We start from the raw sequence: 55676 nt of genomic DNA, 5'->3' as shown, positions 1-55676 counted from the left end.
GGCACGGATCCGCAGTACCACCTCTTCCAGGCTGAACGGTTTCGTGACGTAGTCGTCGGCACCGACGGTCAGCCCGGAGATGCGGTCCTCCACCGCGTCCCGGGCGGTGAGGAAGAGCACCGGTACGGACTGCCGGGCCGGCTCGGCCCGCAGTCGCCGAGCCACCTGGAACCCGTCGAGGTCGGGCATCATGACGTCGAGTACGACGAGGTCCGGCTCGAACTCGGCGGCGGCGGCGAGGGCCGCGTACCCGCCGTACGCGATCCGTACGTCGAAGTCGATCAGCCGCAGTGTCGCCGACAGCAGCGCGCAGATGTTGGGCTCGTCGTCCACCACCAGCACCCTGGTCGGCCGTCGGGTCGGCTCGCCCACCTGTTGCCGCATCCGCCAGCCCCTCCCCCTCGGCTTCCGCGAACATCCCTATCGGAACCGGCTGGGAGCCAGCTAGGAATCTCATATGGTTCAGCTGGGTATCACCAACTGGCGACGATTTCGTCGCCTTCGCTCAGGCCGAAGGTGACTTCGAGGTACTGGTCGCCACGCTGGCCGATGGTGACCTGGCGCTGTTCATCGCCGTCACGGGTGCGGACCAGTACGGTCCCGGTGGCTGGTTCGGCACCGACCCGCACCGCCGGAGACGGCACCCGCAGCACACCCGACACCGACTTGATTCTGACGCGTACGTTGGCGCTCTGTCCGACCAGGACGTCCGCCGGAACCTGGTCGAAGTTGACCAGGACGCCGTACCGGACCATCTGGCCGGTGACGGTGCCGACCGGATCGACCTGGGTGACCCTGGCCGCGAACTCCTCCCCCGGCCGGTCGGCCAGCGTCACGGTCGCGGCGAGACCGGTGGCCAACTGGCCGGCATCCGCCTCCGGGAAACTCGCCGAGACCGCCATACCGGCGACGTCCCCGAGGGTGATGAACGCACTGCCACTACCAACGGTGCTGCCGACGACGCCCGCCACGGTGAGCACCCTGCCCCGGATCGGTGCGGTGATCGTGGTGCCGGCCAGCGTGTCCTCCGCCTCCGCGAGGGTCAGCTTGGCCGCGGTCACCTTCTGCTGCGCCCGCAGTACGGCATCCGTGCCGCTGCCGCCCGACTGACCGGTACGGCCGGCACAGTTCTGGCCGGTGTCACCGCCCGGCTTGCTCGACTGACCTGGTCGACCCGACTGATCAGGTTGGGCAGATTGACCTGGTTGACCGGACGGGCCGGTGCTCGGGCTCGCCGTCGTGGTGGCCGTGGCGTTGGACATCGTGGTGGCCGTGGCGTTGGACATCGTGGTGGCGGTGCCGATGGCTGTCGTGCCCGCCAGACCGCCCCCGGTACCGCCGGTACCCCCGGTGGCGCCAGTGGCGCACTCACCACCTGACTGGTCCCCGCCGTTCGCGGCCTTCCCGGCCTTGACCAGGTCCGCCTCGGCCTTGCCGAGCGCCTCCCGCGCGGAGTCCACCCGCTCCTGCGCGGCGCTGGCGTCGATCAGCGCCAGCACCTGACCCGAACTGACCTCGTCGCCGGCCCGCACCCGGATCTCGGTGACCCTGCCCGCCGCCCGGAACCCGAGACTACGGGTCTGTGCCGGCTGCAACACCCCGGTCGTCGCCACCGCCAGGGTGACCTCCCCCCGGTCTACCCGGACGACCGGGTTCGACCCGACCGGCACCGGTTCCGTACGGGTCAGGGCGTACCCGGTCGCCGAGACCAGCAGCACGACCGCCCCGGCCGCCCCCGCCACCATCCATCGCGCCCGCCGATTCCCCGTCAGCCAACGTGGCGCACCCAGGCCAATACCCATGGGGGGCGAGTGTCATCGTCCAGCCTCGCAATTCACTCAGCCGCACCTCGGAGTTGCCTGGGAGTCCGGATTCCGAGGTTGTTTCGAGCTTCGCCTGATCTGGCCTGGAGGTGTTTCGGGTGGCATGTGTCGGTCTCCGGCGCGGCTTTCCGGGGCGAACACTCGGAGGAGGTTTCGGTGGCGGTGCGTGACCGGCGTACGCGATGGATGCTGGGCCTGACGGCAGTCTCCGCTCTACTGGTCTTCACGGCGGGCTGTGGTGGGTCGGACAACAGCGGCGGCAACGACGCCGACGGCGGTGGCGACGGAACCAGCGGCCTCGCCGCGTACGTGAAGTGTCTGAAGGAGCAGGGCATCGACGTACCCGACAATCTCCCCACCGGACGACCGTCCGGTGGTCCGCGTCCCGACGGTACGGCGGGTCGTCCGTCCGGCGGCCCACGTCCCGACGGCTCCGGAGCACCGCCCGGTTTCCCCTCGGGACGGCCGTCCGGCGCCCCGTCGCCGGGAGCCTCCGGCCGACCGGGCGGTGGCGGTCCCGGCGGTCCCGGAGGGGGCTTCGGCAACCTACGTCCGGAGGGGGTCGACGACGCGACCTGGCAGAAGGCGCAGGACGCCTGCCGATCGGTGCTGCCGACCGGTGGCCCGGGTCGGGGCCAGAACGGCGGCGGCCCGAACGGCGACAACGGGCAGAACGGCGACAACGGGCAGAACGGCGGCGGCCAGCCTGGGGCCGGCACCGCCTACGCCAACTGTCTGTCGGATCGCGGCGTACGGCTCACCGCCGGTCTGAACACCGCGGATCCTACGGTCGCCGAGGCGCTCAAGGCGTGCCAGGTGCTCAGCCCCGCACCTTCCGCCGGGGCCAGCAACTAGCCGTCTAGGCTCGGGCGGTGCGAGTCGCTCTCTTCACCATCGTCGTTGCCGAGTACGACCCGGCAATCGCGTTCTTCGTCGACGTCCTGGGCTTCGAGTTGGTCGAGGACTCCCCGTCACTGACCAACGACGGTCGCCCGAAGCGGTGGGTCGTCGTCCGGCCGCCAGGCGCCGAGACCGGCATCCTGCTGGCCCGCGCCGATGGCGAACGGCAGACCGCGATCGTGGGTGACCAGGTCGCCGGCCGGGTCGGCTTCTTCCTCCAGGTCGACGACTTCGACGCCAGTCATGAGCGGATGGTGGCTGCCGACGTCACCTTCGTGACCCCGCCGCGCACCGAACCCTACGGGCGCGTCGCCGTCTTCCTCGACATCGCCGGCAACCGGTGGGACCTGGTCGGTCCCGCCTGATCGCCGACAGCCGGGGAACGGGCCGTGCGGCGGGCGCGGTGCCACGATCGGGAGTGACGTGGCAGCCACCAGTCCCGACTCAGCTACGCCGGAACGCGTACTGACGGTTCCGGCCGGCGTTCGGCCCCCGTACCGATCCGGGGAATCCGCCCCGGCCCCGCAGGGGTGGACCGGCCTTCGGCACGGATCGCTGGGCAGTGGGTTCGCCGCCGGAACCCGGTAGGTCGACCGGTACCGGCAGCTTCACCTCCGGCAGTTCCAGCCTGGAGGCGCTGATGCTCGACCCGGCTCCGGTGTTCCCGGGGGTCGTCCTGGACTTTCGCTTGGCAGCCATCCGGTGTCTCCTGATCTGTTGGGACCCGCCGGTGACGACGGATCGCTGGATAGGGATCTACCGGGCGTCTCGTCGTACCGAGGAGTCACCGCGCTGGTGGGGCCACCAGGACCGGTGAACGGGAAGGTGCGGACGCCCGGGTGCACGGCCGCACTCGACGGGGGCCGGCACACACTGGAGAAGGGCGTCAGTTACGCATAGGGCCAAGGATAGGCAGCACCCTCCCGTGACCGCATCCGGTTTTCTCGGCATCGGTGTTGGAAGTAGGCAACACCACACCCGGGACCGGTTTCCGTAGTACCTACGAGGAGTGCGGATCAGTCATCTGGACCATCTCGTCCTCACGGTCGCCGATCTGGACCGTACCGTCGACTTCTACACCCGGGTCCTGGGCATGCGGGCGACCAGTTTCGGTGACGACCGCCGCGCCCTACGGTTCGGCAACCAGAAGATCAACCTGCATCAGGTCGGACATGAGTTCACGCCCAGGGCCAGCCGGCCCACGGCCGGCAGCGGCGATCTCTGTTTCATCGCCACCGTTCCCCTGGCCCAGGTGTTGGCCCACCTCGCCGGGGAGGGCGTCCCGATCGAGTCCGGACCGGTACGACGCAGCGGGGCGACCGGACCGATCGACAGCGTCTACGTCCGCGACCCCGACCGGAACCTGATCGAGATCGCGGTACCCAGCAACAGTGGATCACTGCCCGGCTGACGGCGGGGCGACCGGGTTGGGCAGGGCTCCACCGAACCGACGGTCGCGCTGCGCGTACAGCTCGCAGGCGTACCACAGGTGGCGACGGTCGAAGTCGGGCCAGAGGGTGTCCAGGTAGACCAGCTCCGCGTACGCGCTCTGCCACAGTAGGAAGTTGGAGATCCGCTGCTCCCCGGAGGGTCGCAGGAAGAGGTCCACTTCGGGTACCTCGGGGTGGTAGAGGTACCGGGCGATCATCTTCTCGTTGACCTTCTCCGGGTCCACCTTGCCCGCTGCCACGTCCCGGGCGATAGCGGCAGCGGCGTCGGCGATCTCCGCCTGCCCGCCGTAGTTCACGCAGAACTGCAACGTCAGCGTGGAGTTACGCTTCGACATCTCCTCCGCGGTCTGCAACTCGGAGATGACACTCTTCCAGAGTCGGCCGGCCCGACCGGACCAGACGACGCGTACGCCCAGGTCGACCAACTGGTCCCGGCGACGGCGGATCACGTCCCGGTTGAAGCCCATCAGGAAGCGCACCTCGTCCGGCGAGCGCCGCCAGTTCTCGGTGGAGAAGGCGTACGCCGACAGGTAGGGGATGCCCAGCTCGATCGCACCCTCGATGGTGTCGAAGAGGGAGAACTCCCCCGCCTCGTGTCCCTTCGTCCGGGGCAGGCCACGTTGCTTGGCCCACCGGCCGTTGCCGTCCATGACCACGGCGACGTGTCGGGGCAGGGCGTCGGCTGGCAGGGCCGGTGGCCGCGCACCGGACGGATGTGGCGTCGGCGCGGTGGGCTGTCGCTTCCAGCCACCGCCGACCATCGATCGGATCATGCTGTTTTTCCCCTCGCGCGAACTCACGCCGTCGCTCCGCCACCGGCGTTCCCGGGTCGGACGGTGGTCGGCGGACTGACCGGCCGACCCGTGGGCGGACCGTCCCGATCGACCAGCGGCAGGGAGCGTAACCCGCGCTCCAGATGCCATTGCAGGTGAGCCGCCACCAGCCCGCTGCACTCCCGACGTACGGTCGGCTCGGCGGCATCGGCGATCCGCCAGTCTCCCGAGGTCAGGGCCGACATCAGGTCGATGGTGGCCGGTGCCGGATGGGCCGCGCCGGGTGGCCGGCAGTCCGAACAGACACAACCCCCGGCCGGTACGGAGAACGCCCGGTGCCGTCCCGGTGTGCCGCAGACCGCGCAGGTGACGAGCGCCGGCGCCCAACCCGCCAGTGCCATGCCGCGCAGCAGGTACGCGTCGAGTACCAGGGTGCTGGCGTGGCTGCCGTCCGCCAGCGCCCGCATCGCGCCCAGGGTGAGCTGGAAGAGCCGCAGCGACGGCTCCCGTTCGACCGGGGTGAGTCGCTCGGCGGTCTCGGCGATGGCGCTGGCCGACGTGTAGCGGGGATAGTCGCCGAGGAAGCGCTTGCCGTACAGTTCGATGCCCTCGACCTGGCTGACGGTGTGCAGGGAGCTGCCGACGTTGCCCTGCGGGTCACCGGCAAGTTGCAGGTCCACGTGCCCGAACGGCTCCAGCCGGGCCCCGAACCGCGACGTGGTACGGCGTACTCCCCGGGCGACGGCTCGTAGCCGGCCGTGTCGACGGGTCAGCAGGGTGATGATCCGGTCGGACTCACCGAGTTTCTGCACGCGGAGCACCACCGCGTCGTCGCGGTAGAGCTGTCGGCGGTACCCGGGCATCCGCCCATTCTCCCTCCCGGCAGATCACCCCGTGCATCCCCGGGGGTGTCCCTGATCCTTCTCAGGGTTCGCCCAGGGTTCGACACCGGCTCACCCCTGATGTGCTCAAAGCACGATGGCCCGTATCTTCCTGATCATGGCTACTTCCCGAATTGCGATGGCCACCGTTGGTGCGGCCGCGCTGATCGCCCTGGCCGGTTGCACCCCCCTGACCCAGAGCCGGCTCGACTTCAGCAACACGGAGGAAGTCAAGATCACGCAGATCACCGTCGCCCGGGGCGGCTCCGGCGACGTAGTGGTGATCACCGGCCAGGTTTCCAACGTCCAGATCGATCGGGTCGTGCGCTATCACGGTGGCGAGCCGCGTACCACCGGTAACTACCGGATCAACGGCACCGAACTGCTGCTGGACGCGGACTGCGGGCAGCGGTGCAGTGTGTCGTACGAGATCATCGCGCCCGAGGGGGTGTCGGTCCGTGGGGAGACCGGTTCCGGCGAGGTCTCGTTGACCCGGGTCGGCACGGTCGACATCAAGGTCGGTTCCGGCGGGATCACCGTCAACGGGGCGTCCGGCACGGTAAAGGCGGAAACCGGCTCGGGTGAGGTCAGCATCTCCGACGTCAAGAGCGCGGTGACGGCCCGCACCGGGTCCGGTGGGATCACCGGACGGGGACTCGGTGACGGACAGGTCGACGTCGAGACCGGATCGGGCAGCGTCTCGCTGACGCTGAGCACGGCCGGTTCGGTACGGGCACACACCGCCAGCGGTGAGGTCGAGCTGGCCGTACCGCCGGGCAGCTACCGGGTGAGCGTCAACACCGGCACGGGCGACAAGAACGTCGGGGTGTCGAACGATCCCACCGCAACACTGCACCTCGACGTGAAGACGGGCAGCGGCGACGTGACGATCAGTCAGCGCTGACCCGGGCCCCGGTGGCTGGCAACCAGTTCACTCGGGGCCCGCTGGCTGGTGACCGACTCGCTCGGGGCCCGCTGGGCCGGGACGTTCCGTCCGACCGGCCCCGCCGGGCCCGCCGTAGCAGCGTCGCCGGGCAGCAGCTCCGGGGGTCGCCGCGCGGCGATGTCCTCCACCCAACCGAACAACGCCACCGCCACCGCGACCAACGCGGTGACCGCGACGAGCCGTACCCCGATTCCGCTGGCGCTGCCCGGGTCGCCACCGGCCCATCTCATGACGGCGGTCAGGCCGATCACGATCGGCATGTGCCAGAGGTAGATGGTCAGTGCCCGACGGTTGAGCAGGGTCACCAACCGGCTGAACCGGGCGGTCCGGTCCAGCCAGGCCATGCCGAGTGGGGCGAGACCGAGCAGGAGCAGCGTGAACGCGGCGGACCAGAGTGCGTTGCCGAGTCGGATGTCGTTGATGTCGTAGCCACGCGGTCCGGGATGGGTGAGGATCCAGGCCGCCCCGGCGGTGGCCAGCGTCCCGACGACCGACAGCAGCACCCGGCGGGACATCCGTCGCAGCATTCCGTCGTGGTGCGCGAACCCGAGCAGCCAGGCCCCGAAGTAGAGCCCGAAGTCCCGCAGCACCAGGGGCGCGGTCGGCACACCGAACTCGACGACGACCAGCAGGACGTACGGTGCCAGCAGGGTGGGCAGCGGATACCGGCGGAACAGCCACCAGGCCAGCGGCGAGACCAGCACGAACCAGAGGCAGTCCCGCAGATACCAGATGGCGCTCAGTGCCAGCGCACCCCAGGGATTGGTCGGTGGGTCGGCCAGCGGCGCCACCCACAGCAGCAGTCGCCACGTCACCGGCAGCCCGGTGAGCAGCATGGCCGGCACGAAGAGCGCGGCCAGTATCCACAGCGACGGCAGCAGCCGACGCAGTCGGCGTCCCACCGCCACCGGGCCCGAGCGGTCCAGGGAGGCGGCCATCAGTGAGCCGGCGATGGCGAACATGACCGACATGGCCGGGAACGCGATGGTCAGAAACGCCCAACCGGTGGTGTGGTAGACGACGACGCGGACGATCGCCAGGGCACGCAGCAGATCCAGGTACCGGTTCCGCATCGACCTTCATCCATTGGGGGTAGACGACGGAGTCTTCCCCTCCCCCTACCCTCGACCGACGCCGCCCCAAACGCCGTTCCGGGTGGTGTTCGCAACGCTTCCCCGTACACCTCCACGGCGGCGGGCCCCGGCGATGCGGGAGTCCGTGGCGCTGGTGGCCGGGGCCTCAGCGGGCGTCGTGCACCAGCAACGCGATCTGCACCCGGTTGTTGAGATCGAGCTTGGTCAGGATCCGGGACACGTACGCCTTGACCGTGGCCACACTCATCAGCAGCTCTTCGCTGATCTCACTGTTGGTCCGGCCCTGCCCGACCAGCAGGGCCACCGCCTGCTCCCGGTTGCTCAACAGGGCCAACGAGCGCCGGGCCCGCTCCCGGCTCGGATCGGCACCGGACTCGGCGACGTAGCCCATCATCCGGCGCAGCACCTCGGGGGAGAGCATCGGCTCACCCCCGGCGACCAGCCGGATCGCCCGCGCGATCTGCGGCGGCGGCGTGTGCTTGAGCAGGAAACCGCTGGCACCGGCCCGCATCGCCCGCTGGATGTGGCTGTCGGTGTCGAACGTGGTCAGGATGATCACTTCTGGCGGGTCGCGTCGGGACCGGAGGTACTCGGTGGCCGACAGGCCGTCCATCTGCGGCATCCGGATGTCCATCAGCACGACGTCGGGCCGGTGCTGGTTGACCGCCGCCACGACCTCGGTGCCGTCGGCGACCTGTCCGACGACGCTGATCCCCTCGAACTCGCCCAGCATCATCGCCAGCCCGGCCCGCACCAGCGCGTCGTCGTCGACGATGAGCACCCGGACGGGTGCCGAGGTGGTCACCACGGCAGCCAGGCCCGAAGCCGGAATTCGCCATCCGGCGTACGGCCATGGTCCAGTCGTCCCCCGACCAGGTCCACCCGCTCGCGGAGGCCGATCAGCCCGGTACCCGTACCGGGGATCTCCGCCACCACGTTCCTGATCGGCAACCTGTTACTGACCTCGACGAACAGACCGTCCGCCTCGGGTGCGCCCACGGTCACCCGTACCCGCACCCCGGGTGCGTGCTTGCGGGCGTTGGTCAGCCCCTCCTGCACGATCCGGTAGACGTGCCGGCCGAGTCCGGCCGGGACCGTGCCGAGTTCCCCGAGCTGGTTGTCGAGGGTGACCGGCTCACCGGCCTGCCGTGACTGCTCGATCAGCGCCGGCAGGTCGTTGAGGGTGGGTTGCGGACGTTCGGCGGAGCTGTTGTCGGCCTCCGACCGCAGCATGCCGATCACCTCCCGCAGATCCTCCAACGCATCGTAGGCGCTCTGCCGGACGACCCCGGCAGCCTGTCGCTCCTCGTCGGAGGCGTCCCGCCGGAACTCCAGCGCACCGGCGTGTACGGCCAGCAGCGAGATCCGGTGGGCGAGTACGTCGTGCATCTCCCGGGCCAGCCGTTCACGTTCGAGGTGCCGTGCCTCCTCCACCCGTAGCCGCTGCTGCTCCTCGGCCTCGCGGGCGCGGTCGCGCAGCGAACGTACGAGCAGCCGCTGCGACCGGGCGAACATTCCCGACGTGACCAGTACGGCGTCCAGCGCCAGCATGACGGTGACCGACTCCCAGTAGATCCGGGAGTCGGTGATGCCCATCCGGTAGGTGACCGCCACCGTTGTCGCGTGCAGCCCGGCGACGATGGTGGCGACCCACCAGGACCGGTAGATGGCGACGCTCAGCAGCCCCATGGCGGCTGCGCCCATCGCGCCGGCGAAGACCATGCTGACCGGAATCATGATCAGGGTGAACGGGACCAGCCCTCGTCGACGCCACACCAGCAGGCCGGCTCCGGACGCCGCCAGCACCGCGAGGTCCAACCCCAGGGGCATGGTGGTCCGCGGTTCGGTGGCGTGTGAGCTGACGACGAAGATCGCGCCCACCAGAACGGCCCCGACCACGAATCCCAGGTCGACGATCAGATCCCTGGTCGACCGGCGGTTGCTCACACCGGCAACCTACCGGCGGACCCGATGGGGCGACAGCGGCCACCGGTCGGTGGTCGCGTCGACCAAAGTCGACGCGACCACCCGGCTGCTCAGAAGCCGAGCTTGCGAAGCTGCTTGGGGTCGCGCTGCCAGTCCTTGGCGACCCGTACGTGCAGATCGAGGTAGACCCGCGAGCCGAGCAGCTCCTCGATCTGGACACGGGCCCGGGTCCCGACGTCCTTGAGCCGGCTGCCCCGGTGCCCGATGACGATCGCCTTCTGGCTGGGCCGCTCCACGTACACGTCCGCATAGATCTTGATGATCTTCCCCTCGGGGATCATCTCCTCCACCACCACGGCGATGGAGTGCGGCAGTTCGTCCCGTACGCCCTCCAGGGCCGCTTCCCGGATCAACTCGGCGACCATGACCTGTTCGGGGTCGTCGGTCAGCATGTCGTCCGGATACAGCTGTGGTGAGGGTGGCAGGTAGCCGGTCATCACGTCGACCAGTGTGTCGACCTGGTGCCCGGAGACCGCGCTGACCGGAACCACCGCCGCGAAGTCGCCCAGCTCGCTGACCGCCAGCAACTGCTCGGCCAACCGCTTCTTGTCGACCAGGTCGGTCTTGGTCACCACGGCCAGCACCTTGGCCTTCAGCTCGGCCAACTCGCCGGTGATGAACCGGTCGCCGCGCCCGATCGGCTCGTCGGCGGGAACGCACAGGCCGATCACGTCGACCTCGCTCCAGGTCTGCCGGACCAGGTCGTTGAGGCGCTCGCCGAGCAGCGTACGCGGACGGTGCAGACCCGGCGTGTCCACCAACACCAGCTGGGAGTTGGGCCGGTGCAGCACGGCCCGGATGACGTGCCGGGTGGTCTGCGGCTTGTTGGAGGTGATCGCGATCTTCTGACCGATGATCGCGTTGGTCAGGGTCGACTTGCCGGCATTGGGTCGCCCGACGAAACAGGCGAACCCGGCCCGGTACGGCTGTTCCTCGGTCCGGTCGGCGCCGGAGCCACGGGTCGGCCCGGTCATCGGCCGGGGCCTGGAGGTGGACGTGCCCGCCCGTCCCCGGTTCTCGGTCACTGGACCACCGTGCCGAGCAGGCTGCCGTCCGGTGCGGCGACGTGGATCGGCGAGTCGGCGGCCAGGTCCCGAACGGCGGCGTGTCCCGCGCCGTCCAGCGTCGACGCCTCGGTCACCACCGCCGCGGCCTCCAACCGGGTGGCACCCGCCGCCACCGCCGAGGCGACGGCCAGCTGCAACGCGGTGATCGTCAACGACGGCAGGGAGACGTTGGCGGCGGCGTAGGTGCGGCCGTCCTGGTCCCGTACCGCAGCCCCCTCGACCGCACCAACCCTGGCCCGCGCGCTGCGGGCCAGAATGACCAGCTTGGCGTCCTCGGCGCTCAGGTCGGCCGGTACGGGCGTCTGCCCGGCCGGTGCGGTGGACGCGGCAGTTGACTCAGGCATCAGCGGGTTGCCTCTCTTCCGGGCGGCTCGAATTTCCACGCGAGTCGGACCGGTCGCTACGGCCCGCTCGATCGTTCTCGTCGGTGGCTTCGACACGGTGCACCAGCAACGAGTCGATCCGGTTGCGCCGTCCGGCTGTGCCCTCGGCGATCAGTCGGAGACCGGCCACCTCGGCCTCCGCCCCCGGAATCGGTACCCGCCCCAGCGCCTGGGCCAGCAGACCACCGACCGTTTCGACCTCGTCGCCGGACAACTCCACGTCGAACAGCTCACCCAGGGCCTCCACCGGCAGACGGGCGGTGACGCGTACGCCACCGTCGTCGAGCCGTTCCACCGGGGGGCGTTCCACGTCGTACTCGTCGGTGATCTCACCGACGATCTCCTCCAGGATGTCCTCGATCGTGACCAGGCCGCCGGTGCCGCCGTACTCGTCGACGACGATCACCAGGTGGGTACGGGCGGCCTGCATCTCGGACAGCAGGTCGTCGACCGGCTTGGACTCGGGCACGAAGGTCGCCGGCCGCATCAGCTCGGCGACCGGAACGTCCTCCGAACCCGGCCTGGCCCCCTGCGCCCGGCGGATCAGGTCCTTCAGGTAGAGCACGCCGAGGACGTCGTCGACGCTCTCCCCAATCACCGGAATCCGGGAGAAACCGGACCGCAGGAAGAGGGCCAACGCCTGGTGCGGCCGTTTGTGCGCCTCGATCCACACCATCTCGGTGCGCGGCACCATCACCTCACGGGCGATCGTGTCGCCGAGCGCGAAGACCGAGTGGATCATCTGCCGCTCGCCGTGCTCCACGACGCCCCGCTGCTCGGCCAGGTCGACCAGCTCACGCAGTTCGACCTGGGTGGCGAAGGGACCCTCCCGGAAGCCACGCCCGGGGGTGACCGCGTTGCCGATCAGGATCAACAGCGAGGCCAACGGGTTGAGCGCCCGACCCAGCCACCGCACCATGGGTGCGGTGATCCGACCGACGCCGTAGGCGTGCTGGCGGCCGATGGTGCGCGGTCCGACGCCGACGACCACGAAGCTGATCACGGTCATCGCACCGGCGGTGACCAACGCTGCGGTCCACCCCGCGCCGAACGTGTCGACGGCGACCAGGGCGACCAGGGTGGTCGCGGTCAGCTCGCAGAGCAGACGCAGCAGCAGGAGCAGGTTGAGGTGGCGGACCACGTCGGCCGCGACGATCTGCAACGCCCGGGCACCGCGTACGCCGTCGCGGGCGAACTCGGCGGCCCGGGCCGGTGAGACGGCGGTCAACGCGGCCTCGGTCATCGCGAAGATCCCGGCCAGCACCACCAGCCCGGCCGCCGAGAACAGCAGTTGAAGATCGGGAAGGCCGGCGGCGGTGCCGGCGGCCGCTAAGTGGGCGTGCATCACTGTGTTCGCGCTGCCCGCCAACCGGACAGCAGTCGGGCCTGTAGTTCGAACATCTCCCGCTCCTCCTCCGGCTCAGCGTGGTCGTAGCCGAGCAGGTGCAGGACCCCGTGCACGGTCAGCAGGTGCAGCTCGTCGGCGGCCGAGTGTCCGGCGGTGGCGGCCTGCTTGGCCGCCACCTCGGGGCAGAGCACGATGTCTCCGAGCAGGGCCGGCTCGGCACCGTTGACCTCGCCCGGTCCGTGGTCGACGCTGCCCTCGTCCATCGGGAACGCGAGGACGTCGGTCGGTCCGTCACCGCCCATCCACCGGTGGTTCAGCTCGGTCATGTAGTCGATGTCGACGAGCAGCACCGAAAGCTCGGCGAGTGGGTTGACGCCCATCTCGTCGAGGGCATAGCGGGCCACGGCGAGGACGGAGTCGGTGTCGACCTGGACACCCGACTCGTTGGCGATCTCGATGGACAACTGTTTCCCCTGATGAATGAACTAACGACGCCGGCCGGACCGGCCGCCGCCGTGTGCGGTACGGCCGGGCACGGCGTGCACACCCTGCTGGGCTTCGCGCTCGGCGTCCCAGCGGGCGTACGCGTCGACGATGTCGCTGACCAGCCGGTGACGGACCACGTCGGTGCTGGAGAGCTGGGCGAAGTGCACATCCTCCACGTTCTCGAGGATGTCACGGACCACCCGCAGACCGCTGGTCGTCCCACCGGGCAGGTCGACCTGCGTGACGTCACCGGTCACCACGATCTTGGAACCGAAGCCCAGCCGGGTGAGGAACATCTTCATCTGCTCGGGGGTCGTGTTCTGCGCCTCGTCGAGGATGATGAACGCGTCGTTGAGCGTACGGCCCCGCATGTAGGCCAGCGGCGCGACCTCGATCGTGCCGGCCGCCATCAGCTTCGGGATGGAGTCCGGGTCGAGCATGTCGTGCAGCGCGTCGTAGAGCGGGCGCAGGTACGGGTCGATCTTCTCGTTGAGCGTGCCGGGCAGGAAGCCCAGCCGCTCCCCCGCCTCCACCGCCGGCCGGGTCAGGATGATCCGGTTGACCTGCTTGGCCTGCAACGCCTGCACGGCCTTGGCCATCGCCAGGTAGGTCTTACCGGTACCCGCGGGGCCGATGCCGAAGACGATGGTGTGCCCGTCGATCGCGTCGACGTACCGCTTCTGGCCCAGGGTCTTGGGCCGGATCGTACGTCCCCGACGGGAGAGGATGTTGAGGGTCAGTACTTCGGCGGGCCGTTCGGTGGTGCCCTGTTCGAGCATCCCGACGGTGCGCCGGACGGCGTCACTGGTCAGTGTCTCGCCCTTTTCGATCAGTTCGAGCAGTTCGGTGAAGAGCCGCTCGGCGAGTGCGTTGTCTGCCGGGGTGCCGGTGATGGTGATCTCATTACCCCGTACGTGCACGTCGCTGGTGATCGAGCGCTCGATGAGGCGCAGGATCTCGTCGCCCGCGCCGAGCAGGTTCACCATGATCTGCGAGTCAGGAACCGTGATCCTGGTCTGCACCCGGGGCTGCCCGGGAGGCGGAGTACCGGTCATAGGTCGGGCCCGTGAGCCCTGCGCCACCTGCTCTCGATCTAAGTGCCGCGCCCCGCTGGCGCGACGTGCGAACGTTGCTGTCATCGTATCGGGTCAACGCCGCAGGCACCCTGCCCATTTCCGCCCACTTGCCGAACGGTTCCCGCCCCGCCGCCAGGCGTCCACCCGCCGTGGGCAGCATCGCCGCCTCCGCGCTCGGCGCCTCCGAGCTGCGGCTACGACTCGGCGCCCCGATCCACCGACGTCCCGAGGATCGTCCCGAACACCGCTTTCGCGCCTAAAGCGCGATTTACCCCAATCGACACATGACTAACGAACCTTGAATCGAAGTGCATCGATTTTTAAAAATGGGGCCGTCCGCTCTCTCCACCCCCGAAGGAGCGTGTGTCATGTCCCCTCGAAGAATCCGCCGCATCCTGGTCGGACTCCTGGCCGGCACGGTGGCGACGATCGGCGCCCCCTTCGTCGGCGCCACGCCCGCATCCGCCACGTCGCTGGCCGCAACGGTCTGTTACAACACCAGCCAGGCCGGCAGCTTCGCCAGCACCGCCGTACAGGCCGCCTCGATCTGGAACAACGCCACGAACAACGTGACGCTCTCCCAGTGCGGCTCGAACCTGCGGATCTACCAGATCTACGGCGGCGGCTCGTACGCCATCCGCAACAGCCTGGGCAACGGCAGCGTGTACATCGACACCTACCAGGCGCAGCAATACAGCCCGCTGCGGATCATGACCCACGAGATCGGGCACATCCTCGGGCTGCCCGACAACTACAACGGCAACTGCGCACTGCTGATGTCCGGCGGCAGCGCCGGCACCAGCTGCACCAACCCGTACCCCAGCAGCGGTGAGGCCTCCCGGGTCGACAGCCTCTTCAGCGGCATCCCGTTCGCGGGCACGACCGGCGCCCAGGTGTTCGAGGGCAGCTGGCCGGCCCCGGCTCCGGTAGCCGTCGGCTGAGCTCCGGAACCCGGGAGCTGGCACCACGCCGGCTCCCGGGTGACCGGACCGGGTCGTACGACACATCAGGCCGGAGCCGAGCCGCGGAAGTCCACCCCTTCGAAGGTCTCCTGGGTACGGGTGAACCGGTAGGTCGCCCAGTGCATCCGCACCACGGTCCCCTGCTCGTCCCGGGTGAGCCGCAGCAGCTCGCCGGCTTCCCGGCCGGAGACGGTACGCAACACGTCCGGCTGGTCCGGCAGGGGCGCGAAGACCGCAGGCGGCTTACCGGCGGGGTCGTCCGCCCCCCGGGCCCGCAGTGCACCGTCGCGCCAGGTGAAGACGTACTCGAAGCCCTCGCCCCACCAGCGGCCGAGCAGGCCGCGATAACGCTCGGGGGCCGGCTCACCCGGGGTCCACGGCTCGATGTCGGCGGGATCGTCGCTGACCGCGGCGGCCAGCAGTTGGTGCGGCAGTTCCATGATCGCGCCAGCGGTGCCGGACGAGGCCAGCACCGCACACCCCATCGCACCGGGCGTCCCGGCACCGCCCCGACGGCCGTAGACACCGGCCAGGAAGCCCGGCATGGCCCCGTCGTGCCCCACGTGCACGACCCGGTCCCCCTGGGGCAACAGGATCAGGCCGAGACCGAACCCGGTCGCCCAGAGCGTCTCGTCGGTGACGGTCAGCGGCATACGCATCTCGTCCAACGTGCCCGGACGCAGCACCGCCCCGGCCGGGTCCACCGCCGCCGGGTCGGCCAGGAACGCCGCCCACCGGGCCATGTCCGACGCGGTGCTCCAGAGTTGGGCGGCCGGCCCCACCGCACCGAAGTCGGTGGGCGGTTCGGGCAGGACATGGTCGGAGTAGGCGTCCACCAGGAACCCGGTCGCGGCGGCCGGACCGGGCGTGACCCCGGTCGCCGACAGCCCGAGCGGGTCCAGCACCCGGTCGGCCAGCACCTCGGCCCAGGTGCCACCCCGCAACCGGCCCACCGCGTGCCCGAGCAGGGCCAGCCCCAGGTTCGAGTAGTGGTAGCGCCGGGCCGGGGGCAACACCCGTTCGACCCGCGCCAGATCGGCGATCAGCCCGTCAACGTCCGGCAGCCGCAACGTGTCCCACACGTCACCGTACGGCTCCCGTTGGAGCCCGGCGGTGTGCGACAGCAGGCGCCGTACGGTCAGCTCGCCGTGCGCCGGCACGTCGAGGTGCGCGCCGATCGGGTCGTCGAGGTCGAGCAACCCGTCGTCGCGGCACTGCATCACCAGTACGGCGGTGAAGGTCTTGGTCACCGAGCCGATCCGGAACCGGGTGTCCCCGTTCAACGGATTCGCACTACCCGTCCCGCCGACCGTGAACGTCCACAGTGGGCGATCGGCCCGGTGCAGGGCCACGGACAGCGCGGGTACCCGCGCTGCCGCCTGCACCTGTCGGGTCATCCGCTCCAGCCGCCGATGCACCTCGGTCACGTGCCCTCCTTCATGATCCCATGGATCGTAGTCCCGGGTTCGGCACCGACCTTCAGATGCTGATCATCGGACCGAGCGGAGCACCACCGAGCACGTGGGCGTGGACGTGGAACACCTCCTGCCCGGCGTACGCACCGGTGTTGAACATCAACCGGAATCCGTCGCCGAGCAGCCCCTCGGTCTCGGCCACCACGGCGGCCGTCTCCAGCACCTCGCTCATGAGCTTCGGGTCGCCCTGCGCCAGGGCGGCCACATCCACGTAGTGCTCCTTCGGGATCACCAGGACGTGCACCGGAGCCTTCGGGCTGATGTCGCGGAAGGCCAGGGTCGTCTCGGTCTCCCGGACCAGGGTCGCGGGAATCTCGCCGGCGACGATCCGGCAGAACAGGCAGTCAGTCGTCACCACCGGATGGTATGCCCCGACCAACGGGACGACCACCTACCGCGTGTCCACCGGTCCCGGCGTTGGGCGAGGATGGTGCATGTGACAGGGCGAGCAGTGCTGGTGACCGGGGCATCCCGGGGAGTTGGGCGCGCGGTGGCGACCGCCTTCGCGGAAAGCGGCGACCGGGTCGCCATCCACCATCGGGACTCCGCCCCGCTGGCGGAACAACTCCGTGATTCGTTACCCGGCGACGGGCACGTCGTGGTCCAGGCCGACCTGGCCGATCCGGACGCCATCCGGACGGCCGTGGACACCGCCGCCGAACAACTGGGCGGGCTCGACGTCCTGGTCAACAACGCCGGCGGCTACGCACCACACCCGATCTTCGAGACCTCGTACGAGCAGTGGCAGCAGCACTGGCGTCGTACGCTCGACACGAACCTGGTCGGCGCGGCCAACGCCATCTGGTGCGCGGTCCGACACATGCGCGAGCGGGGCGGCGGACGGATCGTCAACGTCTCGTCCCGGGGCGCGTTCCGTGGTGAACCGGGCCAGCCGGCGTACGGCGCCAGCAAGGCCGGACTCAACGCGCTGGGACAGTCCCTCGCCGTCGCCCTCGCCCCGTACGGCATCGCGGTCGCCACCGTGGCACCCGGCTTCGTGGCACCCGACGTGACCAACGAGCACCTCAAGGCACCCCGGGGTGACGACCTGCGGGCACAGAGCCCGTTCAACCGGGTCGCTCAGCCGGAGGAGATCGCCGCAGCCGTGCACTGGCTCGCCTCGCCTGCCGCGGAATGGGCCTCCGGCACCATCATCGACCTCAACGGCGCGTCCTACCTGCGCACCTGATCGGCACACCGGCCCAACCCGACCGGCCTCCCGTCGATCACCACCGGCCCAACCGGGCCGACAGCACCGCAAGCGCGGCGACCCCGGCCGTGGAGGTACGCAGCACCTCCGTACCGAGTCGCACCGGCACCGCACCAGCCGCCTCGAACCCGGCCAACTCGTTCGGCGCGATCCCACCCTCGGGACCGACGACGAGCACGATCTCGCCAGCCGTCGGCAGTTCCACAGTGGATAGCCTCAGCGTGGCCTCCTCGTGCAGCACGAGCCCGACCGCCGCCGAACCGACCCGTCGTACCACTGCCGTGGTCGACTCGTCCGGTGTGCCGGCCACCGCCGGAAGCCACGCCCGGCGGGACTGCTTAGCCGCCTCCCGGGCGGTCGCCACCCACTTCTCCCGGGCCCGTACACCCCGCTCACCCCGCCACTGCGTCACCGATCGGGCCGCCGCCCAGGGCACGATCTCGTCGACGCCCACCTCGGTCATCGCCTGTACGGCCAGCTCACCCCGATCCCCCTTGGCGATGCCCTGTACGACGACGAGCCGAGGGTCGGACGGTGCGACGTACGCCCGGGAAGTCACGGTCAGATCGAGGGTGCCGCGACCGACGGCGGCGACCACGGCGGCGGCCGTGCCACCCCGCCCATCGGCCAGCAGCAACCGCTCGCCGACCCGCAGCCGCTGCACCGTGGCGGCATGATGCCCTTCGGGCCCGGCCAGGGTCATGACCTCGCCGGACGGCAACGCTTCAACCAGGAACAGCGGCTCACTCACCCAAAAAGGCTAGCCGCCGCCCCGCTCCCGCCGACCAACCCACCCCGCCCACGACCCACCCCGCGAGTCGACCGAGCGCCGCCGCGCCGTCTGGAGGTCGAGCACACGCGGCGTAGCCGTCGTGCGCGCAGACCGAAGACGGCGCATTGGGCGGCGCGACGTGGAGCGAGCCGCCGCGCCTCCGGCGCGGCAGATAATTCAGTGCCCGTTGAACGCGTCGCGCATCCGGGAGAAGAAGCCGCCCTGCTTGCTCAGTTCGGCGACCTCTTCGCCACGGGTCTTGGCGAATTCGCGCAGCATCCGTTCCTGGTCGGCATCGAGTTTGGTGGGGGTACGCACGTCCAGGTGCACATAGAGGTCGCCTCGACCGGTGCCCCGTAGGTGCGGTACGCCTCGGGCCCGCAGCCGCAGTGTGCTGCCGGGCTGGGTGCCCGGCTTGACGTCGACCGGTTCCTCGCTGTCCAGCGTCTTGATGGTGAGCCGGGTGCCGAGCGCCGCTGCCGTCATCGGCACCGTGACCCGGCAGTGCAGGTCGTCGCCCTTGCGGGAGTAGACGTCGTGGGTGCGCTCGTGGATCTCGACGTAGAGATCACCAGCGGTGCCGCCACCGGGGCCGACCTCGCCCTGCTGGGCCAGCCGGATCCGCATGCCGTCCTCGACCCCGGCCGGGATCTTGACGGTCAACGACCGGCGGGTACGGACCCGGCCGTCCCCGGCGCAGGTGGCGCAGGGGTGCGGGATGGTCGTGCCGTAGCCCTGGCACACCGTGCACGGGCGGGCCGATACGACCTGGCCGAGGAAGGTACGTTGCACCGACTGCACCTCGCCGCGTCCACCGCAGGCCTCGCAGGTGGCCAGGTGGGTGCCGGCTGCCGTACCGGCGCCGGAACAGGTGGTGCAGAGCACCGCGGTGTCGACGGTGATCGGGGCTTCCACGCCGAAGGCCGTCTCGTTCAGGTCGAGTTCGAGGCGCAGGATCGCGTCGGAGCCGGGCCGGGTACGCGGCCGGGGTCCACGGCTGCCGCCACCGGCGGCACCGAAGAACGCGTCCATGATGTCCTGGAACCCGACGAACGGACCGGCACCGCCGGGGCCTGCGCCCGCGCCACCACCGGGTGCCAGCGGGTCACCACCGAGATCGACTATCTGCCGTTTCTGGTCGTCGGAGAGAACCTCGTAGGCGGCGTTGATGTCCTTGAACTTCTCGTGCGCCTCCGGGTCCGGATTGACGTCCGGGTGGTACTGCCGCGCCAGCTTGCGGTAGGCGCGCTTGATCTCATCGTCGGAGGCGTCCCGCTTGACGCCGAGAATCCCGTAGTAGTCCTTGGCCACTGCGTTCCGTGTCCTCATGTCTGTCTCGCGTGCCGTCCGCCGGCCGTCTCAGGTCGGATTCGGCCAGTACGGATGTGGTCAATTCTGCGCTAACAGGTCGCCTACGTAGCGTGCCACGGCACGAACGGTGGCGATGGTGCCGGGGTAGTCCATCCGGGTTGGGCCAAGTACTCCCAAACCGCCCACGATGGTGGCACCCGGGCCGTACCCGGTGCTGACCACCGAGGTCGACCGCAGGTTGTCGATCTCGTTCTCGTCGCCGATGCGGACCCGCAGCGTGCTGCTGGGTTCAGCCTCGCCGATCAGTTTGAGCAGCACGACCTCTTCCTCAAGGGCCTCGAGGATCGGTCGCAGGGACCCCTGGAAGTCGAGGACGCCGCCCCGGGTGAGGTTGGCCGTACCCGCCAGTGCGATCCGTTCCTCGTGCCGCTCGACGAGGGTCTCCAACAACACCGTGGACAGGGTGGTCATGGCACCGCGCAGGTGCGGCGCCACCTCCTCGACCAGCGCCTGGACCAACGGCGGGGTGTCGGTCAACCGGTTGCCGACCAGTTTCTCGTTGACCACCCGACGCAGGTCGGTGACGTCGTCGACCGGCAGCGGAGCGGGCAACTCGACCAGCCGCTGCTCGACCCGGCCGGTGTCAGCGATCATGACGACCATCAGCCTGGTCGTGGAGATCGGCACCAGTTCCAGGTGCCGGACCGACGAGCGGGCCAGACTCGGGTACTGCACGACGGCGACCTGCCGGGTCAACTGGGCCAGCAGTCGGACCGTACGGTGCACCACGTCGTCCAGGTCGACCGCGCCCACCAGGAACCGTTCGATCGCCCGACGCTCGGCCGGGGTGAGCGGTTTGACCCGGGAGAGCCGGTCGACGAAGAGTCGGTAGCCCCGGTCGGTGGGTACCCGACCGGCGCTGGTGTGCGGCTGCCGGATGTAGCCCTCGTCCTCCAGCACCGCCATGTCGTTACGCACGGTGGCCGGCGACACGCCGAGCTGGTGCCGTTCGACGAGCGCCTTGCTGCCGACCGGCTCCTGGGTGGCGACGTAGTCCTCGACGATCGCGCGGAGCACGTCGAGCTTGCGATCATCGAGCCCCATCTTCACCTCCCTGCCGACTCTAGCCCGGTGACGCCACAACGCGGGGGACTGGCACTCGACTGTAGCGAGTGCCAGTCTACGTCCAAGTGGCACCCAACGCGATGATCACTTACCCTCCAGCACCCGGTTGTCCAGCGAAACTGTCGACAACCGGTCTGGCATCACTTGTGTCCTACCCTTAGCGTGACGTTTATGACAGAACCACCTCGCCCTCCTGGTGAAGGCGGCTACGAGGCCACGCCACCGGACCCGACCTCACCTCCCGTATCCCCAGCGTCCTACTCGATGCCGGGCGAGGCACCCTCACCCGGACACGCCCCGCCGCCGGCCGAGCCGACGCAGTACGAGGCGCCCCAGTACCAGGCGCCCCAGTACGAGGCACCGCCACCCGGCGGGAACTATCCGCCCCCCGGTGGTTATCCCCCGCCCGGCGACTATCCGCCACCGGGCGGGTACCCACCCGGCGGCGGCTACTACGGCGGTGGCCCGACCCCGGCCGGCTACCCCAGCAGTGACGACAAGACCTGGTCCCTGCTGGCCCACTTCCTCGGTCCGGTCGGCGTCTTCGTCGGCGGTGGCCTGCTGGGCTGGGTCGGTCCACTGATCGCGATGATGGCCAAGGGACCGCAGTCGCCGACCGTCCGGGCGCACTCGGTGGCGGCGCTGAACTTCCAGATCACCTGGGCCATCGCCACCGCGCTGGGCTATGTGCTGGCCACGGTCACCTGCGGCATCCTGTTCTTCGTACCGATGCTGGTCTTCCTGGTGCCGGTGATCTTCGGGATCATCGGTGGCGTCAAGGCCAACGAAGGGCTGCTCTACCGCTACCCGATGACCTACAACTTCGTTAAGTGACGTTCCGGTCGATCAGTTCCGCTGACGGATCCCGGGCGCGGCGGTACACCGGTCCGCCCGCCCGGGCGATCGTCAGGGCAACAGATCCCGGACCACCGCGTCGGCCAGGAGCCGTCCACGCAGGGTGAGCACGGCCCGACCGGCTCGGAAGTCCGGCTCCGCCAGCAACCCGTACTCCAGTGCCCGGTCGGCTCCGACCCGCCCGGCCCCGTCCAGCGTGTCCAGCGGCAGCCCACCGGCCAGGCGTAGCCGCAGCATCACGTCCTCCACCCGCTGGTCCTCGGCCGAGAGCAGCTCACGACCGTGCCCCGGGGACGTTCCAGCCGCCAGTCGGGCGGCGTACGTCGTCGGATGCTTCACGTTCCACCAGCGCACCCCGCCGACGTGGCTGTGTGCCCCCGGGCCGAGGCCCCACCAGTCCCCGCCCGTCCAGTAGAGCAGGTTGTGCCGGCACCGGGCGGCCGGTGTACGGGCCCAGTTGGACACCTCGTACCAGGAGAACCCGGCGGCGGACAGAGCGGCCTCCGCGGCCAGGTAGCGGTCGGCCGCGACGTCGTCGCTCGGGTACGGCAGCTCACCCCGACGCATCCGCGCGGCCAACCGGGTGCCGTCCTCCACGATCAGGGCGTACGCGCTGACGTGGTCGACCCCGGCGGCGATCACCTCGCCCAGTGAGGCAGCGAAGTCCTCCTCGGTCTCCCCCGGCGTGCCGTAGATCAGGTCCAGGTTGACATGGTCGAACCCGGCGTCCCGGGCCTCCGCCGCTGCGGCCGTGGCCCGGCCGGCCGTGTGTCGACGGTCGAGCACCGCCAGCACCCCGGCGGCGGCCGACTGCATGCCCAGCGAGATCCGGGTGTAGCCGGCGGCCCGCAGCGTCTTCAACGACTCCGGCGTCACGGACTCGGGGTTGGCCTCCGTGGTGACCTCGGCGTCAGGTGCCAGCCCCCAGGTACGGTCGATGCCGTCCAGGATCCGGGCGAGATCGTCGGCGGGCAGCAGGGTCGGGGTTCCACCGCCGACGAAGACGGTCTCCACCCGGCGTGGCGGCTGGTCGGCCAGGACCCGACGGGCCAGGGCCAGTTCGGCCAGCACCGTGTCGGCGTACCCCTCCCGGCTCGCACCACCACCCAACTCGCTGGCCGTGTAGGTGTTGAAGTCGCAGTAACCACACCGGCTGGCACAGAACGGAACATGGACATAGACCCCGAAACCACGCGCGCCGACCGAGACGAGCGCGGTGGCGGGCAGCGACCCGTCCTCGGGTACGGGTTCACCTTCTGGGAGCACAGCGGGCATGCACACTAGTGTGCCCGCATGACCGAAGAGCCTGACCCGCTCGTCCGGGTGTCGACCACATCCGGCGTGACCACGCTCACGTTGGACAGCGCACACAACCGCAACGCGCTCTCCACCCCACTGATGACGCAGCTGCTGACCGCCCTGGAGACCGCGATCGCGGACGACTCGGTCCGCGCGGTGGTGCTCTCCCACACCGGCCCGGTGTTCTGCTCCGGCGCCGACCTGAAGGAGACCGCGGCGGCGTTCGACAGCGGCACCGTACCGGCCGCGATGCTCGGTGACGTGCTGGCGATGATCTGGGAGTGCCCGAAGCCGGTGGTGGCACGGGTGGCCGGCCCGGCCCGCGCGGGCGGCCTGGGCCTCATCGCGGCAGCCGACATCGCGGTCTGCTCGGTGGCGGCGACCTTCGCCTTCACCGAGGTACGGATCGGCGTGATCCCGGCCGTCATCTCCGCCACCGTGCTGCCCAGGCTGAGCCCCCGGGCCGCCGCCGAGCTGTACCTGACCGGGGAGACCTTCGACGGCCGGCGGGCTGAGCAGATCGGCCTGGTCACCAGGGCCACCGCCGCCGACGAACTCGACTCGACCGTGGCCGCCTACTGCGCGGCGCTGCTGCGGGGCGCACCGGGGGCACTGGCCGGCGCCAAGGAGCTGCTGCGCCGGAGTGCCCCGACCGACTTCCGGGCCGATCTGGCCGACCTCTCCGCCCGCTCGACCCGTTTCTTCCGTTCCGAGGAGGGACGCGAGGGCATCATCGCCCTTCGGGAGAAGCGGCCGGCCCGTTGGGTGCCACCAACCTGATTGGACCGGTGAACCGGAGCGGATCGCCCGATCCTGCTCGTACCCTTCGCAACCGGTGATCTTTGCTTGGCCCCGGACGTACGATGGCACGCAAGCGAGCGTGGGGGTGTCAGTGCGGATTCGGGCATTGGTGGCAGGAGCCGTAGTACTGGCAATAGTTGTCGGAATCGGCCTTTATCTGAGCCTCGGACCACTCCGACACCAACTACCGATCCCCACGGTCGTCCGGGGCTGCACCGTACAGGCAGACGGCAAGGTTTACCTCACTGCCGAACAAATGGCCCACGCGGCGACAATCGCCGCGATCGGCGTACGTCGCAAGATGCCGGAACGGGCGGTCGTGGTCGCCCTCGCCACCGCGTTCCAGGAGTCCAAACTGGAGAACCTGACCGGGGGCGACCGCGACTCGGTGGGCCTGTTCCAGCAACGCCCGAGCCAGGGTTGGGGTACTCCGGAGCAGATCCGCGACCCCCGGTACGCGGCGAACCGGTTCTACGCGGCGCTGAAGAAGGTACGCGGCTGGGAGCAGATGCGCGTGACCGATGCGGCCCAGGCGGTGCAACGTTCGGCCTACCCGGAGGCGTACGAGAAGTGGGCGGACGAGTCGGAGGTGCTGACCCGCGCCCTGCTGGGAAACGCCACCAGCGCCGTGGCCTGCACGGTCGGGCAGCAGCCGGCGATGCGGGGCAACGCGGCGGCGACTGCCCTGACCGACGGGTTGAAGCTGGACTGGGGACGGCTGGAGTTCACTTCGCCGGCTGATCTCACCGGCCTGGCCGTCCAGGCCGCCGACCCCCGAACCGGATGGCGGTACGCACACTGGCTCGTCTCCCACGCCAGTGACCACGGGGTGAAGCGGGTGCGCTTCGGTGACCAGGAATGGACCGCCAAGAATGGCGAATGGACCCGCGTCACTGGCGAGGTGACCATTCCCGGCGTGGTCATCGCCGAGGTGTTCGCCGAGGTGTGACATTTCGCGGTCACACGTCCCAACTTTTCAATACCCCTACTCGCAGTTACCGCAAGACCCGGCAAATACGGATTTAAGCAGCTCCACCCTCACAATGGGTAACCCGCAGTCACCGGCCGGCTCTCCTTCGTAGCGGCTCGGTCGCATCGTCCCCGTTGACCGGAACACGGGCGATCAGCCACAGGGCCGCGAGCTACGATCGGCAACCTGTGTGCGCCTAGAAAAGGCTCCACCGATGGAAAGGGATGGACGCGGTGTTCGATTATGGTGGCCGGACCGGATACGAGCCGATCAGCGACGCCGATCGCAAGGAATTCCACGAGCAGGGCTTCCTGCTACTGCGTAATGTCCTGACCGAGGACCACCGCGCGGCGTTGGAGGCGGCCGTCGACCGCGTCTACGCCGAGGAGCGGGCCGCTGGCCGTACCACCAAGGACGGCACCCTGCACCTGCTGGGCTTCCTGGAGCGCGACGAACTCTTCGGTGAACTACTCACCCACCCGATCGCGTTCCCGTACATGTGGGGACTGGCCGGGTGGAACATCTACTCGCACCACAACCACCTCGACGTGACTCCCCCGGCAGCTGAGCCGGAGAAGCCGTACTGGGGTTGGCACCAGGACGGGTACCGGCAGAACTCCGACCCGGAGACGATGGACCCGAACCTGCCCCGCCCGATGTTCTCGCTGAAGGTGGCGTACGTCCTCTCCGACCTGTCGGAGACCGGCCGGGGTGCGACGAAGGTGATCCCGGGCAGCCACCTGTGGAACTCCCTGGACCGGCCGGAAGACCTCACCGTGCACAACCCGGACCCGGAGGGCACGGTCGAGATCACCGCCAACCCCGGCGACGCGTTCATCTTCGACCGCCGGCAGTGGCACTCCCGCTCGACGAACCTGTCAACCATCACCCGCAAGATGCTCTTCGTCGGCTACACCTACCGGTGGATCCGCCCCCTCGACGAACTGCACATCGACAAGGACGGCGAGTGGTGGGCCAACCGCACCCCGGTGCAGCGCCAGCTCTGCGGTGAGGGTACGCACACCGCGAACTACTGGGGCATCAACTGGGACGGCTACATCGACAACGAGATTCCGCTGCGTAAGGAGCTCAAGGAGCGCGATCTGCTCGATCGCAGCATCCCCTGGCTCCGCTGAGCAGTCTCCATAATGGTTGCGGCCCCGTCGCTGTCCAGCGACGGGGCCGCAACCATTCGGTCTGCGATGAGGGTCGTCAGTAGCGACTCACGCTGCGTCGCCCACCGATTCCCGATACCAGAGCCACCGCGAGGGCGGCCAGCACGACCTGGACGAGCAGCTCCGCCCAGTCGACACCGGCGGTCTCGGTGGCGATGCCCATGGCTCGGGCAAGCACGGTACCGAGCAGGGCTGCACCGACACCGATGAGCATGTGCAGCCAGATCGGCATGCTCTGGCGGCCCGGGATGACCAGACGACCAAGCGCGCCAACGATCAGCCCGACGATGAGTGCGGTAAGAATGCCGGTAAGGGTGAGTTCCATGACGGTCCTCCTCCGGGGGTCTGCCACGCTTGTTGGTGACCCCTAAGTTCCCGACCGCCGGGAAAATCAAACCGGACCGGTCACCGTCCGCAACCCCAATCGGTGCGCCGCATCCCTGATCGCACTGTCCATCGTGTCGAACGCCAGGGCCGGCGGCGCGTCCAGCGGGAACCAGCACATGTCGGACGACTCCGCCGGGTCCAGGGTGATCTTGCCGGCACCGAGCGTGGCCAGGAAGAACATGTCGAGTACGGGCACCGTCTCGCCCTGGAACTCGTACTCGCCCACGTACATGCCGACCAGGTCGCCCAGGACAATCCCGACACCGAGTTCCTCGTGAGCCTCACGTACCGCAGTGTCGGCGGGGTGTTCGGCACCTTCGCAGAAGCCGCCCGGCAGCTCCCACCGGCCGGCCCTCGGTTGCGCCGCCCGCCGCAGCGCCAGGAACCGTAACTCGCCCGGCCCACCGTCGAGCACGATCACCCCGCCGCTGGGCCGGGCGTTGACGAAGAGTCGGTAGCCACAGGCGGCGCAGTCGGTCGGTGGTGCGACCGACAGCGCCGCCGCACAGCGCGGACAGAAGGAGGCGGTGGGCCCGTACGCCCGCAGGGTCACTTCTTTCCGCCGGCCTTGCCGCCGCTGTCACCGGAGTCGGAGGTGGAGAGGGCGGCGATGAAGGCCTCCTGCGGGACCTCGACCCGGCCGACCATCTTCATCCGCTTCTTGCCTTCCTTCTGCTTCTCCAGCAGCTTGCGCTTACGGCTGATGTCACCGCCGTAACACTTGGCCAACACGTCCTTGCGGATGGCGCGGATGGTCTCCCGGGCGATCACCCGGTTTCCGATGGCCGCCTGGATCGGTACCTCGAACTGCTGGCGCGGGATCAACGTACGCAGTTTCGCCGCGATGTTGACGCCGTAGTTGTACGCCTTGTCCTTGTGCACGATCGCGCTGAACGCGTCCACCGCCTCGCCGTGCAGCAGGATGTCGACCTTGACCAGGTCCGACTTCTGCTGTCCCGTGGGCTCGTAGTCCAACGACGCATAGCCCTTGGTACGGCTCTTGAGCTGGTCGAAGAAGTCAAAGATGATCTCGGCCAGGGGCAGCGTGTAACGCAGTTCGACCCGGTCGGCGGAGAGGTAGTCCATGCCCTGCAACGAGCCGCGTCGGCCCTGGCACAGTTCCATCACCGCGCCGACGTAGTCGTTGGGGGTCAGCACCGTGGCCCGGACCACCGGCTCGTAGACCTCGGCGACCTTGCCGGTCGGGTACTCGCTGGGGTTGGTGACGACCACCTCGTTGCCGTCCTCCATGACGGCCCGGTAGACCACGTTCGGCGCGGTCGAGATGAGGTCCAGCCCGAACTCGCGCTCCAGCCGCTCCCGGATGATCTCCAGGTGCAGCAGGCCGAGGAAGCCGCAGCGGAACCCGAACCCGAGGGCACCGGAGGTCTCCGGTTCGTAGTTGAGCGCGGCATCGTTGAGCTTGAGCTTGTCCAGGGCCTCACGCAGCGCCGGGTAGTCCGATCCGTCGATCGGGTAGAGCCCGGAGTAGACCATCGGCTTCGGGTCCTTGTAGCCGCCCAGCGCCTCGCTGGCGGGCCGGGCGTTGATGGTGACGGTGTCACCGACCCGGGACTGCCGGACGTCCTTCACGCCGGTGATGAGGTAGCCGACCTCACCCACACCGAGCCCGTCGGCCTTCTGCATCTCCGGGGAGATCACCCCGATCTCCAGCAGTTCGTGCACCGCGCCGGTGGACATCATCTTGATCTTGTCGCGGGCCTCGATCCGACCGTCGATCACCCGGACGTAGGTGACCACGCCCCGGTAGACGTCGTACACCGAGTCGAAGATCATCGCGCGGGCCGGGTCGGCCGCCTCGCCGACCGGCGGCTTGAACTGTCGGACGATCTCGTCGAGCAGATGTGGCACACCCTCACCGGTCTTACCGGAGACCCGGATGCAGTCGGCCGGGTCGCCGCCGATCAGGTGGGCCAACTCCTCGGCGTACTTGTCCGGCTGGGCGGCCGGCAGGTCGATCTTGTTGAGCACCGGGATGACGTGCAGGTCGTTCTCGAGCGCCAGGTAGAGGTTGGCCAGCGTCTGGGCCTCGATCCCCTGGGCGGCGTCGACGAGCAGGACCGCACCCTCGCAGGCGGCCAGCGACCGGGACACCTCGTAGGTGAAGTCCACGTGGCCCGGGGTGTCGATCATGTTGAGGACGGCGTGCTCCCCCTGCCGATCGCCCTCCCGTACGGTCCACGGCATCCGGACCGCCTGGCTCTTGATCGTGATGCCGCGCTCACGCTCGATGTCCATCCGGTCGAGATACTGCGCGCGCATCTGCCGGGGATCGACCACCTCGGTGAGCTGCAACATCCGGTCGGCCAGGGTCGACTTGCCGTGGTCGATGTGGGCGATGATGCAGAAGTTCCGGATGCGTCCAGGGTCGGTGGCACCAGGAGCGTTCGCGCCGGGGTCGAGCGTCGGTGGCACAGCGGTCCGTTCTGATCGGCTGAGGTGGACGGGTGACAGCCGGCGTCGTACCGGCCGCCTCTATGCTCCCACGTCCCTGGAAGCAGGGTCGGATCACTCCTGCGGCGATCGCGGTCACTCCTGCGGCGGCTCCAGGAACAGCGCGGCCAGCCGGGGCAGCCGCCGCCGTACCTCGTCCTCGTCGTCGAAGTCCCAGAACTCCCCCAGTTCCGGGACCGGCACCGGGTTCGGATCGGCCGGCAGGTCGCTGGCGGTCGCCCGACGGTACGCATCGTCGGCGATGGAAAGCATCGCCTCGGCGTCGAACTCCTCACCGGTCACCGCCGCCTGCCGGATCACCGGCAGTTCGGCCAGCGAGTCGGGCTCGGCCACCGCCTTGGCGAACGTTGCCCGGCCCTGCGTGATCAACCAGCCCCGGAAGTAGTCGAAGCCGTCGTCGGAGCAGCCGCCGTTGATCAGGTACGCCGCCCCCCACAGGTCCACCCGGTAGGAGGCCGCCAGCACCCTACGCAGGTGCCGGTCGAACCCGGCGATGTCGTCGACGTCCCGGGCAGCCAGCAGTGCCGTCGCCCGTTCCGCGACCGCCTCGACGTCCCCGTCGGCACCGGTCCGGGCCTGGTCGATCAGGGTCCAGAAGTCGTCCGTCCGCATAACGGGGCAGTCTGACAGATCATCGCCGGCGGAGACGCGCCACGCTCACCGCATGCCACCCGCATCGCCGCCGGGCAGGATGGGACCATGCCCGCGCTCCCGTTGCCGGCCGTGCCGTACGACCGCACCGCGATCCGCCCCGACTGGACCGACCTGCCGACGGACCTGCGCGCCGCGATCGAGGTGCAGCTCGGCGCTCCGGTGGTCGCCGCACGTACCGCCGGGGGCGGATTCACCCGGGGCTTCGCCGCCGTGCTCGACCTGACCACCGGTGAGCGGGTCTTCGTCAAGGCCGCGACCCTGACCGGCCAGCCGGACCTCTGCGAGTGGTACGCCCGGGAGGCCGTCGTCACCTCGGCCCTGCCCCCGGGGATCGGGGTGCCCCGCACCCGCTGGACCCTCACCGTGGCCGGTTACTTCGTCATCTGTCTGGCGGCCATCGACGGTCGGATGCCGACGCTGCCCTGGGTGCCCGCCGAGTTGGACGCCACCCTGACCGCGTACGCGGCCGTCGCCGACGCACTCCACGAACCCCCGGCCGACCTGGTCGCCCTCGGCCTCCCCGGGTTGGCCGCGATCGCCTGGGACGACCTGTCCTGGTGGCGGGAGATCGCCGCCGGCCGCGAACCCGTGCCCGCCGTACCCGCCGGCACCCTCGACCGGTTGCCCGAACTGGTCCGCCTGGAGGCGCTGTTACCCGCGTACGCCGCCGGCAGCACCTCCGTCATCCACTGCGACCTGCGACTGGACAACGTGATCATCGACCGGTCGGGGGCGGCCTGGTTCTGCGACTGGAACTGGATATGTTTCGGTCCCGCCTGGTTCGACCTGGCCAACCTGCTGGTCACCGTGTACGCCAGCGGCCTGGACGCCGACGCGATCTTCACCGCCCATCCCACGACGGCCACCGCACCACCGGACGCGCTGGACGCCGTGCTGGCGGCCCTGGCCGGCTACTGGTTGTATCGGGCCGACGCCGGGCCGACCCGGGCATCCCCGCACGTCCGGTCGCACCAGCGGTGGAGCGGTGAGGTGGCCCTGGCCTGGCTGACCGCCCGCCAGGGGTGGCGATGACCCCGCCGGGCCGGCCGGGAGGCTGGTGTGCCGTGCCCCACCGGCCTGGGATAGGCTGATGGACATTGATCAGGCGGCGTGGGCAGAGGGCTTTTGGCCTGGCCGGATTGACCTGGTAACCTGACTCTTCGCGTGTGGCAGACGCCTTATTGTTGCCTGCGCGTTGAATAGACCAACCCGAGCTATCAAGACGAGGCTGTCGCGTGGCGAACATCAAGTCCCAGATCAAGCGCAACCGGCAGAACGAGAAGCGCCGGCTGCGTAACAAGTCGGTCAAGTCGTCGCTGAAGACCGCCATCCGGAAGTTCAACGAGGCCGCCGAGGCCGGCGAGACCGAGAAGGCCACCACGCTGCTGCGTGACGCCTCGCGCAAGCTGGACAAGGCCGCCAGCAAGGGTGTCATCCACAGCAACCAGGCGGCGAACCGCAAGTCGGCAATCGCCAAGCGCCTGCAGTCGCTCTCCGCTGCCTGACGGATTCGACACTGACCTGTACGGGCACCTCCGAGCCCTTCCGCTCGGGCGGTGCCCGTCATGCTGTCCAGGAATCCCCTGTCCGGGACCAGGAATCCCCTGTCCGGGACCAGGAACCCCCTGTCCAGGAATCCCCTGTCCAGGAATCCCACAGCGCACCAACCCGTCCCGCAGGACGAATACTGGTTCCGGTGCGGAAATCCGTCGTTCCTGGTCCAACCACCCTCGTCACCGGTAACGGCGCTTGGCGGGCTGGTGAACCAGTCGATGCCGACGGTCGGGCTGTTCCCCGTGCTCGGGCCACTGGCGGAGCGGGCGTGGCCGCTGCCGTACCTGGGGTAACCGGTCGGCGGAGCTCAACGCCAGCACCGGCCGCCGCCAGCCCCAAGCCGCCCCGATCCGATCCCGCCGCGCACCAGGTTGCCCGCCGACCGCTGCCCCGGTACGCCCCGCCGGCACCGCCTGTGGGCCGGCCGGGCTGAGATCGACGGTCCGGGAGTCAGCCGGCCCGGAACGGGTCACGGGTGTGCCGATCGGTCCCGGCCCCGCCGGCCGCAGTACCGGTGCCGGCCGTGCCACCGTCATGCCCGGCACCGCGGCCCGGCCGACGGCCGGCGTGATCTCCCGCCGGAACCGGTCCTGCTCGACCTCGGGCACCCGGGACGCCGAGCGCGCTATCGCAGCGGCCACCTCATCGTTGATCTTCACGAGTGCGGCTACCACCACCGGCAGGATCAACACCCCCCACCAGCTCATCAACTCCGCGAGGCCGAGCAGTACGCCGAGGAAGACGGCTCCCTCGAAGTAGATGAACCGGAGCAGCCCACCCGGATTGACGTGGCGCAGCCGCAGGATCCGGGAGTACAACGGCCGGGGCAGGGCGTCCGCCGGTACGACGGGCGGCGGTCCCGCCCCCGCCGTACGCCGATCAGTCCGCCCGGCCGTCCGGTGGCCGTCGTTTCGTGACGCTCCCCTGGCAGGTGTCATCGCACCCCGCTTCCCTGCCGGGCGGCAGCCAGCGCGAAGACGGCCCGTTCCAGGGCGTACCCCCGGTCGTCCGCGCCTCCCTTGACCGCCGCGTTGCACTCGGCCGCCGCCTGCATCGCATCGACCAGTCCCTCGGGGGTCCAGCCGCGCCCCTGGCGCTGAGCCCGCTCGATCTTCCACGCCGGCATGCCGAGGCTGCTGGCCAACTGATAGGCGCTGCCCCGCCCGGCTGATGCCACCCGGGCGACCGTACGCACGCCGTCGGCGATGGCATCGGCGATCGGAACCGGATCGACCCCGACGTGCAGTGCCCACCGGAGGGCTTCCAGCGCACCCGGCACGTCACCGACCATCGCCGCGTCCGCGACCGTGAAGCCGCTCACCTCGGCCCGGCCACGGTAGTAACGGGCAACGGTGTCCGCCCCGATCCGGCCGTCCGTGTCGGCGATCAGTTGGGAGCAGGCCGAGGCCAGCTCACGCAGGTCATTGCCGACCGAGGCCAGGAGCGCTTCCGCAGCGTCCTCGGTGCACCGACCGCCACCCCGGCGGATCTCCTCGCGGACGAAGCTGACCCGGTCCCGGTGTCCCTTGAGCTTGGCCGCCGGGATCACGGTCGCGCCGGCCTGACGCAGGCCGTCGGCGAAGGCCTTACCCTTGGCCGCCCCGACGTGGGTCACCAACAGGTGGACCTCCGGATCGGGATCCTTCGCGTACGCCAGCAGAGCGCTCACCAGGTCCTTGCGGGCGTCCTGACCGGACCGGACGATCAGCACCCGCCGACCGCCGAACAGGGACGGGCTGAGCATCTCGGCGATCTCGCCGGGGGTCAGCGACCCCGCCTCGTACTCGCGGACGTCGGCACCAGGGTCGACCTCGCGGGCTGTGGCTACCGTCCCGGATATCGCACGGGCGACGAGAAGTTCCTCGTCACCGAGGACGAGCAGGACGGGGGCCAGGCTGCTGGGGGTCACGTCGCCCATACTCGCACGCTGAGCGGCACACTTCAGATCTGCTTACCCGGCTCCCTGCGGCTGACCCCGCACTTAGTGCAAATCCAGACATTTACCTTAAGCTCGGATGTTCTGTCGAACGTAGTGGTTGGGCAAGATCGTACGCGGAATCGTCCGGGCGCCGGGGTGGCGTGGCCGGGACGACTCACTCGCTGGCGCCCGGACGACACGCTCGCCGGGGCCCGGAAGCCCCTCTCGCCGGTGCCCGGAAGGACTCCAGACCGGTGCGGAACGACTCTCTGGCCGGGTCGGCCGGCAACGGGTTGCGGCGGGTCGGCCGGCAACGGGTTGCGGCGGGTCGGCCGGCAACGGGCGGCAACGGGCGGCGGGGCCCGAATGGTGGCCCGGTTGACACGACCGGGATCCAGTCCACGTGCGACCACCGCCAACCCGCCACCGGATCGGATGACCACGGCCAGATCCCCGTCGGTGTCCGTACGCAGCACCCGCGCCCCGCCCCGGGCCAGTCGGGCCAGAACAGCCGGGTTCGGATGGCCGTAGTCGTTGCCGGCCCCCACCGGGACCAGGGCCACCACCGGGTCGGCCGCGTCGAGGAACGCCGGCTCCTGGTAGGCGCTGCCGTGGTGGGCGACCTTGAGCACGTCGGTCTGCAGACCGCCCGGCGGCAGCCGGTCGAGCAGTGCCCGCTGTTCCTCGTTCTCGGCGTCCCCGGCCAGCAGGATGCGGACTCCACGTACCCGGGCCGCCAGCATGATCGAGTTGTTGTTCGGATCGGACCGCGTCCCGCGCAGCTCGTGGGGCGGCCCGATCAACGTCAGCTCCACCTGTCCGGCGGTGTACGTCCAGCCGGGACCGATCGCCGCCACCGGTGTCGCTTCCCGTGCGGCGGCCAGCCGGACCGCCTCACGACCCGCTGCCGGCTCGGGCCACTGTGGAATCGTCACCGCCGTCACCCGGCGCCCCCGGAACACGCCGTCGACACCGCCGACGTGATCGGCATGCAGATGACTGAACACCAGCAGCGGCACGGTCCGCACACCGAGCCGACGTAGGCAGCGGTCGGCAGCGACCGGGTCGGGCCCGGCGTCGATCACCACGGCCTGCCCCGGACCCACCGGTAGTACCACGGTGTCCCCCTGACCCACCGCACAGACGACGACCACCCAGCGCTCCGGCGGCCAGCCGGCAGCCACCAGCCGGACCGGCAACGCTCCGATGACCACGGCCACGGCAACCACCGCCACCAACCGCCGGACCAGCGGGTTCCGGGCGGCCAGCAGCAGGGCCACGGTGAGCCCGGCCAACGTCAGGCCACCGGCGACCCCGTCCAGCCAGGGCAGCGTGCCGGCCGGCAGCTGTGCGCCGTACCGCGCCACGGTCACCAGCCACCACGCCGGCCAGCTACCGAGCCACGCGGCGAACTCGGCACCGGCCGGCCAGACCGGTGACACCACGGCCGCCACCACACCGAGCACGGTGGCTGGTGCGATCGCCGGCACCACCAGCAGGTTCGCCGGTACGGCCACCAAACTGATGGTCCCGGACAGCCCGGCCACCACCGGGGCGCAGGCCACCTGCGCGGCGGCCGGAACAGCCAACGCCTCCGCCACGCCCGCCGGTACGCCCCGACGACGCATCGCATCCCGCCAGCGTGGCGCGATGAGCAGCAAACCTCCGGTGGCGAGTACGGAAAGGGCGAACCCGGCGTCCCCGGCAAGTTCCGGATCGGCCACGACCAACGCGGTGACCGCCCCGCCCAGCGCCGGTAACGCCGCGCGGGGACGGCCGAGGGCCAGCCCGAGCAGCCCGACCGCCCCCATGGCGGCAGCCCGTACGACGCTCGGCGACGGACGGGCCAGTATCACGAACCCGACCAGTGCGAAGCCACAGATGGCGGCGGCCAGCCATGGGCCGGCCCTGCCCCAGCGGGCCAACAACAGCACCAGACCGACGATGATGGCCACATTGGAACCGGAGACGGCATTCAAATGTGTCATTCCGGTGGTCAGGAAGTCGTCCTCGACCGATGGCTCCAACCGGCTCGTGTCCCCCACCACCAGCCCCGGTAGCAGCCCGCCCGGCTCGTCCGGCAGCGGTGCGCATGCCCGCTGTAGACCGGCGCGCAGCGAGCCGGCTGCCCGCTGCCCCCACGACGGCTGGCCCAGCCTGGTCGGAGGTGTGCTCACCGACAACACCGCAGCGGTGAGGTCGCCGCCACGAGCCGGCATCAGTCGCCCCTCGGCAGTCACCCGCTGACCGGGCAGCAGTTGCCGCCAACCGGGGTCACTGGCCAGCACCAGGAGCCGGGCCGGAATCCGGATGCGCACGTCGTCGGCGGCCCGTACCCAGGACAGCTCGGCAGCGACCAGGTGTACGCGGGGACGGCCGGCAGCACCCCGGACCGCGCGCGGATCATCGCGGACGACCAGTTCAGCGGTGACGCTGGCGTGCTCGCGGACCAGTTCGGCCAGCGGGACGGCGTCACGGACCACGAGGCGGGCGGCGGTGGCCGTACTGCCACAGACCACACCGATCAGCACCGTGCTGGCTATCCAGCCGTACCGACCGACGTCGACCCGACAGCCACTGGCTCGCCTGCGACGGATGAGCCAACCGGCCAACACGCCCGCGCCGACAGCGGCCAGTACGGCGACGGTCACCATGACGCGTACGGACAGGTAGAGCCCGGCAAGTCCGGACAGCCAGGTTGCCACCGCCAGTCCGGCCAATCTCAGGTCCAACTGTTCCGTCCTGGCCGACGGGTCCCCGTCGACGGTCGGCAGCGGCACCAGCGTCGAGCCGGTCACACCGTCACCAGGTCCTTCAGGTCCTCATAACGGGCGTCACCGATGCCGTCGACCTTGCGGAGATCGCTGACCGAGCGGAACCCGCCCTGCTGTTCACGATGGTCGAGGATGCGTTGGGCCAGCACCGGTCCGACGCCGGGCAACGCGTCCAGCTGGGCCAGGGTGGCGGTATTGAGATTGACCTTACCGCCGCCTGCGGCGGGGCCGCCCGGGCCGGGCGCGCCGCCGACCCCGACACGGGACTGCCCGTCCGCGCCGGGTGGCGCGGTGACACCGACCAGGATCAGCTCGCCGTCGTTGACCTTCCGGGCCAGGTTGAGCAGTGCGACGTCGACCCCGGGCAGGGCACCGCCGGCCGCTTCCAGCGCATCCGCGACCCGAGCCCCGGCCGGCAGACGTACGAGGCCGGGCCGGCGTACCTTGCCTGCCACCGCGACCACCAGCTCCCCTGCGCCCGTCCCCGGCCCGGGGGCGCGGGCGGGGTCCGGTGTTGCCCCCGACGGCAGGGTCGACGGTCCGGTGGCTGTTACGACGGGCTCGGCCTTCGGCCGGGACTGCCACGCCCAGCCAGCGGCACCGAGCACCACCAGAGCGGCCACGACTGCCAGCGCCCGGACACCCCGGCGTCCGGGATCGAAGGCACCCGCACCGGCCAACCGTCGTGACCGGAGCTTCGATACCGCGCTGCCCGCAACCGGCTCCGGCTGGTTGACAGGGTCCGACTCCCAATCGGTGGAACCGATGGTCGGCTGTTCGGCCGGCAACGGCACCGCCTCGCCGGTGAAGGTACGCATCGCCGTCCCGGCCGACGGCAGGGCCGAGGACGACGACGCTGAGGCTCGGGCGGTGGAACGGGCGGCAGCAGACGCGGTCGACGGCTCGATCTGCCTGCCGAGCAGACGCATCAGGCGCTGCCGCACCACCGTTTCGTCGTCGGACACGTCCGGCAGTCAAACCCGGTGGCGGCCGCGTCATCGACCCGCGACGATTCGTTGTGGAAAACCGGGCCGCCTGTGGAAAACGCCCTGATCATGCTCGACTGTGCTATGTCCACATCCACCGCCGGCTCGGCCATCGGACTGCTCACGGTGCTGCTGTCGCTGGACATCACCATCGACGGGGCGCTGGACACGGGTTGCCGAAAGGTGTCAACAAGGACCGGGTCCTCGTTCGCCGGTCACCGGTCACCGGTCGTTATGTGCAGGGGATCAAGACGCGTGGCAAGCCGGCCGGGCCGGCTTGCCACGCGGTTGCCCACGCCCGGATGTGCCTGCACAGGGGCGGGAGGCGGTCAGCCGTTCAGAGTTTCGCGGCGGGTCGTGTCCGAGTGTTGGGCAGGGCGACCGTGGTGAGGGTGGGAGTGCCAGGCACTGGCGCGGTGTTCCATCCGGTGGTCTTCAGCGACAGTTTCCAGCGGTCCAGTGCGGGCTGGATGGGGCTGATGTACAGGTACTGGGGGTCGTCGGCGGTGGATGCGTCGCATGCCGCCTTGCCTCCGTAGTGTGCCCCACCGGTGATCGTGCCCACCGCGAGTACCAGTTGGGGCTGAACCGGGTCCAGGACGAACGCCGGCCCACCACTGTCGCCCTTACAGGCGGCGGATACTCCTACCGGCACCTTGACCTTGATCATTCCCTTGAACTTCACGCCTTCCAGTTCAGGGTCGTCGTTGAACTTGACGATCTCCAGCGCGCAGTGCGCGCCGGACACGGCACCGGACACGCAGAGCGTCTGCCCGAGGTGAAGGTCGCGGGCGACGCCGGCGACGTGTTTGGTGAACCTGCTGTCCGTTGGTCCGTCGGCGATCTGCGGGCTGGAGAGGGCTTCGACCAGCGCCGTGTCGGTGTCGCTGTCCTTCGCAGTGAAGCTGCCGAACTCGCTGGATTCGTCCAGGAACCAGTTGAACCAGCCACCCTCCTTGGCGTACACCTTGTCGCCAATGCCGCTGAGCACGCAGTGCCCGGCGGTCAGCAGGTAGCTTCGATTGTCCGCGCCGCTTACCGCGAATCCCGTGGTACATCTGCCCTTCTCGTAGGCCAGGCCGGAGCCGCGCTGGACCCAGAAGAGCTGGCCGCCGTGATGCGGGGTGTTGTAGGTGGACTTTGGCATGATCATGTTGGTGTGGTTGTCGGCACCGGCTGCTGGACATTCGCTCACCTGGGTGGTGATGTCGCCGCCGGTGTTTAGCCACACGTCGGCGATGAATCCGACCTCCGCGCCGGAGGCGTCGGTGACCTTGTCCCAGTAGGGGCTGCTGCCACCCCAGCCTTCGACCTGGTCGGGGCCAATCTCGTAGCAGGCCACGGTGTAGACGGCGTCGCGGGCGGCCTGCCCGACGATGGCGCCTTGCGCGTCGTCACGGATGTTGGCGTACGGGCTGGCCATGACGGTGGCCGGCACGGTCTTGACCGGATCGGCGGCCGCCACCGGGATGCTGTTCATCCCGGCGGCGGCCGCGCCGAGCATGAGCAGCCCGACGCCCACTGGGGCGATGAAACGATGCCTACGCATATGCGGTTCTCCTGATCTCTGTGGCCCGCGCCGGTCTGACCGGGCCGGGGACGGAAATCAGGCTGGCCACGCAGCGCCCCCGGTGGGAACTCCATTGGGGACCTTTTGTGCGTCAATCCCTACAACACCCCTCGCTGGCTGCGCATACGCGTCCGGCACAACGCCCCTGCCGTCGGTGCGTTCCCACATCAGCCGACGATGCCGACGTTGTGCGAGTCCTGCCACACAATGTGAACCGGACACGTGATGAATGGACACCTAGGAGGTGCACGATGACCGGCACCGACGACATCCCGCCACTCGATCCCGACCAGGTGACCACCAAGGGCGACCTGTCGGCGTTGCTGAGAGCACTGCCCTACGGGTCGGGTCCGAACAAGCGCAGTGTCGCCTCCCTCCACAAGCAGACCGGCTACGCGGAGAACACGATCCGCAACCTGCTCGGTGGCAAGACCCTGCCCCACCACAAAGACACCGACCGGTATCGCACGCTGTTGCAGGCCCTCGGTGCCACCCCGAAGCAGGTCGAGGTCGTCATGGCGGTCGCGCGACGGTTGCAGGAGCAACAACGTCTGGACAACGTCAACCGAGGCAGGACCACCGGCGGCCGTACCCCTGAGCGGCAGCCATCCGCCACGGACGTCGACCTAGTCGATGCGGGCAATGGGCTGGGCGATCCAACAGCTGACGCGGCCGTTGACGAACGCATGCGCCGCATCAACGACGCCCACGACATCCCAGCCGGCGGCAGCCGGCGGGACCGCCTGGTGCGGGAAGACAGCGAGATCGACGAGGATCCGCCGACCTGGCGCAAGCTTGCGCTGATCGGCATGTGCGTAATGCTGCCACTGGCCGGCTGCGTGTACTGGATGTTCAAACCCTTCGGCGATGACGTCCGCCCCCAGGCTGGAGCACCCCGGCCCTCCACCGGCGGCGTGCTCGACGACAATCCGCAACCCGGCCCGGGCCGCAGCAACCAACCAACCGCACCAACTCAACACCAACCATCGGCACCGCAAGGCGCCGTCAAATGGCAGGACACCTCGAAGAAGAAATGCAACAACCAGGACTGGTACTTCTACGCCGACGAGGCCAGAACCGCCCCCGGCCACAACAGCCCGTGGATCCCCATCGGCCCAGCCAACGACCGTGATGGCACCTGCCTTGCCATCGCCTACAGCAACACCGTCGGACCCGGCCGAAGTCCAGCGCTGATTGACTGGTACTTCGCCCCACAGCGACCCGGCGCATCGTGCACCATCAAAGTCCACATCGCCGACAACCTCCACTCCAACGGCACCGCCTATTACCAGATCTACGACTACCGGCCACCTCGGGACTACCAGCGCATCGACCCCCAGCCCTACCCCGTCGACCAGCGCGCCAACCGCGGTCAATGGTTCACCCTCGGCACCTGGACCGTCCCCGCCGGCAGCAAAGGCCTGTCCCTCGTACTGGTTAACACCAGCCCCGACCCCGTCACCATCCCCTACGAGATCACCGCCACCGCCGCGAGAGCCGAGTGCCGCTGGTAACCCCCGATCCTGGTTCTTCGGCACGACTGCGACCATGACGATCGTCTGGGGACCGACCACACTGGCCGGTATTGACGTTCAGTCCGGCTACGGGTCACCTTTCCGGCTCGGGGAATGACCCGACTTCGGCCACCGAACGGTCAACTACGGCGGTGTACGACCACACCTGCCAGGCCCGGCCCGGTGTGCGCGGCCACCACGGCCCCTACGTCGGCGGTGTAGCAGTCGACCAGTTGGGTGCCCAACCGGGCGGTCAGCGCCTCGACCAGCTCAGCCGCCCGTTGCGGCATGCCCAGGTGGTGAACCGCGATGTCGACTTCGGTGTCGGCGGCGGCCTGTACCGCCAGGTCCACCAGCCGGTTCAGGCCCCGGCTGGTGGTGCGTACCTTGTCCTTCAGCACGATCGTGCCGTCCACAACGTGCAGGATCGGCTTGACCGACAGGGCCGTGCCGAGCAGCGCCGAGGCGGCGTTGATCCGACCACCACGGCGCAGGAACTCGAGCGTGTCAACGTAGAAGAAGGTGCGGGTGCGGGCCGCCGTATCGACGGCTGCCTGCCGTACCTCGGCCAGCTGCGCACCGCCGGCGGCGGCCGTACCGGCTGCCAGCGCCGAGAAGCCGAGGGCCATTCCGGTCGATCGGGCATCGACCACCGCGACCCGATCGTCACCCACCTCCGCCGCAGCCAGCCGGGCCGCGTCGACCGTGCCGGACAGTTCCGCGGACAGGTGCACCGAGACGACGCCGGTCGCCCCCTGGTCCAACAATCGACGGTACGTCCGGACGAACTGTTCGGGGGCCGGGCGGGAGGTGCTCACCGCGACCCGGCGGGCGTCCAGTGCCCGGAGCACGTCGGCCGAGGAGATCTCCTCCCCTTCCAACCCTTCCGTCCCGTTCAGGACGACGGTCAGTGGTACGACGACCAGGTCACTGACGCTGATCAGCTCGGCCGGCAGGTAGGCGGTGGAGTCGGTGACGACCGCGACGGACATGCCCGGCACGGTAGCCGATCGCGTCCGGGGCCGCCGCACAGGTGGGCGCTGGTGACGCAGGGACGCACCCCCTCGATCGAAACGGTAGACAGACAACCGTTTTAAGCGCTAGCCTTCTCCCAGCAAAGCGGGAGTGCGACTACCACTTCAACCGGAGTGTGCGCCGTACCAGCGGGTCTGCGACACCCGCGCGAGAACCAGGAGTGCAACATGAGCCCGACCACCAAGCTCGACGACCGATTCGAGATCGTCGAACTCTTCAACAGGTACGCCGACGCGCTGGACCACCGACGCTGGTCGGACCTGCCCGACCTGTTCACTGAGGACGTCACCACTGAGTGGTTCGGCGTACACCGGGTCGACGGCCGCGACAACGTGGTCGCCTTCATCAGCGACCTGGTCGGCAAGGTTGCCAGGACCCATCACATCCTCGGCAACCACCGGGTCGACGTGGACGGTGACACGGCAACCGCCAGCGCGCGGGTCCGGGCGTACCACGTCGGCGCGGGTGACCGGGCCCATCTGTTCGAGGAGTCCCTGGCCGGATTCGAAACCCGGGTCGTCCGGACCGGAACAGGCTGGCGGTTCAGCCACTTCGCCGAGCCGCTCTACGTCATGCTCGGCACGCAGGAGGTCTTCGGCCTACCGGACCCCGACCAGGCCACCGGAGCGGTACCGGCCAGGTCGGATGCCGACGTCGTCCGGGCCCTGCTCGATGCCGAGAGCCGCCGGGACATCGCGGCGATGACCGAACTGGTCGCGCCGGACCTCGTCTTCGACACCCCGTACGCCCCGCCCGGCGTACCGGCGACGCTGACCGGACGGGACGCGTTCGGGGACACGCTGCGCCGGTTCATCGGCGTCGACGGTGGCTTCTACCGTACGTTCGAACTCGACGACATCGTCGTCCATCCCACGGCAGAACCCGGCCTGGTCTTCGCGGAGTACGCGTCGACCGGCGTCGTCGCGGCGACCGGGCACACCTACACCAACCGATACGTCGCCCTGTTCCGGTTGGTCGACGGCAAGGTGCAACTGTTCCGGGAGTACTTCAATCCCCTGCCGCTGCAGGCTGCCCTCGCTCCGGCAGGCTGAGCCCGCCTGAGCCCGCCTGACCTCGCCAGCCTCACCTGGCATCGCCGCGGTACGGATACGATCGGCACCGTGTCCGCGCCTCCACCAACGGCCAGCCCGGCCGCCCGCCGGCCCCGCAGCGACGTGCTGCGCAACCGGCAGCGGCTGCTCACCTCGGCCCGACGGTCCTTCCACGAACTCGGGCTGGACGTGAGCATCGAGGAGATCGCTCGGCGGGCTGGCGTGGGTGCCACCACGTTCTACCGCCACTTTCCGACCAGGGACGCACTCATCGAGGCGCTCCTCGACGATCTGGTCCAGGGAGCCCGGGAAGCCGCGAACCAGGCCGCCGCCCAGGGGGATCCGTGGACGGCATTCCGCACCATCCTGGTCAACGGCTGCGCGCTGACGCCGGACGACCTCGCGCTCTTCGACACGATCGCCGCCCTCGGACCGCAGTTCGCCGAACGGACCAGGGCACTCACCGCAGAGGTGATCGGCGACATCGTCCGTCGGGCTCAGCAGGCCGGAGTGCTACGCCAGGACGTAACCGTGGACATCGTCGCCAGCTTCATGCGCGTGGCCGGTCACACGACCTCTCCGGCCGACCGCGCGGTGATCAACGACGTACTGCTCAACGGCCTACGGTCGACGGCATCGGCTACCACATCCGCCGCTGGCGAGCCCGAGCCGCCGGCCTGACGCCAGACAGCCCGGGTCCCCGGTCGACCGGGGGCCCGGGCCACCCGGACTACGGTCAGACCGCTTCCGGAATGGTGGTCTGCGCGATCAGGCCGACGTTGTGGGCCCGCAGTTGCCAGCCCCGTACGTTGTCGTGCGCCAACTCGGTCCAGTGGCAGTTCTGTAGGGCGCCGACCGTACGCAGCACCGCCGGCTCCCAGCCGAGCAGGTAGCCGCAGCCCTGGCGGGCACCACCACCGTGCGTCGCCACCACGATGGTCCCGCCGGGCACCGCATCCGCCGCGTCCTGGAGCGCGCCGCCGACCCGTTTACCCATGTCGTCGAGGCTCTCCACCTCACAGCCCGGGTCCTGCTCACCAGCCTTCCACCGGGCGTGTTCCGCCGGATGACGCTCGGCGACCTCGGTCATGGTCAGGCCCTGCCACAACCCGTAGTAGCGCTCCCGCAGTCGGGCGTCGGTGCGTACCGGCAGACCGGTGAGCGCGGCGAGCGCGGCAGCCGTGTCGGCGGCCCGCTGGAGGTCGCTGGCGAAAATCGCGTCGGGACGCAACGCCGCCAGTAGTGGCGCGGCTGAGGCAGCCTGCTGCCGCCCGAGATCGTTCAGTGCGACGTCGACCTGGCCCTGGACCCGCTTGGCGGCGTTCCAGTCGGTGTTACCGTGCCGCCAGACGATCAGACGGGTCATTCCGCCGCGCCCGCGTCGGCTTCGACGAGGTCACGGTCGACGAACGGAATCGTCGGGCAGTCCTTCCACAGCCGGTCGAGCGCGTAGAACTCACGCTCCTCGGTGTGCTGTACGTGGATGACCACGTCGACGTAGTCCAGCAGCACCCAGCGTCCGCCCCGCTCGCCCTCGCGCCGAACCGGCTTGGCCTTCTCGGGAAGGTTGAGCAGTCGCTCCTCGATGGCGTCGACGATGGCGAGCACCTGGCGCTCATTGGGCGCCGAGGCGATCAGGAACGCATCAGTGATCACCAACTGGTCCGCCACGTCGATGATGGCGATGTCCTGCGCCTTCTTGTCGGCAGCGGCCTGGGCGGCCGCCGACACCAGCTCAAGAGCGCGTTCGGAAGCTGTCACCGTACTCCTTCGTTCAGGCGTGGATCCACCAAGCCTCTCACATGTCGGGGGTTCACGACTCGGCAGTTTAAGCATCGACAGGGTCGCAACCGGTCGAAATCACTCCCGGTAGAGACCGCGTTTGGCGATGTACTGCACCACACCGTCCGGTACCAGGTACCAGACCGGCTCCCCGGCGGCGACCCGTCGCCGGCAGTCGGTCGACGAGATCGCCATCGCCGGCACCTGGACCAGGCTGACCGTGTCTGCGGGCAGGTGCGCGTCGGAAAGTTCGAACCCGGGCCGGGTCACCCCGATGAAGTGCGCCAACTCGAACATCTGGTCCAGGTCTTTCCAGGACAGGATCTTCTCCAACGCGTCCGCGCCCGTGATGAAGAAGAGTTCGACCTTCGGGCCGTACAGGGCCCGAAGGTCGCGCAGGGTGTCGACCGTGTAGGTCGGCCCGCCCCGGTCGATGTCGGCCCGACTGACCTGGAAACGCGGGTTGGAGGCGGTTGCGATGACCGTCATCAGATAACGGTCCTCGGCCGAACTGACCGGTTCGTCAGCCTTCTGCCATGGCTGGCCGGTCGGTACGAAGACGACCTCGTCCAGCTCGAACCGGTCCGCCACCTCACTCGCCGCGACGAGGTGACCCTGATGGATCGGGTCGAAGGTGCCCCCCATGATCCCGACCCGTCGGATGTCCTGTTCCACGATTTGATCGTATGCCGGTCAGGCCGGCTCACCGCCCCGAGCATGAGACAGATCGCACTTCGCCCGGTTCGCGGCATGGACCGGGGTCGCGTTGCCGGCCGGGTCAGCCGGCGCAGAGCTCCGAGCCGACCGCAGGCTCAGCCGCCACAGAACTCCGAGCCGACCGCAGGCTCAGCCGCCACAGAACTCCGAGCCGACCGCAGGCTCAGCCGACCTCCGGCTGGGTCGTGGTCCGCGCCAGCAGCGCCCGCCGCAGGTCGTCGTCGGCGTCGGTCACCACCCGGCGTAGGCCCGGCGTCAGATCGTCCTGGGCCAGCAGCGTCGCGGCCAGCTCCCGGGTCCGCTGCACCACGGCGTAGCGGGGGAAGGCCAGGCCGGCGACCCGGTCAGCGACCCAGGGGGTACGCAGCCGCGCCATCGCCGGCATCTCGGCGAAGTAGCGTTCCACATAGGACGCGGTCAGCTCCTCCTGCTCGGGCTGCCAGAACCCGGCGGCGTTGGCCTCGACCAGCCGGTTGGACAACGTCGTGTCCGTGGTGACGACCCGCCAGGCCACCGCCTTGGCCGCCGGGTCGGGCAACGCCGCACGGCACTGCGCCGCCTGCGTCTCACCGGTCGCGCTCCGGTCGGCAGCCAACTCGGCCGCGATCTCCGACTCGCCCACCGCACCGAGCACAGCCAACCGGTTGAGCAGGGCCCACCGCAGATCGGAGTCGACGGCCAGCCCGTCCGGAACCCCGTCACCGGAGAGCCAACCGGCCAGCCTGACCGGGTCGGTGCTGGTGGAGATGCGCCCCCGGGCGGCGGCCAGCTGCATCGATCCGCCGGGCGCGGCGGTGGCCAGCAACCGGTCGCAGGCCTGCCCGATGTGGTCGAGGGCGGCCCGCCGGGCGTCCGTACCGAGGTAGCGGTCGACCAGCACCCGACTGAGGACCAGCACGTCCTCCACCACGATGACCTCGGTCTCGGCGGGCAGCGCGGCGAGGATCAACGAGACCAGGTCGGCCACCGGACGCTGCCCGTCGGTGACCGCGTCGAGCGTCGCGCTCCACAGCACCGCGCGGGCCAGCGGGTCGGCCATCCCCGGCAGGACCAGCGGTACGGCACTGGCCGAGGCGTCGTCGAGGCGTACCTTGGCGAAGGTCAGGTCGCCGTCGTTGGGCAGCAGTACGTCGGCGACCGGCGTTCCGGCCAGCGCGGCCAGCGTCGTCCGTCCCCTGTCGACACCCGGTTCGAGATCCACCTCGAACCGGTCACGCAGGCGGGTTCCGCCGTCGCCGGCCGGGTCGCGGTCGTAGAGCCCGATGCCGATGCGGTGTGGACGGAGCACTGGATGCGTCGGTGGGGCGCTCTGTGTCACGGCCACCTCGGTGTAGCGGCCGTGGTCGTCCACGCTCACCTCGGCCGTCAACGTGTTGACCTGCGCCTGGCGTAGCCAGACGTCCGCCCAGCCGGAGAGGTCCCGCCCGCTGGTGTTGCTCAGTGCGGTCAGCAGGTCGGCCAGGGTGGCGTTACCGAACCGGTGGGCGGCGAAGTGGTCCCGCAGTCCGGCCAGGAAGGCCTCGTCACCGACCCAGGCAACGAGCTGCCGCAGCACGGAAGCACCCTTGGCGTACGAGATGCCGTCGAAGTTGAGCAGCGCCTGCGCCGCGTCCGTGACCTCGGGCGGGGCCACCGGGTGGGTGGAGGGCCGTTGGTCGGCGGCGTACCCCCAGGCCTTGCGGCGCATGGCGAAGGTGGTCCACGCCCGGTCGAAGCGGGTCGCCTCGGCGGTGACCCGGGTGCCCAGGTACTCGGCGAACGACTCGTTGAGCCACAGGTCGTCCCACCAGCGCATGGTGACCAGGTCACCGAACCACATGTGCGCCATCTCGTGGGCGATGGTGGTGGCCCGCTGTTCACGCTGGCTGTCCGTGACCGCGGACCGGAAGACGTAGTCGTCGCGGAGCGTGACCAGGCCGGGGTTCTCCATCGCCCCGGCGTTGAACTCGGGCACGAACGCCTGGTCGTACTTGCCGAACGGGTAACGCACGTCGAACAGCTCGTGGAAGCGGTCCAGGCAGTTCCGGGTGATCGTGAGAATCTCCTCGGCGTCCCGGTCGAGATGCTCGGCCAGCGAGCGCCGGCAGTACAGGGCCAGCGGAATGCCGTCATGCTCGGCCCGCACGGCGTGGTACGGCCCGGCGATCAGCGACACGAAGTAGGTGGCCAGCGGCTCGGTCGGGGCGAACTCCCAGATTCCCGGTCCGGGACTGGCGGCGAGTTGTCCGTTCGCGGCGACGAGCCAGTCGGTCGGGGCCTTCACCGACAGGGTGACCGGCGCCTTCAGGTCGGGCTGGTCGAACGCGGCGAAGATGCGCTGTACGTCGTCGAGGAAGGACATCGCGTAGAGGTAGGTGGCACCGTCGGCCGGGTCGACGAACCGGTGCATTCCTTCACCGGTGTTGGAGTAGGCCATCTCCGCCTCGACCGTGAGCGTGTTGTCCGCCAGTAACCCGGTCAGGGGAATCCGGTTGTCGTCGAGCAGGCCCGGATCCAGTTCCGCCCCGTTGAGTCGTACGCCGATCAGTTTGGCGGGCTTGACCTCGACGAACGTGGCCGAACCAGGCACAGCCGCCTGAAATCGGATGGTGACGATGGAATGGAACCGCTCGTCGCTCCCGGTCAGATCGAGGTCGACGGTGTACGACTCGACGGTGAGCGATGCGGCGCGTTCGGCCGCGTCAGCGCGGGTGATGCTCGGCATTCGCCTATCCTGCACGATGGAACGACGGATGGTCTTCGGGTAACCAGTTGACCACGCAGTGGAGGAGTCAACGATGGCGCAGCACCCCAAGGGCGACTTCGACCTGTCCCGCGCGGTGTGGCAGCGGGCCGAGGGCGACACCTCCGAGGGTGCTGTCGAGATCGCGTTCGTGGACGATCTGATCGGTATGCGTAACTCCGCCGAGCCGGAGGGGCCGGTACTGGTCTTCACCCAGGCCGAGTGGGACGCGTTCGTGGCCGGCGCCCAGGACGGCGAGTTCGACCTCGACTGACCCGGGCTTCAGCCCCCGCTGACCCGGGGCTCAACGGCGGGTGTCCGGGTCCGGGTCCCCGTCGCCCCAGGCCAGGCCCGCCAGCCCGTCCGCGCGGTGGAAGCCGGGATGGTCGCAGACGTCCACGCACACCTCGCCGTCGGGTCCGATCGCACCACAGAAGAGCTGCTCGATGTGGTCCCAGGCATCGACGTACGACAGTTGGGTCGTCTCGATCGCGATCTCCGGGCAGAGGATGCTCAACGCCTCGGCGTACCGGACCGCCTGCTCGCGCGCCTCGGTCAGGCTGGCCGCACCGAAGTCCAGGTGCACCGTGAATCCACTGGCCGGCATGGCTGCCAGGACCGGATCGGCCATCGGCGTGTTCGACGCCGACCTGTCGTGCATCGCAACCTCCCCTGGGGACCTGTCCTCCGGTCGGGGCGCGGCGCCAACGCTCTCCCCCGCCGCACCCCGACCGGCCGGCGAACGCCATCAGCCCGCCGGTGACCATCCGTCGTCATGGCCGCTCCCGACGAGCACGACACGGATGGAGTTCGCGTAATCAGAGACGTACGCAGTGTTTCAGCGTTCCTAACCAGACGCAATATCCCTCTACTAGATTGCAGATCCGTTATCGAGCTGAAGTTATGGAAGGATTGCGAAATGGCCTCGATCATCAAACGCCGTAGGCTCGCAGCCGCCCTGCGCAGCCTCCGGGAGGAGGCCGGATTGACCCTCGACGAGGTCGCCCACCGGATGGACCTCGCCCAGTCGACGATGTCCCGGATCGAAACCGCTCGCGCCAGCGCGCGGCCGGTGATCGTACGGAGCCTGCTGGCCGTATACGGCGTGCACGGCCACGAGGCCGAGGTCATCGTCCAACTTGCCCGCGACGCGATCCAGCGCGCCTGGTGGCACCCGTACCGCGATGTGATGCCGGACTGGTTCCAGACCTTCGTCGGCCTCGAGGCCGAGGCGTGCGCGATCCGCGCGTTCCAGCCGCAGGTCGTTCCCGGCCTGCTACAGACCGAGGAGTACGCGCGGGCGACCCTGGGGGCCCGCTGGACGAACCGCCAGTCGTCCGAAGTGGAGCGTCGGGTCGCGGTCCGGCTGCGCCGGCAGCAGGTCCTGCGCTACCAGCCGCCACCAGCATGTCAACTGGTGCTGGGCGAAGCGGCCCTACGCTGCCAGGTCGGCTCCCCGGAGGTCTTCACCGGTCAGCTTGCCCGGCTGGTCCAGCTGATCGACGAGGGACGGGTCTCGATCCAGGTCCTGCCCTTCACCGCCGGACCGGCCGCCAGTGAACTGGGACAGTTCGTCCTGCTCGACTTCCCGAATCCGGAGGATCCCCCGGTCGGCTACATCGAGCATCTCGTCAGCGGACAGCTCATCGAGGAGCCGACCGAGGTCGACCGGATCCGGACAGCATTCGATCATCAGTGTCGGACTGCGCTCTCCCCGGCCAGATCCCGCAAGCTGATCGCCGAAGCAGCGGGCCGTGGCGGCTAGGCGACCCCACCCGGCGGCGGCTCGTACTGCCTCGGTGGACGCGATGCGGTCCCGGCTCGACGGCTGCTCGCCGGTTCCACCGGCCGCCGGACCTGATACCGTTGTCGTCGTGCGGATGACGACGATGAACTGCTGGCGGGCGCCCTGACGGGCGGCCCACGCATCCGCGCACCCCGAGACAGAGAAACGGCCGCCCCTTCCCGGGCGGCCGTTTCGTATGCGATGTCCGTTCCGGGTCGGGCGGTCGGCGTACTCCCGAAGGAGCCACCGATGACCGCGACCATCCCGACCTCCACGTCGACCGGCACCCGTCGCCTGAGCGGTTTCAAACCGACCGGCAACCTGCACCTGGGTAACCTGCTCGGCGCGATCCGCCCGACCATCGCCGGCCAGTACCGGGGCGAGACCATCGCCTTCCTCGCCGACCTGCACACCCTCACCGTCTCGCACGAGCCGGCCCGGGTACGCGAACTGACCATGGAGCAGGCGACCATCCTGCTGGCCGCCGGCCTCGACCCGGACCACTCGATCTTCTACGCCCAGTCCCAGGTGCCCGAGCACACCGAACTGCACTACCTGCTGGAATGCACGACCAGCTACGGCGAGGCGCACCGCATGATCCAGTTCAAGGAGAAGTCCGCAGCCCAGCAGCAGGTACGGCTCAGCCTGCTCACCTACCCCGTGCTGATGGCCGCCGACATCCTGCTGCACGGTGCCCGGGAGGTGCCGGTCGGCGACGACCAGGGTCAGCACGTCGAACTTGCCCGGGACGTGGCGACCAGGTTCAACACCCGCTACGGCCACACGTTCACCGTGCCCAGGGCGGTACACCCCGAGGTGGCAAGCCGGGTGATGAGCCTCTCCGACCCGACCGCCAAGATGGGCAAGACCAGTTCCGCCGAGGCGGGGACGATCTTCGTACTCGACCCGCCCGAGGTGATCCGGCGCAAGGTGCTGCGGGCGGTCACCGACTCGGGCACCACCGTCGAGTACGACCCGGAGAACCGGCCCGGGATCGCCAATCTGCTGGAGATCCTCGCCGCCTGTGTGGGCGGCAAACCGGCCGGACTGGCCGCCGACTTCACCTCGTACGGGCAGCTCAAGCAGGCGGTGGCCGAGGCGGTGACGGCGCTGCTGCACCCCATCCAGGTACGGCACGCCGAACTGGCCCGGGACCCCGGCTACGTACGACGGGTGCTGGCCGAAGGTGCCGAACGGGCCCGGCACAGCGCCGCCGACACGGTCCACCACGCCAAGCGGGCCATCGGCCTGCTCGTTTGAAGAGCACGTCGCTCGTTTGAAAAGCACGTCGCTCGGCTGACGAGCAGGTCGCTCGGCCGGTCTGGCGGGGCCGACCCGGACGGCCCCGACCACGGTGCGCCCGTTACCCCGCCGGACCGCCGCAGGTTGCCCCCCGTCAGACCGAAACCGGCAGAAGCTTCTCGAAGCAGACGCTGTACGGGTTTCCGACGTACTCGCCGTAGACCGGGATCTGCGCGTAACCCGACGAGCGGTAGAGACCGATCGCCGCCGACAGGTAGGTCCCGGTCTCCAGGCGCAGCACGGTGTGCCCCGCCTGGAAGGCCAGTTCCTCCAGGGCAACCAGCATCTGCCGGGAAATGCCGCGCCCCCGGTACGCCGGGCGGACGTACATCCGCTTGACCTCGGCGGTGTCGATGTCCAGTGCCTGGATCGCCCCGCAGGCCACCGCTCGACCGTCGACCACGCCGACCAGATACCGGGCGTCGTCGTGCACCACGGTGACCTGCCCGTCGAGCCCGCCGTCGATCTCCCGTAGCTCCCGTTGTTGGGCGGTGACCAGGGCGGCAAGCTCCGGGTCGCTACCCGGACGGGATTCGATCAGCACTCCCGCACGGTAGCCGGCAAGCGTTTCACCCAGGTTTCCCGGACGTGACCCGGGCCGGGAGCGGTTCCGGCTATTCGGTGTCCGGGTCCGGGTCGACGGTCTCGACCTCGTCCGCCGGCCGCTGCCGTCGCGCCTTGCGGGCGGCCAGCCGTTCCGCCGCCGTCGCCCGGGTCGGCTTCTCCTCCAGCCGCGTGTCGGTCCCCCGGGAACCGGGCACGTAGTCGGCCCCGGCGTAGAGGGTCGGCTGCCAGTCGAACTCCCGCTCACCGATCCGGACCAGGCTGCCCGGTTCGGCACCCGCCTTGGCCAGCTTCTCCTCGACACCCAACCGGGCCAACCGGTCAGCCAGGTAACCGACCGCCTCGTCGTTGTCGAAGTTCGTCTGCCGGACCCACCGCTCGGGCCGTACGCCGCGAACCACGTACCCGCCGTCGCTGTCCTGCTCGATGGTGAAGCCGGCGTCGTCCACGGCGACCGGCCGGATGACGATCCGGGTCGGCTCGAGCACCGGTGCCGCCGCCCGGGACTGCTCGACCAGTTCCGCCATCGCGTACGTCATCTCGCGCAGCCCCTCCCGGGTGGCCGCTGACACCTCGAACACCCGGTACCCCCGGGCTTCGAGGTCCGGACGGACGATGTCGGCCAGGTCCCGGCCGTCCGGCACGTCCACCTTGTTGAGTACGACCAGCCGGGGGCGGTCGGCGAGTCCGCCGTACGCGGCCAACTCGGCCTCGATGGCGTCGATGTCGGCCAGCGGGTCCCGCCCGGGCTCCAGGGTCGCGGCGTCCACCACGTGCACCAGCACGGAGCAGCGCTCGATGTGGCGCAGGAACTCCAGTCCGAGCCCCTTGCCGGTGGCCGCACCGGGAATCAGCCCGGGTACGTCCGCGACGGTGAAGGTGTGCTCGTCGGCCCGTACCACCCCGAGGTTGGGAACCAGCGTGGTGAACGGATAGTCGGCGATCTTGGGTTTGGCCGCCGAGATGACCGAGATCAGCGAGGACTTACCGGCCGAGGGGAAACCCACCAGGCCGACATCGGCGACGCTCTTCAGCTCGAGTACGACATCGAGGTGGTCACCGGGCTCCCCCAGCTCGGCGAAGCCGGGTGCCTTGCGCTTGGCATTGGCCAACGAGGCGTTACCCCGACCGCCGCGACCGCCACGCGCGACCTCGAAGGTGGTGCCCGTCCCGACGAGGTCGGCCAGCAGTTCGCCCTCGAGGCTGCTCACCACGGTGCCGTTGGGCACCTTGAGAACCAGGTCGGTCCCGTTGGCCCCATCCCGGTTCGAGCCGGCACCACCCCGGCCGTTCTCCGCCTTCACCCGGGGCCGGAAGTGGAAGTCGAGCAGGGTGTGCACCTGTGGGTCGACGACCAGGGACACGCTTCCGCCGTGCCCACCGTTACCGCCGTCAGGTCCACCGAACGGCTTGAACTTCTCCCGGTGGATCGAGACACAGCCGTGCCCGCCATCGCCGGCCTGTAGGTGCAGGACGACCCGGTCAACGAACGTTGTCACGCCACCAATCCTTCCAGTGCGACTCGTGCCTACCACGAGAACGACGAAGCGGGCCGGGACACCAGGTCCGCGGCCCGCTTCGGAAAAAGCGCTACTGCTGTGCCGGCACGATGCTGACGACCTTGCGGCCGCGCTTGGTGCCGAACTGGACCGCACCAGCGGCCAGCGCGAAGAGCGTGTCGTCGCCACCACGGCCGACCAGGTCACCGGGGTGGAACTTGGTGCCACGCTGCCGGATCAGGATCTCGCCGGCGCTGACCACCTGGCCGCCGAACCGCTTCACGCCGAGCCGCTGCGCCGCAGAATCACGACCGTTGCGCGAGCTGGACGCACCCTTTTTGTGAGCCATCTGGAGACGACCTACTTCCCGCTGGAGATGCCGGTCACCTTCACCTGGGTCAGCGGCTGGCGGTGACCCTGGCGCTTGTGGTAGCCGGTCTTGTTCTTGAACTTGTGGATCCGGATCTTCGGTCCCTTGGTGTGCGCGGCGATCTCGCCGGACACCGCGACCTTGGCAAGCTTCGCAGCGTCGGTCACCAGGTCGGCACCGTCGACGAGGAGCACCGCGGAGAGCGTCACCGCGTCACCGGGCTCGCCGGCGAGCTTCTCGACCTCGATCACGTCGCCCTCGGCGACCTTGTACTGCTTGCCGCCGGTCTTGACGATCGCGTACATCGGACGCGGACTCCCTGTCGTTGAGGCTGCTGTCGGGTAACGTGCTGTTCGCGGCGGCTCGCCGCGAATGCGGCGGCGGGCACGCGAGAACTTGGCGCACTAAGGCGCGCCGTAGGCAAGGGTACGCCATGCCTGTCCTCCTGCCCAAACCGCCCCCACCCCGTACCCGACCTGGTCGGAGTGTCGGGGTGGAAAATCCGTCACCGGTCACCGGAGGGGTGTCCTCCCGGCGCTCGACGCGCCCGGAGGAGCCCCTTCCGACGGCCCGGTCCCGGTCTGGTACGGCTCAGGGGCGGGTCCGGCGACGGGCGACGCCGCGCCGCGCCCGCCGACGGCCACCACCGGTCTCACTGTCGTCGAAGTCGCCACCGTCGCCCAACCCGTCCGGGTCGTCGACACCGGCCAACCGCATCGGCTCGGCCGGTGACGTGTCGGCTGCGGCCGGTACGACGGGCGGGGTGTCGACCTCGTAACGCGACAGGTCGTACCCCATGGTGTCGTCCTCTTCCGGCACCTCGGCGGGCCGCTCCGGCTCGACGGCGGGCCGTTCGGGGGTGACGGTCTTGCGCCCACGCCGTCGGGTTCCGCCCGTCGGTGTCTCGGCAACCACGGGCGGGGGGGTCGTCGACGTGGCCGAAGCAACCGCCTTGACCTTCTCCGCCGCACCACCCGCGCCCGAGCGGGGCTTCTCCGGCACCGGCTCGGTGTGGATGATCACGCCGCGACCCTTGCAGCACTCGCAGGTCTCGCTGAACGCCTCCAGCAGGCCCGCGCCGATCCGCTTGCGGGTCATCTGGACCAGTCCCAGCGAGGTGATCTCGGTGACCTGGTGCTTGGTGCGGTCCCGGCCGAGGCACTCGGTCAGCCGGCGCAGCACCAGCTCACGGTTGGACTCCAGCACCATGTCGATGAAGTCGATCACCACGATGCCGCCGAGGTCACGCAACCGGAGCTGGCGGACGATCTCCTCGGCCGCCTCCAGGTTGTTGCGGGTGACGGTCTCCTCGAGGTTGCCGCCGGCACCGGTGTACTTACCGGTGTTGACGTCGATGACGGTCATCGCCTCGGTACGGTCGATCACCAGATGCCCACCGGAGGGCAGGAAGACCTTGCGGTCCAGCCCCTTGAGGATCTGCTCGTCGATCCGCCGCTCGGCGAAGACGTCGGTGGTGCCCACGTGCCGACGCAGCCGGGCCACCAGGTCCGGCGAGACGTGGGTCAGGTACGACTCGACCATGTCGTACGCCCCGTCGCCCTCCACCACGAGTTCCCGGAAGTCCTCGTTGAAGAGGTCCCGGACCACCCGGATGACCAGGTCCGGCTCCTCGTAGAGCAGCACCGGCGCGCCACCCTCGGTGGCCTTGGCCTGGATGTCCTCCCACTGCGCCTGCAACCGTTTGACGTCGCGGGCGAGTTCGTCCTCGCTGGCCCCCTCTGCGGCCGTACGGACGATGACGCCCGCGCCGTCCGGAACCAGCTTCTTGAGGATGTCCCGTAGCCGCTTGCGCTCGGTGTCCGGCAGTTTACGGCTGATCCCGGAGGCGTTGCCGTGCGGCACGTAGACCAGATGCCGGCCGGAAAGCGCGATGTGGCTGGTCAGCCGGGCACCCTTGTGCCCGATCGGGTCCTTGGTGACCTGGACGAGCACCGAGTCGCCGGAACGCAGCGCCTGCTCGATCGAGCGGGCGCGCCCCTCCAACCCGGTGGTGTCCCAGTTGACCTCGCCGGCGTAGAGCACCGCGTTACGGCCGCGCCCGACGTCGACGAAGGCCGCCTCCATGCTGGGCAGGACGTTCTGCACCTTGCCCAGGTAGACGTTGCCGGCCATCGTGCCGGCCGAGGTGCGGCTCACGTAGTGCTCTACCAGCACCCCGTCCTCCAGAACGGCGATCTGGGTACGGTCGCCACGCTGGCGGACGACCATCACCCGGTCGACCGCCTCCCGTCGGGCCAGGAACTCCGATTCGCTCAGGATCGGCGGCCGGGTACGGCGCTGCTCACGCCCATCACGGCGGCGCTGGCGCTTGGCCTCCAGCCGGGTCGAGCCGGAGACGCCCTGCACCTCGTCGGTGGTCCGACGGGGCTCGCGGATCTTGACCACGGTCGGCACGCCGTCGTCGGCAGCGCCCTCGACGTCACCAGCGCCCTTACGCCGCCGACGCCGACGCCGACGGGTCAGCCCCTCGCCGCCCTCGGTCTCCTCGTCTTCCTCGTCCTCGACCTCGACCTGTGCCGGCTCCTCGGCTTCCTCTTCCTCGAGCTCAGCCTCGTCCGCCGGGCCCTTGCCCCGGCCCCGGCCCCGGCGGCCACGCCGACGACGACGGCGACCCGCCACGGTCTCCTCGTCCTCGTCCTCTTCGTCGAGTTCGACGGCCTCTTCCTCGGCCTCGACCTCTTCCTCGGCCTCGACCGTCACCTCGGGCTCGATGGTGCGACGGTTGCGACGTCGACGGCGGGCGGGCTCGGCCGGTTCGGCCTCGCCGGGCTCCGCCTCCTCGACGGGGGCGACGGTCGGCTCGGCCACGGGCGCGGCGGGCGCGG

56 protein-coding genes and 1 pseudogene (1 of these 57 running past the window's edge) are annotated in these 55676 nt (G+C 69.6%); 18 read left to right on the top strand and 39 right to left on the bottom strand.

What is annotated here, in order from left to right; genetic code table 11:
* Together ACFQ4H_RS17570 and ACFQ4H_RS17565 are read right to left on the bottom strand one after the other, a co-directional pair.
* Nucleotides 1-384 carry the 5' portion of a response regulator transcription factor gene (locus tag ACFQ4H_RS17570; protein ID WP_377572056.1) on the bottom strand. Its footprint begins 345 nt before the window's first position, so the window shows 384 of its 729 coding nt (coding positions 1-384); it begins with the start codon at nt 382-384; its stop codon lies off the left edge, out of view.
* An 89-nt stretch (nt 385-473) separates the two neighbouring features.
* Nucleotides 474-1802 carry an efflux RND transporter periplasmic adaptor subunit gene (locus ACFQ4H_RS17565; protein ID WP_377572055.1) on the bottom strand — a complete coding sequence of 443 codons (1329 nt, stop codon included), beginning with the start codon at nt 1800-1802 and terminating at the stop codon, nt 474-476.
* Nucleotides 1803-1979: 177 nt separating this feature from the next.
* Here ACFQ4H_RS17565 and ACFQ4H_RS17560 point away from each other — a divergent pair, with 177 nt between their 5' ends.
* Nucleotides 1980-2678, top strand: coding sequence for a hypothetical protein (locus ACFQ4H_RS17560; RefSeq protein ID WP_377572054.1), 699 nt, complete (start codon nt 1980-1982; stop codon nt 2676-2678).
* Between the two features lie 17 nt (nt 2679-2695).
* Nucleotides 2696-3088: a VOC family protein gene (locus ACFQ4H_RS17555; RefSeq protein ID WP_377572053.1), complete on the top strand. Its 393-nt coding sequence runs from the start codon at nt 2696-2698 to the stop codon at nt 3086-3088.
* A gap of 79 nt (nt 3089-3167) precedes the next feature.
* On the opposite strand, the gene ACFQ4H_RS17550 is transcribed toward ACFQ4H_RS17555, so the two are convergent.
* Complete coding sequence (locus tag ACFQ4H_RS17550; RefSeq protein WP_377572052.1) at nt 3168-3422, bottom strand: hypothetical protein; 255 nt, start codon at nt 3420-3422, stop codon at nt 3168-3170.
* Between the two features lie 310 nt (nt 3423-3732).
* Here ACFQ4H_RS17550 and ACFQ4H_RS17545 point away from each other — a divergent pair, with 310 nt between their 5' ends.
* Nucleotides 3733-4134 carry a VOC family protein gene (locus ACFQ4H_RS17545; protein ID WP_377572051.1) on the top strand — a complete coding sequence of 134 codons (402 nt, stop codon included), beginning with the start codon at nt 3733-3735 and terminating at the stop codon, nt 4132-4134.
* Here the strand turns inward: ACFQ4H_RS17545 and ACFQ4H_RS17540 are convergent.
* Both ACFQ4H_RS17540 and recO read right to left on the bottom strand, forming a co-directional pair.
* Nucleotides 4120-4947, bottom strand: a complete 828-nt coding sequence (locus tag ACFQ4H_RS17540) for an isoprenyl transferase (RefSeq protein ID WP_377572050.1) — start codon at nt 4945-4947, stop codon at nt 4120-4122. The genes ACFQ4H_RS17545 and ACFQ4H_RS17540 overlap by 15 nt on opposite strands.
* A gap of 23 nt (nt 4948-4970) precedes the next feature.
* Entirely contained in the window at nt 4971-5810 is an 840-nt protein-coding gene (recO, locus tag ACFQ4H_RS17535) for a DNA repair protein RecO (protein ID WP_377572049.1), read from the bottom strand.
* 136 nt (nt 5811-5946) lie between these two features.
* Between recO and ACFQ4H_RS17530 the strand changes: the two genes are divergently transcribed.
* Complete coding sequence (locus ACFQ4H_RS17530; RefSeq protein WP_377572048.1) at nt 5947-6732, top strand: DUF4097 family beta strand repeat-containing protein; 786 nt, start codon at nt 5947-5949, stop codon at nt 6730-6732.
* Here the strand turns inward: ACFQ4H_RS17530 and ACFQ4H_RS17525 are convergent.
* From ACFQ4H_RS17525 to ACFQ4H_RS17490, 8 genes are all read right to left on the bottom strand, one after another.
* Nucleotides 6723-7847 (bottom strand): acyltransferase family protein, encoded by a 1125-nt coding sequence (locus tag ACFQ4H_RS17525; RefSeq protein ID WP_377572047.1) that lies wholly within the window; start codon nt 7845-7847, stop codon nt 6723-6725. The two genes, ACFQ4H_RS17530 and ACFQ4H_RS17525, sit on opposite strands and share 10 nt — an antisense overlap.
* A gap of 166 nt (nt 7848-8013) precedes the next feature.
* Nucleotides 8014-8676, bottom strand: coding sequence for a response regulator transcription factor (locus ACFQ4H_RS17520; RefSeq protein WP_377572046.1), 663 nt, complete (start codon nt 8674-8676; stop codon nt 8014-8016).
* Nucleotides 8670-9815: a sensor histidine kinase gene (locus ACFQ4H_RS17515; RefSeq protein ID WP_377572045.1), complete on the bottom strand. Its 1146-nt coding sequence runs from the start codon at nt 9813-9815 to the stop codon at nt 8670-8672. The genes ACFQ4H_RS17520 and ACFQ4H_RS17515 overlap by 7 nt, the downstream gene beginning before the upstream one ends.
* 89 nt (nt 9816-9904) lie before the next feature.
* Nucleotides 9905-10828 (bottom strand): GTPase Era, encoded by a 924-nt coding sequence (era, locus tag ACFQ4H_RS17510; RefSeq protein ID WP_377572102.1) that lies wholly within the window; start codon nt 10826-10828, stop codon nt 9905-9907.
* 47 nt (nt 10829-10875) lie between these two features.
* Complete coding sequence (locus tag ACFQ4H_RS17505) at nt 10876-11265, bottom strand: cytidine deaminase (protein ID WP_377572044.1); 390 nt, start codon at nt 11263-11265, stop codon at nt 10876-10878.
* A complete protein-coding gene (locus tag ACFQ4H_RS17500) occupies nt 11258-12649 on the bottom strand; it encodes a hemolysin family protein (protein ID WP_377572043.1) in 1392 nt (463 codons plus the stop codon). The genes ACFQ4H_RS17505 and ACFQ4H_RS17500 overlap by 8 nt, the downstream gene beginning before the upstream one ends.
* Entirely contained in the window at nt 12649-13116 is a 468-nt protein-coding gene (gene ybeY, locus ACFQ4H_RS17495; RefSeq protein WP_377572042.1) for an rRNA maturation RNase YbeY, read from the bottom strand. Before ybeY ends, ACFQ4H_RS17500 begins: the two co-directional genes overlap by 1 nt.
* A 21-nt stretch (nt 13117-13137) precedes the next feature.
* Nucleotides 13138-14193, bottom strand: coding sequence for a PhoH family protein (locus ACFQ4H_RS17490; RefSeq protein WP_377572041.1), 1056 nt, complete (start codon nt 14191-14193; stop codon nt 13138-13140).
* 389 nt (nt 14194-14582) lie between these two features.
* Between ACFQ4H_RS17490 and ACFQ4H_RS17485 the strand changes: the two genes are divergently transcribed.
* The gene (locus ACFQ4H_RS17485) at nt 14583-15155 is read left to right on the top strand and encodes a snapalysin family zinc-dependent metalloprotease (RefSeq protein ID WP_377572040.1); all 573 of its coding nucleotides are present in this window, start codon (nt 14583-14585) and stop codon (nt 15153-15155) included.
* 65 nt (nt 15156-15220) lie between these two features.
* Here the strand turns inward: ACFQ4H_RS17485 and ACFQ4H_RS17480 are convergent, their stop codons facing one another.
* Nucleotides 15221-16603, bottom strand: coding sequence for a serine hydrolase domain-containing protein (locus ACFQ4H_RS17480; RefSeq protein ID WP_377572039.1), 1383 nt, complete (start codon nt 16601-16603; stop codon nt 15221-15223).
* Nucleotides 16604-16655: 52 nt separating this feature from the next.
* Complete coding sequence (locus ACFQ4H_RS17475; RefSeq protein ID WP_377572038.1) at nt 16656-17009, bottom strand: histidine triad nucleotide-binding protein; 354 nt, start codon at nt 17007-17009, stop codon at nt 16656-16658.
* Between the two features lie 69 nt (nt 17010-17078).
* On the opposite strand from ACFQ4H_RS17475, the gene ACFQ4H_RS17470 reads away from it, so the two are divergent.
* A complete protein-coding gene (locus ACFQ4H_RS17470) occupies nt 17079-17840 on the top strand; it encodes an SDR family NAD(P)-dependent oxidoreductase (protein WP_449289025.1) in 762 nt (253 codons plus the stop codon).
* A gap of 37 nt (nt 17841-17877) precedes the next feature.
* On the opposite strand, the gene ACFQ4H_RS17465 is transcribed toward ACFQ4H_RS17470, so the two are convergent.
* The 3 genes from ACFQ4H_RS17465 to hrcA all read right to left on the bottom strand — a co-directional run bounded on the left by ACFQ4H_RS17465 (nt 17878) and on the right by hrcA (nt 21048).
* On the bottom strand, nt 17878-18612 hold the full coding sequence (locus ACFQ4H_RS17465) for a 16S rRNA (uracil(1498)-N(3))-methyltransferase (RefSeq protein ID WP_377572036.1): 735 nt from the start codon (nt 18610-18612) through the stop codon (nt 17878-17880).
* A 198-nt stretch (nt 18613-18810) separates the two neighbouring features.
* Nucleotides 18811-19944 (bottom strand): molecular chaperone DnaJ, encoded by a 1134-nt coding sequence (gene dnaJ, locus ACFQ4H_RS17460; protein ID WP_377572101.1) that lies wholly within the window; start codon nt 19942-19944, stop codon nt 18811-18813.
* Between the two features lie 78 nt (nt 19945-20022).
* Nucleotides 20023-21048 (bottom strand): heat-inducible transcriptional repressor HrcA, encoded by a 1026-nt coding sequence (hrcA, locus tag ACFQ4H_RS17455; RefSeq protein ID WP_377572035.1) that lies wholly within the window; start codon nt 21046-21048, stop codon nt 20023-20025.
* 285 nt (nt 21049-21333) lie between these two features.
* Here hrcA and ACFQ4H_RS17450 point away from each other — a divergent pair, with 285 nt between their 5' ends.
* Entirely contained in the window at nt 21334-21903 is a 570-nt protein-coding gene (locus ACFQ4H_RS17450) for a DUF4870 domain-containing protein (RefSeq protein ID WP_377572034.1), read from the top strand.
* Between the two features lie 72 nt (nt 21904-21975).
* Here the strand turns inward: ACFQ4H_RS17450 and hemW are convergent, their stop codons facing one another.
* Nucleotides 21976-23199 carry a radical SAM family heme chaperone HemW gene (gene hemW, locus ACFQ4H_RS17445; protein WP_377572033.1) on the bottom strand — a complete coding sequence of 408 codons (1224 nt, stop codon included), beginning with the start codon at nt 23197-23199 and terminating at the stop codon, nt 21976-21978.
* A gap of 18 nt (nt 23200-23217) precedes the next feature.
* Here hemW and ACFQ4H_RS17440 point away from each other — a divergent pair, with 18 nt between their 5' ends.
* From ACFQ4H_RS17440 to ACFQ4H_RS17430, 3 genes are all read left to right on the top strand, one after another.
* Nucleotides 23218-24003: an enoyl-CoA hydratase family protein gene (locus tag ACFQ4H_RS17440; RefSeq protein ID WP_377572032.1), complete on the top strand. Its 786-nt coding sequence runs from the start codon at nt 23218-23220 to the stop codon at nt 24001-24003.
* A gap of 106 nt (nt 24004-24109) precedes the next feature.
* On the top strand, nt 24110-24973 hold the full coding sequence (locus ACFQ4H_RS17435; RefSeq protein WP_377572031.1) for a hypothetical protein: 864 nt from the start codon (nt 24110-24112) through the stop codon (nt 24971-24973).
* A 245-nt stretch (nt 24974-25218) separates the two neighbouring features.
* The gene (locus tag ACFQ4H_RS17430) at nt 25219-26130 is read left to right on the top strand and encodes a phytanoyl-CoA dioxygenase family protein (protein WP_377572030.1); all 912 of its coding nucleotides are present in this window, start codon (nt 25219-25221) and stop codon (nt 26128-26130) included.
* 76 nt (nt 26131-26206) lie between these two features.
* On the opposite strand, the gene ACFQ4H_RS17425 is transcribed toward ACFQ4H_RS17430, so the two are convergent.
* The 4 genes from ACFQ4H_RS17425 to ACFQ4H_RS17410 all read right to left on the bottom strand — a co-directional run bounded on the left by ACFQ4H_RS17425 (nt 26207) and on the right by ACFQ4H_RS17410 (nt 29643).
* Complete coding sequence (locus ACFQ4H_RS17425) at nt 26207-26494, bottom strand: GlsB/YeaQ/YmgE family stress response membrane protein (protein ID WP_377572029.1); 288 nt, start codon at nt 26492-26494, stop codon at nt 26207-26209.
* Between the two features lie 66 nt (nt 26495-26560).
* Nucleotides 26561-27109, bottom strand: a complete 549-nt coding sequence (locus ACFQ4H_RS17420) for an NUDIX hydrolase (protein WP_377572028.1) — start codon at nt 27107-27109, stop codon at nt 26561-26563.
* Nucleotides 27106-28992 (bottom strand): translation elongation factor 4, encoded by a 1887-nt coding sequence (lepA, locus tag ACFQ4H_RS17415; protein WP_377572027.1) that lies wholly within the window; start codon nt 28990-28992, stop codon nt 27106-27108. Before lepA ends, ACFQ4H_RS17420 begins: the two co-directional genes overlap by 4 nt.
* Nucleotides 28993-29106: 114 nt before the next feature.
* A complete protein-coding gene (locus ACFQ4H_RS17410) occupies nt 29107-29643 on the bottom strand; it encodes a DUF4240 domain-containing protein (protein WP_377572026.1) in 537 nt (178 codons plus the stop codon).
* Nucleotides 29644-29730: 87 nt separating this feature from the next.
* Between ACFQ4H_RS17410 and ACFQ4H_RS17405 the strand changes: the two genes are divergently transcribed.
* Nucleotides 29731-30717 carry a phosphotransferase family protein gene (locus ACFQ4H_RS17405; protein WP_377572025.1) on the top strand — a complete coding sequence of 329 codons (987 nt, stop codon included), beginning with the start codon at nt 29731-29733 and terminating at the stop codon, nt 30715-30717.
* A 203-nt stretch (nt 30718-30920) separates the two neighbouring features.
* Nucleotides 30921-31190: a 30S ribosomal protein S20 gene (gene rpsT / locus ACFQ4H_RS17400; RefSeq protein ID WP_377572024.1), complete on the top strand. Its 270-nt coding sequence runs from the start codon at nt 30921-30923 to the stop codon at nt 31188-31190.
* Nucleotides 31191-31418: 228 nt separating this feature from the next.
* Here rpsT and ACFQ4H_RS17395 read toward each other — a convergent pair whose 3' ends face one another.
* From ACFQ4H_RS17395 to ACFQ4H_RS17375, 5 genes and pseudogenes are all read right to left on the bottom strand, one after another.
* Entirely contained in the window at nt 31419-32177 is a 759-nt protein-coding gene (locus ACFQ4H_RS17395; RefSeq protein ID WP_377572023.1) for a hypothetical protein, read from the bottom strand.
* Nucleotides 32174-33157 carry a DNA polymerase III subunit delta gene (holA, locus tag ACFQ4H_RS17390; protein WP_377572022.1) on the bottom strand — a complete coding sequence of 328 codons (984 nt, stop codon included), beginning with the start codon at nt 33155-33157 and terminating at the stop codon, nt 32174-32176. The genes ACFQ4H_RS17395 and holA overlap by 4 nt, the downstream gene beginning before the upstream one ends.
* Before the next feature lie 392 nt (nt 33158-33549).
* A pseudogene (locus tag ACFQ4H_RS17385) lies at nt 33550-35937 on the bottom strand (ComEC/Rec2 family competence protein); the annotation flags it as partial.
* A gap of 14 nt (nt 35938-35951) precedes the next feature.
* A complete protein-coding gene (locus tag ACFQ4H_RS17380; protein ID WP_377572021.1) occupies nt 35952-36896 on the bottom strand; it encodes a helix-hairpin-helix domain-containing protein in 945 nt (314 codons plus the stop codon).
* A 358-nt stretch (nt 36897-37254) separates the two neighbouring features.
* Nucleotides 37255-38466 carry a trypsin-like serine protease gene (locus ACFQ4H_RS17375; protein ID WP_377572020.1) on the bottom strand — a complete coding sequence of 404 codons (1212 nt, stop codon included), beginning with the start codon at nt 38464-38466 and terminating at the stop codon, nt 37255-37257.
* 20 nt (nt 38467-38486) lie between these two features.
* Between ACFQ4H_RS17375 and ACFQ4H_RS17370 the strand changes: the two genes are divergently transcribed.
* Nucleotides 38487-40001 (top strand): hypothetical protein, encoded by a 1515-nt coding sequence (locus ACFQ4H_RS17370; RefSeq protein ID WP_377572019.1) that lies wholly within the window; start codon nt 38487-38489, stop codon nt 39999-40001.
* 140 nt (nt 40002-40141) lie between these two features.
* Here the strand turns inward: ACFQ4H_RS17370 and ACFQ4H_RS17365 are convergent, their stop codons facing one another.
* On the bottom strand, nt 40142-40993 hold the full coding sequence (locus ACFQ4H_RS17365; RefSeq protein ID WP_377572018.1) for a DegV family protein: 852 nt from the start codon (nt 40991-40993) through the stop codon (nt 40142-40144).
* A gap of 210 nt (nt 40994-41203) precedes the next feature.
* Between ACFQ4H_RS17365 and ACFQ4H_RS17360 the strand changes: the two genes are divergently transcribed.
* Complete coding sequence (locus ACFQ4H_RS17360) at nt 41204-42088, top strand: nuclear transport factor 2 family protein (RefSeq protein WP_377572017.1); 885 nt, start codon at nt 41204-41206, stop codon at nt 42086-42088.
* 69 nt (nt 42089-42157) lie between these two features.
* Nucleotides 42158-42769: a TetR/AcrR family transcriptional regulator gene (locus ACFQ4H_RS17355; protein ID WP_377572016.1), complete on the top strand. Its 612-nt coding sequence runs from the start codon at nt 42158-42160 to the stop codon at nt 42767-42769.
* Between the two features lie 55 nt (nt 42770-42824).
* On the opposite strand, the gene ACFQ4H_RS17350 is transcribed toward ACFQ4H_RS17355, so the two are convergent.
* The 4 genes from ACFQ4H_RS17350 to pepN form a co-directional block, all read right to left on the bottom strand.
* Nucleotides 42825-43454 (bottom strand): histidine phosphatase family protein, encoded by a 630-nt coding sequence (locus tag ACFQ4H_RS17350; protein WP_377572015.1) that lies wholly within the window; start codon nt 43452-43454, stop codon nt 42825-42827.
* Nucleotides 43451-43849 (bottom strand): ribosome silencing factor, encoded by a 399-nt coding sequence (gene rsfS, locus ACFQ4H_RS17345; protein ID WP_377572014.1) that lies wholly within the window; start codon nt 43847-43849, stop codon nt 43451-43453. Before rsfS ends, ACFQ4H_RS17350 begins: the two co-directional genes overlap by 4 nt.
* Nucleotides 43850-43948: 99 nt before the next feature.
* A complete protein-coding gene (gene nadD / locus ACFQ4H_RS17340; protein ID WP_377572013.1) occupies nt 43949-44545 on the bottom strand; it encodes a nicotinate-nucleotide adenylyltransferase in 597 nt (198 codons plus the stop codon).
* Between the two features lie 205 nt (nt 44546-44750).
* Nucleotides 44751-47291: an aminopeptidase N gene (pepN, locus tag ACFQ4H_RS17335; protein WP_377572012.1), complete on the bottom strand. Its 2541-nt coding sequence runs from the start codon at nt 47289-47291 to the stop codon at nt 44751-44753.
* 73 nt (nt 47292-47364) lie between these two features.
* On the opposite strand from pepN, the gene ACFQ4H_RS17330 reads away from it, so the two are divergent.
* Nucleotides 47365-47583 (top strand): DUF397 domain-containing protein, encoded by a 219-nt coding sequence (locus ACFQ4H_RS17330; RefSeq protein WP_377572011.1) that lies wholly within the window; start codon nt 47365-47367, stop codon nt 47581-47583.
* Between the two features lie 30 nt (nt 47584-47613).
* Here ACFQ4H_RS17330 and ACFQ4H_RS17325 read toward each other — a convergent pair whose 3' ends face one another.
* On the bottom strand, nt 47614-47970 hold the full coding sequence (locus tag ACFQ4H_RS17325) for a hypothetical protein (protein WP_377572010.1): 357 nt from the start codon (nt 47968-47970) through the stop codon (nt 47614-47616).
* 258 nt (nt 47971-48228) lie between these two features.
* Here ACFQ4H_RS17325 and ACFQ4H_RS17320 point away from each other — a divergent pair, with 258 nt between their 5' ends.
* Together ACFQ4H_RS17320 and trpS are read left to right on the top strand one after the other, a co-directional pair.
* The gene (locus tag ACFQ4H_RS17320; protein WP_377572009.1) at nt 48229-49074 is read left to right on the top strand and encodes a helix-turn-helix domain-containing protein; all 846 of its coding nucleotides are present in this window, start codon (nt 48229-48231) and stop codon (nt 49072-49074) included.
* Between the two features lie 270 nt (nt 49075-49344).
* Complete coding sequence (gene trpS / locus ACFQ4H_RS17315; RefSeq protein WP_377572008.1) at nt 49345-50355, top strand: tryptophan--tRNA ligase; 1011 nt, start codon at nt 49345-49347, stop codon at nt 50353-50355.
* Between the two features lie 136 nt (nt 50356-50491).
* On the opposite strand, the gene ACFQ4H_RS17310 is transcribed toward trpS, so the two are convergent.
* From ACFQ4H_RS17310 to ACFQ4H_RS17290, 5 genes are all read right to left on the bottom strand, one after another.
* On the bottom strand, nt 50492-50941 hold the full coding sequence (locus ACFQ4H_RS17310; RefSeq protein WP_377572007.1) for a GNAT family N-acetyltransferase: 450 nt from the start codon (nt 50939-50941) through the stop codon (nt 50492-50494).
* A gap of 70 nt (nt 50942-51011) precedes the next feature.
* Nucleotides 51012-52460 carry a GTPase ObgE gene (gene obgE / locus ACFQ4H_RS17305; protein ID WP_377572006.1) on the bottom strand — a complete coding sequence of 483 codons (1449 nt, stop codon included), beginning with the start codon at nt 52458-52460 and terminating at the stop codon, nt 51012-51014.
* A 91-nt stretch (nt 52461-52551) separates the two neighbouring features.
* Nucleotides 52552-52809: a 50S ribosomal protein L27 gene (gene rpmA / locus ACFQ4H_RS17300; protein ID WP_377572005.1), complete on the bottom strand. Its 258-nt coding sequence runs from the start codon at nt 52807-52809 to the stop codon at nt 52552-52554.
* 11 nt (nt 52810-52820) lie between these two features.
* Complete coding sequence (gene rplU, locus ACFQ4H_RS17295) at nt 52821-53135, bottom strand: 50S ribosomal protein L21 (protein WP_377572004.1); 315 nt, start codon at nt 53133-53135, stop codon at nt 52821-52823.
* Between the two features lie 286 nt (nt 53136-53421).
* Nucleotides 53422-55676, bottom strand: a 2255-nt coding sequence (locus tag ACFQ4H_RS17290) for an Rne/Rng family ribonuclease (RefSeq protein ID WP_377572003.1), incomplete at its 5' end; no start/stop codon positions are given.

This window comes from Micromonospora sonneratiae, assembly GCF_042679305.1.
In the GTDB taxonomy this organism is placed as follows: Bacteria; Actinomycetota; Actinomycetes; order Mycobacteriales; family Micromonosporaceae; genus Micromonospora_H; species Micromonospora_H sonneratiae.
This window is presented reverse-complemented; position numbering and strand designations above follow the sequence as displayed.

Excerpts from the sequence above, each read along its gene's own strand:
- ACFQ4H_RS17565 (WP_377572055.1), bottom strand. The coding sequence starts at position 1,802 with ATGGGTATTGGCCTGGGTGCGCCACGTTGGCTGACGGGGAATCGGCGG.
- ACFQ4H_RS17525 (WP_377572047.1), bottom strand. The coding sequence starts at position 7,847 with ATGCGGAACCGGTACCTGGATCTGCTGCGTGCCCTGGCGATCGTCCGC.
- ACFQ4H_RS17550 (WP_377572052.1), bottom strand. The coding sequence starts at position 3,422 with ATGGCTGCCAAGCGAAAGTCCAGGACGACCCCCGGGAACACCGGAGCC.
- ACFQ4H_RS17470 (WP_449289025.1), top strand. The coding sequence starts at position 17,079 with ATGGTGCATGTGACAGGGCGAGCAGTGCTGGTGACCGGGGCATCCCGG.
- ACFQ4H_RS17325 (WP_377572010.1), bottom strand. The coding sequence starts at position 47,970 with ATGCACGACAGGTCGGCGTCGAACACGCCGATGGCCGATCCGGTCCTG.
- holA (WP_377572022.1), bottom strand. The coding sequence starts at position 33,157 with ATGGGCGACGTGACCCCCAGCAGCCTGGCCCCCGTCCTGCTCGTCCTC.
- hrcA (WP_377572035.1), bottom strand. The coding sequence starts at position 21,048 with ATGGGGCTCGATGATCGCAAGCTCGACGTGCTCCGCGCGATCGTCGAG.
- ACFQ4H_RS17440 (WP_377572032.1), top strand. The coding sequence starts at position 23,218 with ATGACCGAAGAGCCTGACCCGCTCGTCCGGGTGTCGACCACATCCGGC.
- rplU (WP_377572004.1), bottom strand. The coding sequence starts at position 53,135 with ATGTACGCGATCGTCAAGACCGGCGGCAAGCAGTACAAGGTCGCCGAG.
- ACFQ4H_RS17430 (WP_377572030.1), top strand. The coding sequence starts at position 25,219 with ATGGACGCGGTGTTCGATTATGGTGGCCGGACCGGATACGAGCCGATC.
- ACFQ4H_RS17360 (WP_377572017.1), top strand. The coding sequence starts at position 41,204 with ATGAGCCCGACCACCAAGCTCGACGACCGATTCGAGATCGTCGAACTC.
- ACFQ4H_RS17485 (WP_377572040.1), top strand. The coding sequence starts at position 14,583 with ATGTCCCCTCGAAGAATCCGCCGCATCCTGGTCGGACTCCTGGCCGGC.
- era (WP_377572102.1), bottom strand. The coding sequence starts at position 10,828 with ATGACCGGGCCGACCCGTGGCTCCGGCGCCGACCGGACCGAGGAACAG.
- ACFQ4H_RS17330 (WP_377572011.1), top strand. The coding sequence starts at position 47,365 with ATGGCGCAGCACCCCAAGGGCGACTTCGACCTGTCCCGCGCGGTGTGG.
- ACFQ4H_RS17530 (WP_377572048.1), top strand. The coding sequence starts at position 5,947 with ATGGCTACTTCCCGAATTGCGATGGCCACCGTTGGTGCGGCCGCGCTG.
- ACFQ4H_RS17405 (WP_377572025.1), top strand. The coding sequence starts at position 29,731 with ATGCCCGCGCTCCCGTTGCCGGCCGTGCCGTACGACCGCACCGCGATC.
- ACFQ4H_RS17365 (WP_377572018.1), bottom strand. The coding sequence starts at position 40,993 with ATGTCCGTCGCGGTCGTCACCGACTCCACCGCCTACCTGCCGGCCGAG.
- ACFQ4H_RS17490 (WP_377572041.1), bottom strand. The coding sequence starts at position 14,193 with ATGACCGGTACTCCGCCTCCCGGGCAGCCCCGGGTGCAGACCAGGATC.
- ACFQ4H_RS17410 (WP_377572026.1), bottom strand. The coding sequence starts at position 29,643 with ATGCGGACGGACGACTTCTGGACCCTGATCGACCAGGCCCGGACCGGT.
- ACFQ4H_RS17500 (WP_377572043.1), bottom strand. The coding sequence starts at position 12,649 with ATGCACGCCCACTTAGCGGCCGCCGGCACCGCCGCCGGCCTTCCCGAT.
- ACFQ4H_RS17375 (WP_377572020.1), bottom strand. The coding sequence starts at position 38,466 with ATGCGTAGGCATCGTTTCATCGCCCCAGTGGGCGTCGGGCTGCTCATG.
- rpmA (WP_377572005.1), bottom strand. The coding sequence starts at position 52,809 with ATGGCTCACAAAAAGGGTGCGTCCAGCTCGCGCAACGGTCGTGATTCT.
- recO (WP_377572049.1), bottom strand. The coding sequence starts at position 5,810 with ATGCCCGGGTACCGCCGACAGCTCTACCGCGACGACGCGGTGGTGCTC.
- pepN (WP_377572012.1), bottom strand. The coding sequence starts at position 47,291 with ATGCCGAGCATCACCCGCGCTGACGCGGCCGAACGCGCCGCATCGCTC.
- hemW (WP_377572033.1), bottom strand. The coding sequence starts at position 23,199 with ATGCCCGCTGTGCTCCCAGAAGGTGAACCCGTACCCGAGGACGGGTCG.
- trpS (WP_377572008.1), top strand. The coding sequence starts at position 49,345 with ATGACCGCGACCATCCCGACCTCCACGTCGACCGGCACCCGTCGCCTG.
- ACFQ4H_RS17320 (WP_377572009.1), top strand. The coding sequence starts at position 48,229 with ATGGCCTCGATCATCAAACGCCGTAGGCTCGCAGCCGCCCTGCGCAGC.
- ACFQ4H_RS17450 (WP_377572034.1), top strand. The coding sequence starts at position 21,334 with ATGCCGGGCGAGGCACCCTCACCCGGACACGCCCCGCCGCCGGCCGAG.
- ACFQ4H_RS17540 (WP_377572050.1), bottom strand. The coding sequence starts at position 4,947 with ATGATCCGATCGATGGTCGGCGGTGGCTGGAAGCGACAGCCCACCGCG.
- ACFQ4H_RS17350 (WP_377572015.1), bottom strand. The coding sequence starts at position 43,454 with ATGACCCGTCTGATCGTCTGGCGGCACGGTAACACCGACTGGAACGCC.
- ACFQ4H_RS17425 (WP_377572029.1), bottom strand. The coding sequence starts at position 26,494 with ATGGAACTCACCCTTACCGGCATTCTTACCGCACTCATCGTCGGGCTG.
- ACFQ4H_RS17395 (WP_377572023.1), bottom strand. The coding sequence starts at position 32,177 with ATGACACCTGCCAGGGGAGCGTCACGAAACGACGGCCACCGGACGGCC.
- ACFQ4H_RS17505 (WP_377572044.1), bottom strand. The coding sequence starts at position 11,265 with ATGCCTGAGTCAACTGCCGCGTCCACCGCACCGGCCGGGCAGACGCCC.